The following is a 48,572-nucleotide window of genomic DNA, read 5'->3' as shown; positions in this document are numbered from 1 at the left end:
GCCCGGTCGGCGCGCCCCGGGCCGGTTCCTGCGGCGCCGCGGCGCAAGGGCAAGACGATGATCGGGGTGCCGTTCGAACGGCGGACCACCGTACGGATCGGCGTCATCGGGCTGGGCAACCGCGGCATGGGCATGCTGCCGCTCTTCCTGGCGATCCCCGGCGTGCGCGTGGTGGCCGTGTGCGACCCGGTCAAGGAGAAGGCGGCCAAGGCCGTGAAGCTGGTGACGGACGCGGGCCAGCCGGCGCCCGCCGTCTACACCAAGGGCGACCACGACTTCGTCCACCTCTGCAAGCGCGGTGACATCGACTTCGTGTACGCCGCCACGCCGTGGGACTGGCACTTCGAGATGGCGAGGACGGCCCTGCTCAACGGCAAGCACGTCGGCGTGGAGTGCCCGCTGTCGCTGCGCCTGGACCAGCTCTGGGAACTGGTCGACCTCTCCGAACGCACCCGCCGCCACTGCATGCAGTTGGAGAACTGCGTCTACGGCCGGAACGAGATGCGGGTGCTCCGCATGGCGCACGCCGGGCTCTTCGGGCAGTTGCTGCACGGCGCCGGTGCCTACAACCACGACCTGCGCGGCCTGATGTTCGACCCGGACTACTACGAGGGCCCGTGGCGGCGGCTGTGGCACACCCGGCTGCGCGGCGACCTCTACCCCAACCACGGTTTCGGGCCGGTCGCCAACTACATGGACGTCAACCGCGGCGACCGCGCCGTCCGGATCTCCAGCTTCGGCACCCCCGCACTGGGCCTGAGCGAGTACCGCGCGGCCCACATGCCGCCGAACGACCCCAGCTGGAAGGAGTCCTACATCGAGAGCGACCGCACCATCAGCCTCGTCCAGACCGCCAAGGGCCGGGTCATCAGACTGGAGCACGACGTCTCGACCCCGCACCCCTACAGCCGCATCAACAGCCTCGGCGGCACGAAGGGCGTCTTCGAGGACTACCCCGCCCGGATCTACATCGAGCCGGACCACACCAACGACCAGTGGGCCGACTTCTCCCAGTACGAGCAGTGGGACCACTGGCTGTGGAAGGAGCACGCCAACCCGCCCGGCGGGCACGGCGGCATGGACTACATCATGGTCTTCCGCCTGATGCAGTGCTTCCAGCTCGGTCTCGTCCCGGACTTCGACGTATACGACGCCGCGACCTGGAGCGCTCCGGTGCCGCTCAGCCACGCCTCCATCAAGGCGAACGGCGCGCCGCAGGAGATCCCCGACTTCACCCGGGGCCTGTGGCGCAAGGCCCGCCCGGGGGCGGACTCGGAGAAACCGGCGGAGTAGGCCTGCGGGGCGGGGCTGTCGGGGGCGTCGGGCCTGTTGTCGTGCCTGTCGTGCCTGTTGTCGGGTGTCGGGCCCGTCGTATCTGTCGGGCCCGTCATGGCCGTCGTACGGGGTGCAGCGGCGGGGCCGAGTGGGGCGCCAGGCGCCAGGCCCGGCCGGGTGCCTCAGCTCGGCCGGGCGCACCGGACCGGAACGGGCGGCGGCGCCCGTTCCGGCACCGTCCCCGCCTCGTCCCGCGCCGCTCAACCGGCCAGGTTCGCCTTGTCCCCCATCACCACCACCGGGTGCTGCTTCGGGTCCAGCGTCCTGAGCAGGTACTTCATGGCCGACGGGGAGACGCTCACGCATCCGGACGTCCCGCTGCCGTGGTCCACGTGCAGCCAGATACCCCCGCCCTTGGCCTGCCCCGCGGGACGGGTCGGGTCCAGGGGCGTGGTGCCCTTGACGCGGTTGTAGTCGATCGCGATGACGTAGTCGAAGTCGTGCCGGGTGATCTTCGACCAGTAGGCGGGCGGGGTGAAGGCCGCCGAGTGGGTGTACGGCAGCTTCGCCGCCGGTTCGGGCAGCACGCCGCCCGCGTCGGAGAGGGTGAAGACCCCGACGGGGGTGCGCAAGTCGTCTTCGTGGTGGTCGGTGGTCCAGCCGCGCCTGCCGTTGTGCGCCGGCCAACTCGCCTGCCGGCGCCAGCCGTCGCCGTCCTTGCCGTACAGCACGACCGTGGCGTTCGGGGAGTCGGCACCGTCCCCGTACACGGCGACGACCTGCCGGGAGGCGGACGGGATCCGGGCGGCCATCGCCTTCCCCACGTCGGGGATGCCGGTCAGCCGGGCGCCGGCATCCGCGCCGTACGGCCGCGCGGCGGTGTCGCCCCGGCCGTGGTCCCGTCCCTTGCCCCCGTCCTCGCTCCCACCGCCGTCGCCGCCCGCACCGCCGCACCCCGCCAGCAGGACCAGCCCGGCGGCGACCGACGCCACCGTCCGCCTCGCGTTCGCCGCTATTCGCATGGGCCCATGCTCGCACCGCCGCCCTCCGGAACGCGCCATCCGCCGTACCGTCCCGCGACCCAAGCGAACAGTTCCGGCCGACGGGGTGCGGGCGTGGCCCACTGCCCACTGCCCACTGCCCGCCGCCCGCCGCCCGCCGCCCGCCGCCCGCCGCCCGCCGCCCGCCGCCCGCCGACGAGGGGCGGCGCATGCCTGGTTCCGGCCGCCTGCCGCCCGGATCCTGCCGCCTAACGACGGGGGCCGGGCGCGTGCCTGCCATCCGACATCCGCCATCCGCCATCCGCCATCCGCCATCCGTCGCGAGCCGCGCCCTCCCGGTTCCCCAAACCGCCCTCCCAGCGGTACAGGCCGCCCGGCCCGCGAAGCCGAGTCGCAGGCCCTCAAACCCCCGGCACCGCCGGCCGGCACCAACGGCACATCGCCGCTCTCTCCTCCCCGCCGCGCGAAAAACCGTTTGAGTTCCCTCCCCTGACGCGCCAACCTGCCATGGTTCTTCGTTCCGCTCCGGGGTCCCTCGTTCCCGGCCGCGAAGACGCGTCGATCCGCACCACACCGACGACCCTCCTGACGTTTCTCGCGCCCCGACCCGACGACGGCCGCTCCTCCCTCTTGGACACCTTGATCCCATGCAGATTCGCGACCTTCCGCATCCCGACCCCGGCGTCCCCGACGTCCGCTCCGGTCGGCGCCTCCTCCTGTGGTTGTTCGGGCGCCAGCTCGGCGGGCAGGCGAAGGCGCTGCTCTGGGGGCTGGTGCACACGGGCGCCGTGGCCTCCTTTCCCGTCCCGGTGGGCATGGCGGTGCAGGCCGTCGTGGACCGTTCGGGTTCCCGGCTCGCGCTCGCGGGCGGTCTGATGGTGCTGCTGGGGGTGCTGGTCTCCATCGGTGACGTGATGCTGCACCGCTCCTCCGTCACCAACTGGATCGTCTCCGTCGCCCGCCTCCAGCAACTGCTGGCCCGCAAGACGGCCGAACTGGGCGCGGCGATGACCCGGCGGATCGCGGCCGGGGAAATCGTCGCGGTCAGCACCGGTGACCTGGAGAAAATCGGGTGGTTCGTCGAAGCCGTGTCCCGGTTCGGCGCGGCGGCGCTCACCTCCGTCGGTGTGTGCGTGGCCCTGCTCGTCTATCAGCCGGCGCTCGGCATCGTGGTGGCCATCGGCGTGCCGGTGCTGGCGCTGTCGGTGCTGCCGCTGCTGCCGCCCGCGACCCGGCGCGCCGACGTGCAGCGCGACAAGGCCGGTTACGCCACCGAGTTGGCCTCCGACACCGTCGCCGGGCTGCGGGTGCTGCGCGGCATCGGCGGCGAGGACCTGTTCCTCGGCCGCTACCGGCGCGCTTCGCAGGAGGTGCGCAAGGCCGCCGTGCACAGTGCGCGGATGTGGGCGCTGATCGCGGCGGTGCAGGTCGCGCTGCCGGGGCTGCTGCTGGTCGCGGTGGTGTGGTACGGCGCGGGGCTGGCCCTGGACGGGCGGATCGCGGTCGGTGAACTCGTCACCGTCTACAGCGCCATCGCATTCCTCCTGTATCCGTTGCGGCACTTCGAGGAGATCGCGATGGCGTACTCCTTCTCCCGGCCGTCCGCCGACCGTGCCGCCCGTGTGCTGGCCCTGAGCCGGCCCTCCGACGGCCGGACGGCGGCCCGGGAGCCGCTCGCCGGAGACCTGTACGACCCGGTGAGCGGTCTGCTGGCACCGTCCGGCCGGCTGACCGCCGTGGTCTGCGGCGACCCGGACGTGGCCGGGCGGCTGGCCGACCGGCTCGGCGGCCACAGCGCCGACGCGGTGCACGGCACGCCGTCCGTGCTGCTCGGCGGCACCGCCCTGGACGACGTGCACCGCGAGGCCGCCCGCACGGCCGTCCTCGTCCAGGACAAGGACCCCGTCCTGCTGTCCGGCACCCTGGGCGAACTCCTGGACGTGCCCGCCTCCGGAACCGTACGGCCGCAGGACGCGCTGGCGGCGGCGCAGTGCGGCGACGTGCTGGCCGCGCTGGCACAGGCGTCGGTCGACGACTCCGGTGACCCGATGCGGGCCCATATCACCGAGCGGGGCCGGTCGCTGTCCGGTGGCCAGCGGCAGCGGCTGGCGCTGGCCCGGTCGCTGGTCACCGACCCGGAGGTGCTGGTACTGGACGAGCCGACCAGTGCCGTCGACTCGCACACCGAGGCGCGGATCGCGGAGGGGCTGCGGACGATCCGGGCGGGCCGCACGACGGTCGTCCTGACGACGAGTCCGCTGCTGCTGGACCGCGCGGACCGGGTGGCGTTCCTCAGTGACGGCAAGGTCGTCGGCACGGCCCCGCACCACGAACTGCTGCGGACGCACCCCGAATACCGCGCGGTCGTCACCCGGGAGACCGATGACGAGGCCGGTGGTGACGCCGGGCCCGCCGCCCTGCGGTCCCGGGGCCGGGCCACGCGCGGGGCCGTGGACACGTTGGACGAGATCGAGGAGACGGCATGATCGGCCTGGCGCCCCCGGCGCACGACCCCGACGCCCCGCAGACGGTCGAGACCCTGCCGGTCGGCTCGCCCGCGACCGTCCGGGCCTATGTCGCCGGGCTGGTACGCAGACACCGCCGGGCGTTCGCGCTGCTGGTGTCCGTGAACGCCACCGCCGTGCTGGCGTCGATGGCCGGTCCGTTCGTCCTGGGCGACCTGGTGGAACGGCTCGCCGACGGGGCCCGGGACCTCCGCCTGGAGTGGACCGTCGGGATCTTCGTCGGTGCGCTGGTCGTGCAGACGGTACTGACCCGGACGGTGCGGCTGCGCGGGGCGATGCTCGGTGAGCAGATGCTGGCGGACCTGCGGGAGGACTTCCTCGTACGGTCCGTGGCGCTGCCGCCGGGTGTGCTGGAACGGGCCGGCACGGGCGACCTGCTGTCCCGGATCACCACGGACATCGACCGGCTCTCCGAAGCGATGCGCGAGGCCGTGCCCCAGCTGGCCATCGGCGTGGTGTGGCTGACGCTGCTGGTCGGCGGGCTCACCCTGACCGCGCCCCCGCTGGCGCTGGCGATCCTGATCGCCCTTCCAGTGCTGATCGTCGGCTGCCGCTGGTACTTCAAGCGCGCGCCGAGCGCCTACCGTTCCGAGGCGGCGGGCTACGCGGCCGTGTCGGCGGCATTGACCGAGTCGGTGGACGCGGGGCGGACCGTGGAGGCTCACCGACTGGGGGCCCGCCGCATCGCGCTGTCGGAGCGGCGGGTGCGGGAATGGACCCAGTGGGAGCGGTACACCATGTTCCTGCGCTCGGTGCTCTTCCCCGTCGTCAACGTCACGCACGTGCTGATCCTGGGCTCCGTGCTGGTGCTCGGCGGGATGTTCGTGCTGCGCGGCTGGATCACGCCCGGCCAGCTGACGACCGGCGCGCTGCTGGCGCAGATGATGACCGAACCGATCGGCATCATCCTGCGCTGGTACGACGAGCTCCAAGCGGCGCAGGTGTCCATCGCCCGCCTGGTGGGGGTGCGGGAGATCGAGCCGGAGGCCGCCGACGCGCGGGTGCGACCGGAGGGCCGGGACGTGCGGGCCGAGGATGTCCGGTTCGGGTACCGGGCGGACGTGGACGTGCTGCACGACATCTCGTTGCGGGTGCGCCCGGGGACCCGGCTGGCCCTGGTGGGCCCGTCCGGCGCGGGCAAGTCCACCCTCGGGCGGCTGCTGGCCGGGATCTACGCGCCGCGCGTGGGCGAGGTCACGCTCGGTGGCGCGGAGCTGTCGCGGATGCCGACGGAGCGGGTGCGCGAGCATGTCGCGCTGGTCAACCAGGAGCACCACGTCTTCGTCGGCTCGCTGCGCGACAACCTGCTGCTGGCCCGTACGGACGCGGAGGACGCCGAGCTGTGGGCGGCGCTCGGTGCCGTGGACGCGGACGAGTGGGCGCGGGCGCTCGCCGACGGCCTGGACACCGAGGTCGGGTCGGGCGGCCACGCCCTGACGCCGGCCCAGGCCCAGCAGATCGCGCTGGCCCGCCTGGTGCTGGCCGATCCGCACACCCTCGTCCTGGACGAGGCGACCTCGCTGCTGGACCCGCGGGCGGCGCGGCACCTGGAACGCTCGCTGGGCCGGGTGCTGGACGGCCGGACGGTCGTGGCCATCGCGCACCGGCTGCACACCGCGCACGACGCCGATGTGATCGCGGTGGTGGAGGAGGGCCGGATCAGCGAGCTCGGCAGCCACGACGAGCTGGTCGCGGCGGACGGCGCGTACGCGGCGCTGTGGCGCTCGTGGCACGGGTAGGCGGGGCGCTCCCGGGGTGGGCCGGGCCGGTGTTTCCGGCACGCGCAGCCCGGGTGCCCCTGGCAGGGGCTGGGCCGGTGCTTGCGGCACAAGGGGTAGGCCCGGCGCTCCTGGCACAGGTAGGCCCGGCGCTCCCGGCATAAGGGGTGGACCCGGTGCGGAGGAAGCCGGTGCTCCCGGGTCCATTGTGGCGGCCCGGGACCACCGTGCCCGCGTGACTTCGCACCCCGTCCGGTGGCCCCGCACCACGTGGTGCCGGGCGGGGCCATCGGCTCCCGGCCGTGAAGCCGGGACGCGCCCCTCGGACGGTCGGGGCGCGCCCGGCGGCCGGGGCCCGCGGCTCAGAGATAGCCCAGAGCGCCCAGGCAGCCGATGCCCCCCAGGAGCATGAAGGCGGGCATCAGGACCTTCAGCTCCACCCAGCTCCCGGCGCGGAACCGCATTCCCTTGGGCGGCCCGACCGGGTACCACCGCTTGCGGCCTATCGGGATGGGCCACAGGATCGGGCAGCCCGAGACGGTCAGGGCGTCGCCGATGTCGTGCACCAGCGCGCCCAGGATGATCGGCAGCCCCAGCCACAGGTACTGCTGGCCCGGCTCGGTGAACAGCCAGCCCGCGCCGCCGCCCGGCTGCTCCAGGACTCCGGCCATGATCCAGGCCACCGTGGCGCCCAGCAGCCACACCAGGATGTCGCTGGAGACCCGGGCCGCCCGCCACAGCAGCCCCTCGATGGCGAGCACCATGTGGACGAACAGGATGCCCAGCACCGCCCACCGGCCGCCCCGCACGGCGAGCAGCGACATCCCCGCGCCGACCAGCACCGCCCACAGCCAGGTGTGGGTCAGCGTCCGGTGGCCGCCCGAGCGGCGCGGGTCGCCGCGCATCCGGGTGGCGTTGTAGACCGCGTGGGAGATCTTGTCGACGATCTCGCACAACATCCGGGAGAGCGGGCCGAAGGACCGGGATATGGTGGCCGACTTGTGGTCCAGGTCGGGGGCGAGCGCCGCTCCGGCGCAGATCAGGGCGCCGACGACGAGGACCGGCCAGGGCATGGGGTGTCCCACGGCGAAGGCCGCCGCCCCCACCCCCAGCCAGGCCGCGGCCCCGGACAGCGAGTGCGCCGGTCCCATCATGGTCGTGTGCCACCCCTTGTGTTCGTGGGACCCGCGGACCCCGTGGTGCGCCCGGAACACGTGTCCGTGACGCCCGGTCGGCCACACAGCGTAGCGCCCGATGATCTCCGTAGGACCCGCCGGTTCCCTCATCCGGGCCGAGGGAGGGCAGTATGGGGGCGTGACCCTCATCGATCATTTGCCGCGTGACGCCGACCCCGATGCCCTCTTCGAAGCCTTTTCGAGCTGGGCCGAGCAGCAGGGCATCTCGCTCTACCCTGCCCAGGAGGAGGCGCTCATCGAGGTGGTCTCCGGGGCGAACGTCATCCTGTCCACCCCCACCGGCTCGGGGAAGAGCCTCGTGGCGGCCGGTGCCCACTTCACCGCGCTCGCCCACGACCAGGTGACCTTCTACACCGCGCCCATCAAGGCGCTGGTGTCGGAGAAGTTCTTCGACCTGTGCAAGCTCTTCGGCACCGAGAACGTCGGCATGCTCACCGGGGACGCCTCGGTGAACGCCGACGCGCCGGTCATCTGCTGCACCGCCGAGGTGCTCGCGTCCATAGCGCTGCGGGACGGCGCGGACGCCGACATCGGCCAGGTCGTCATGGACGAGTTCCACTTCTACGCCGAGCCGGACCGCGGCTGGGCCTGGCAGATCCCGCTGCTGGAGCTGCCGCAGGCGCAGTTCGTCCTGATGTCCGCGACGCTCGGTGACATGTCGCGGTTCGAGGAGGACCTCAGCCGCCGCACCGGCCGGCCGACCTCGGTGGTGCGGTCCGCGACCCGGCCCGTGCCGCTGTCGTACGAGTACCGCACGACGCCGATGACGGAGACGCTGACCGAGCTGCTGGAGACCCGCCAGTCGCCGGTCTACATCGTGCACTTCACCCAGGCCGCGGCCGTGGAGCGGGCGCAGGCCCTGATGAGCATCAACATGTGCTCGCGCGCCGAGAAGGACGAGATCGCCAAGCTCATCGGCAACTTCCGCTTCACGACGAAGTTCGGACGGAACCTGTCGCGTTTCGTCCGGCACGGCATCGGCGTGCACCACGCCGGCATGCTGCCCAAGTACCGGCGCCTGGTGGAGAAGCTCGCCCAGGCGGGCCTGCTGAAGGTCATCTGCGGCACGGACACCCTCGGCGTCGGCGTCAACGTGCCGATCCGCACGGTGCTGTTCACGGCGCTGACGAAGTACGACGGCACGCGGGTGCGGACGCTGCGGGCGCGGGAGTTCCACCAGATCGCGGGCCGCGCCGGACGCGCCGGTTTCGACACCGCCGGGTTCGTCGTCGCCCAGGCGCCCGAGCACGTCATCGAGAACGAGAAGGCGCTCGCGAAGGCCGGTGACGACCCCAAGAAGCGCCGGAAGGTCGTCCGCAAGAAGGCGCCCGAGGGCTTCGTCAACTGGGGACAGAACACCTTCGAGAAGCTCATCGCCTCCGAGCCGGAGGCGCTGACCTCGCGTTTCCGGGTCACCCACGCGATGCTGCTGTCGGTGATCGCCCGGCCGGGGAACGCCTTCGAGGCGATGCGCCGGCTGCTGGAGGACAACCACGAGCCGCGCCGGAACCAGCTGCGGCACATCCGCCGCGCCATCGCGATCTACCGTTCCCTGCTGGACGGCGGGATCGTGGAGCGTCTGGACGAGCCGGACGCGGAGGGGCGCATCGTCCGTCTGACCGTCGACCTCCAGCAGGACTTCGCGCTGAACCAGCCGCTGTCCACCTTCGCGCTGGCGGCGTTCGACCTGCTGGACCCGGAGTCCCCCTCCTACGCCCTGGACATGGTCTCGGTCGTGGAGTCCACGCTGGACGACCCGCGGCAGATCCTGGCGGCCCAGCAGAACAAGGCCCGGGGCGAGGCGGTCGCCCAGATGAAGGCCGACGGCGTGGAGTACGAGGAGCGCATGGAGCTCCTCATGGACGTGGAGTACCCCAAGCCGCTGGAGGAGCTGCTCTCCCACGCCTACAACCTCTACCGCAAGAGCCACCCCTGGGTCGGCGACCACCCGCTGTCGCCCAAGTCGGTCATCCGCGACATGTACGAGCGCGCCATGACCTTCACGGAGTTCACCTCCCACTACGAGCTCGCGCGGACCGAGGGGATCGTGCTGCGCTACCTGGCGAGCGCGTACAAGGCCCTGGACCACACCGTGCCCGACGATCTGAAGTCCGAGGACTTCCAGGACATCATCGCCTGGCTGGGCGAGATGGTGCGGCAGGTGGACTCCAGCCTTCTGGACGAGTGGGAGCAGCTGGCCAACCCGGAGGAGGAGACGGCGGAGGAGGCGGCCGAGCGGGCCGACCAGGTCAAGCCGGTCACCGCGAACGCGCGGGCCTTCCGGGTGCTCGTCCGCAACGCGATGTTCCGCCGGGTGGAGCTGGCCGCGCTGGACAAGGTCGAGGAGCTCGGCGAGATGGACGCCGAGACCGGCTGGGACGCCGACGCGTGGGGCGCAGCGATGGACGCCTACTGGGAGGAGTACGACGAGCTGGGCACCGGCCCGGATGCGCGCGGCCCGAAACTGCTGCACATTCAAGAGGAGCCGGAGCACGGGTTGTGGAAGGTGCGGCAGACCTTCGCCGACCCCAGCGGCGACCACGACTGGGGCATCTCGGCCGAGGTCGACCTCGCCGCCTCCGACGAGGAGGGGCGCGCGGTCGTGCGCGTCACCGATGTGGGACAGCTGTGATGCGTGGAGCCCGGCCGCCGAGGCCGACCGATGCGACGGAGGACCTCCGGTCATGACCAACCCGGCCGAAAGACTGGTCGATCTGCTGGACCTGGAGCGGATCGAGGTGAACATCTTCCGCGGCCGCAGCCCGCAGGAGTCCCTGCAGCGGGTCTTCGGCGGGCAGGTCGCGGGCCAGGCGCTGGTCGCGGCCGGGCGGACCACGGACGGCGACCGGCCGGTGCACTCGCTGCACGCGTATTTCCTGCGGCCCGGGCGCCCCGGAGTGCCGATCGTGTACCAGGTCGAGCGGGTGCGCGACGGCCGGTCCTTCACCACGCGCCGGGTCGTCGCCGTCCAAGAGGGACGGGTGATCTTCAATCTGACCGCCTCCTTCCACAAACCCGAGGACGGGTTCGAACATCAGTTGCCGATGCGCCGCGAGGTGCCGGACCCCGAAGAGCTGCCGAAGGTCGCCGACGAGATCCGCGAGCGCCTGGGCGCGCTGCCGGAGGCGCTGGAGCGGATGGCCCGCCGCCAGCCCTTCGACATCCGCTACGTCGACCGGCTGCGCTGGACACCGCAGGAGATCGAGGGCGCCGAGCCGCGCAGCGCGGTGTGGATGCGCGCGGTGGGACCGCTGGGTGACGACCCGCTCGTGCACACCTGCGCGCTCACCTACGCCAGCGACATGACGCTCCTGGACGCCGTCCGCATCCCCATCGAGCCCCTGTGGGGCCCGCGCGGCTTCGACATGGCCTCCCTCGACCACGCGATGTGGTTCCACCGCCCCTTCCGCGCGGACGAGTGGTTCCTCTACGACCAGGAGTCGCCGATCGCCACCGGCGGCCGAGGGCTGGCCCGCGGCCGTATCTACGACAGGGAGGGCCGCATGTTGGTATCGGTGGTCCAAGAAGGGTTGTTCCGGAAAGTGGGCGGCTGACTTCCGCGGGGTGCGCCCGACTCCGGTCGGCCGCGGGCCGGGCCGGCTTCGCGCCGGGCCGTTTCCACGAGGCGGGAGAGGTTGACGCGGTACCACATCACCTCGTCGAACTCGGCCGCCGTCGTCAACCGCTCGACCGCCTCCCGCGCGGCGGCGGTCGGGGTGCCGAGGGTCGCCAGGGTGGGGCGCAGCCGCCGGAGCAGGGACCGCTCCAGGAGGTCCGGGACCAGGGAGGCCACCTCCTCGGGTGGCAGGACGGCGGCCACCACCGCCGCCGACTCCCAGTGATCCCGCGTCTGGGTGAGGAACTGGGTCACCCGCCGGCTGCGCCACTGCCGCCCTCGCCAGTCCTGCCCCGCGTCGAGCATCAGGCGCATCCCGACGGGCGCGCTGCCCCGCATGAGTTCCGGGTGCCGCTCGGCGAACTCGGCCGCTTCGGTCGCGAGGTAGAGCCACACCACGGCGCCGTAGCGGTTCACGTAGAAGCGGGCGGGGCTGAGGCAGCCGGCCTTGGCGAGCCGGAGGAACCGGCTGGGGCCGATGCCCATCAGCTCGGCTCCCTCGGTTGTGCCGACCGTGCGGATCCGTTCGCGCAGGATGTACGGGAATCCCGTCTCGGCGCGCAGTCGCGCGATCTCCCCCACCGGCACGCGGCGCCGCCAGCGGGACCCGTCCGGTGGCGGCCCCTCGTCCGGGTCGAAGGGCACCGCACGGACCTCCCCCAACTGAATGGCGAGCTCCAACTCTCCGCCGCGCAGCTGCAGTTCCACAGCGGCCTGTCCCGGCGTGAGCGTCTGCCGCCCCTCACACATCACTGTCATGTCACGTTCCCCCGTCCATCGTCGATCACTGACTGTGACGACCATAGCCGTGACGTGTGACAGCCGGTCAAGCCCCGCCCGCGAGGCTGTGGACAACTCGTGGATCAGCGGGCCGGGACGCCCAGATGCTCACCCACACGGTTGACGAGCAGCGTCATTTCGTAAGCGATATGCCCCATATCGGCATCCGCGTCCGCCAGCACGCACAGGCAGCTGCCGTCGCCCGCCGCGGTCACGAACAGCATCCCGCCATCGAATTCGATCACTGTTTGCCGCACCCGTCCGGCGTCGAAGTGCCGACCCGATCCCTTCGCGAGGCTGTGCAGCCCCGACGCCACCGCCGCAAGGTGCTCCGCGTCCTGCCGCGCCAGCCCTTCGCTCGCCCCCGTCACCAAACCGTCGTTGGACAGCACCAGAGCGTGCCGCACCCGTTCCACCCGCTGGGTGAGATCGTCCAGCAGCCAGTCGAGTCCTCTGCTCAGCGCCATGTCTTTCCCTCCCCGTCGCTCCGCCCGTCGCCCTGCTCTTCACCGGCGCGGCCGGCTGTCGTCACCCCGTGCGCAACTGCCGTGTCAGCCTGACCCACCCGTGCCGTCCCGGCAAGCGGACCTCTGACCCGGCCTGCCACCACCCGACTCGTTCGCGCCGTATGCCGGACGAGACCCGCCACAACGGCGGGGATCCGTATGGCAACGGACGGTTGGGCGGAACAAGATGATCGGCATGACACGGAAGATGACAAAAGATGAGTGGCAACGGTTCCTTTCCGAGGGCTCAAAGACCGGAAAATTAGCGACCGTGCGAGCCGACGGCCGTCCGCACGTCGTGCCGGTGTGGTTCCTGCTGGACGGCGACGACCTGCTCTTCATGGTTTCGAAGGAGTCGGTGAAGGGCCGCAATCTGCTGCGGGACGGGCGGGCGGCGCTGTGTGTGGACAGCGAGGTCATGCCGTACCGGTACGCGACCGCCGAAGGCCGGGTGGAAGTGAACGAGGACGCCGACGACCTGCGGAGGTCGGCGACCCTCATCGCCGCCCGCTACGTGGGCGAGGAGGCCGCCGAGAAGTTGGGCGCACTCGGCGGCGGCCCCGGTGCCATGGTCGTGCGGATGCGTATCGAGCGAGTGGTCGCCGAGGCGGACATCTCCGACTGAGCTCCGTCCGGGACGGTACGCCTTCCCGCCGCCGTCGTACGTCCCGAGCCGTTGGGCATCCCCGCCGCCGCGCGTTCGCGTCCGCGTGCGGGCCCGCCCGGGGTGGCGGCCTGCCTCGCGGTGTTCCCGTCGGGCATTCGCCGCAGGGCTGCTCCCGGTCGGCGCGCCCTCCGGGTGGATGAGCCCTCAGATGGGCGGGGCCTTCCGCGCGAAGGACGTTGCGGCCCCATGGACTCTTCCGCCGCAAGCGCTGTCACCGGGCGGGTCAGCCGCCCCCGGCGTGCTCGACCAGGCGGATGAGTACTTCCTTGCCGGAGTGGCGGTTCCGGGCGTCACACAGCACCACCGGGGTGCCGCGGCCCAGCCCCAGTGCGCGGGCGATCTCGTGCGCGCCGCGCGGGCGGCTTTCCGCAAAGCAGTTGACGGCCACCAGGAAGGGCAGGGTCCGTCGTTCGAAGTACTCCGCGGCCGGGAAGCAGTCGCGCAGTCGGCGGGCGTCGGCCAGCACCACGGCGCCCAGGGCCTCGTGCGCCAGTTCGTCCCACAGGAACCGGCACCGGTCCTCGCCGGGTGTCCCGAAGAGGTACAGCGACAGCCCCGTCCTGATGGTGATCCGGCCGAAGTCCACCACCGCCACCGGGCGGCCGGCGCTCTCGTGGCCCGGCGCTGCCCGCCGCGGGCCAGGTACCGATCCACCGGCCAGCAAGCCGGGCACCGCCTCGATGCGGATCGGCCGGCTCTCGCTGACGGCCCTGACAAACGTCGTCTTGCCGGCCCCGGAACCGCCCGCGACCAGGATCTTCAGCGCCATGTCCGGCAGGGCGTGCCCGCGCTCGTCCGTACCTTCGGCAGCCGCCTCGCCCAGGTCCGCACCCCGTTGCGGATGCCCGCCTTTCGATGCCGGACCCGCGCCGCGCGACGGGTCCCGGCCCGTCTCCGGGCCGTACGGATCGTGCGCGGGAGCCATCGGCGGTCCTTCGGGGGAGGGAGCGTCCAGAGACGGAGCGGTCGGGGAGAAGGGGGGGCGTGAAGCAGGGTGGCACGCGGCGCGCGGGCGGGGTGCGTGGTCGGGGTACGTGGTCGGACGGTGATGCGCGGCGGACGGCGCCGCCGTCATCGGAAGCGGCCCGGTCCCCGCGGCACGACGGACGGGACGAACGCCGTTGGACGCGCGAAACGAGCGTCATAGGGCGCGTGGAAAATCAACGACACGGAACGGACGGCCTCCCTCGTGAGGTGGCCGGCGACCGGGCCTTATGGCATCTGTCCGAAAACCATGGCCAGGACCGTACTCCCTCGCCCCACCAGGTGTCGCGGAGTTGACACGTCCGAACAGTGGAGTGCGCACGTCCGGAAGAAAACGGAAGGCGCGCGCCGACCCGAGGCCGCGCGCACGCCCCGACCACCCCGACCACCCCGACCACCCCGACCGCCCCGAAAAACGGTGCCGCATAGCTCGCCTGCCGTCGCGCGTCCCGTCCAGGCCCGCCGCCCACTCGCCACCGGTCCGACCGCAGGCCCCGCGCTCCGTGTCCGCGTCCGCGTCCGCGCGCCCCGAGGCCTCACCCGCGACTCGTACAAACGTTCCCCGCTGTCACCGATGTGCTGGATCATGGGTCCATGACGCAGCAGCCGCCCGAGCGGACCGCTCCCCCGAACGACGTCAACACCTCGGCGCGTTCCGTCGAGCGCAACGGCATCAACCCGGTGCCGGACTCCGAGCGCCACGGAACCCCCGCCGGGCTGTTCTGGCCCTGGTCGGCGGCGGGGTTGTCGCTGCTGGGCATCGCCTTCGGCGTCTACGTGGTGGGCCTGGGGCTCGGCCCCGGGCAGGCGGTGCTCGCGGGTGCCGCGGGGTACGTGCTGTCCTTCGTGCTCGTCGGACTGGTGTCGGTGGCCGGGGCGCGGACGGGTGCGCCCACCATGGTCATCGGCCGCGTCCCCTTCGGCACGCACGGCAACAAGCTGCCGACACTGTTCAGCTACGTGTCCAATGTGGGCTGGGAGACCGTCCTGGTGACGCTCTCTTCTCTGGGCGGGGCCGCCATCCTGGCGCGGGTCTCCCCCGGCCTCTTCGCGGACTCCGGCGGGCAGACGCCCACGACCGCCGCCCAGGCACTGTGCTTCGGGGTGACCGCGGTGGCGGTGGTCGGGGTGGGCATGTTCGGGCACGCGCTGATCATGAAGGTGCAGAAGTACCTGACGGCGGCCATCACGGTGATGACCGTCCTCTACATGGTGCTCATGGCCGATCGGGTGGACCTCACCGCTCTCTGGTCCGGAGCGAGCGGCAGCACCTCCGGGGACGCGGGCACCGTCGTGGGCGGCGTCGTCTTCGCCATGACGCTGCTCGGTCTCGGGTGGGTCAACTGCGGCGCGGACTACAGCCGTTATCTGCCGCGCGACAGCAGCGGCCGGGCGATCGTCCTGTGGACGACCCTGGGCGGGGTGCTCGCGCCGTTGCTGCTCCTGGTCTTCGGCGTGCTGCTGAACGCCGGGGACCCCGGGCTCGCCACCGCGGCGGCGGCCGACCCGGTGGGCGCGCTCGCCGCCCAATTGCCGACGTGGTTCCTGGTTCCCTATCTCCTCACCGCCATCGGGGGCTTCGCCTCCGGCGCGATCATGGACATCTACAGTTCCGGCATGTCGATGCTGGCGCTGGGCGTCCCCATACGCCGCCACCTGGCCGTTCTGGTGGACGGGGTCCTCATGGCGGTGGGCGGTTGGTACCTGCTGTTCGTCTCGCCCAGCTTCTTCGCCACTTTCCAGGCGTTCCTGTCCGTCATCGGTGTGGCGATGGCGGCGTGGACGGCGGTGTTCCTGGTGGAGCGGTGGCGTCGGCGGCACACGGGCCACCCGTCGGCCCCCGTGCGCGGCGTCGGCTGGCCGGCGGTGCTGTCCCTCGCGGTCGGCACCGCCGTCGGCCTCGGGCTGATCACCTCCGCCGACCCGAACATCGCCACGGCCGTGGGCTTCCTCCTCACCGACGGGGCCCGGCACGGCACGCTGGGCGCCATGAACCTCGGCGTGGTGGTGGCGCTCGTCCTGGCGGGCGCCCTGTACGCCCTCACCGCCCCCTTGGCCCGCCGTCCGAACGGCCCTCCTCAAAGAGCCTCGTGAACGGCACCGAACCGTCCTCTCCAAAGAGCCTCGTGAACGGCACCGAACCCTCCTCTCCAAGGAGCCTCATGAACGACACCGCCGCCGGACAACCGCGCTCCCGGACGCAGCACGACCCGCACGACGTCCGCGCGTTCTTCGCCCCGCGCGCCGCCGACTGGGACACCCGTTTCCCCGACGACGGCCCCGCCTACGCCGCGTGCGTCGCCGAACTGGGGCTCCGCGCGGGTGACCGGGTCCTGGACGCCGGCTGCGGCACCGGCCGGGCGCTGCCCGCGCTGCGCGCCGCCGTCGGGACGCGGGGCACGGTCCTGGGCGCCGACCTGACGCCCGAGATGCTGACGGCGGCCGTCCGCGCCGGCCGGCACCGCGCCGCCCACCTCCTGCTCGCGGACGTGTCGCGGCTCCCCCTTCCCGGCGCCTGTCTGGACGCGGTGTTCGCCGCCGGTCTCCTCTCCCACCTGCCCGACCCGGCGGCGGGCCTCGCCGAACTGGCACGCGTCGTCCGGCCCGGTGGCCGTCTCGCCCTCTTCCACCCCGTAGGACGGGCGGCGCTCGCCGCACGTAAGGGGCAGCAGATCACCCCCGACGACCTGAGAGCGGAGCCGAACCTCCAGCCGCTCCTCAGGAGCAGCGGCTGGGACCTGGTGTCCTATGTGGACGAGGACACCCGCTATCTGGCGCTCTCGGTGCGTCAGGAGAGCCGGCGGTCCTGACGAGACCAGGCCGGGTGCCTGACCAGGTGCGGTGGCATGGGGGCCGGTCTCGTGGAGCGGGTCACGGAAGGACCTCCGCCCGTCGGCCCTATGACGCGCCCGGGAGGCTTCCCCGGTACCCCGAGACCCGGCGTCGTCGAGAGCGGAATCGCATGGGCGCGGAGGCCCTGACTCAGGACGCCAACCGCCTGGCCCGGGAGACCTCCACGCCCAGCATTACGGCACCCGCGCCGACCCGGCCCGGTCCGTCCCCGCGCCGGGCGCGTTCACGGACAGCGACCACTGCCCGTACGGCCGCGCGCGATGTCCCACGCGGCGGCCGGCCACACGGTCGGAGCAGGTGCTGTGCTTACCACTGCTTCTCGCACAACGTCGAACGGCCGGCGCCGGCACCCGTGCCGCATGCACGCGCTCGGAGCACACCCGCCGGCCGCCCCGCTCGGGAGGCTTCAGTCCTCCCCCTGGTCGCCGAAGTGAATGCAGGTGTTCCCGTTGCCGTTGCCCGTGTCGTGGGAGCTGTGGGCCGGCCCGAGGTGGTTGTACTGGTTGCCGTGTCCGTCGGCACCGGCGGCGCCGGCGACGCCCAGCACCGCGACGACCGCCAGAGCGGCGGTCAGAAGCATGCGCATACGCATGAGTTATTCCCTTCCCATCGGAGACGCTCAGCACGTGAGCTTCTGTCCCCCGCACCCTCCCCGCACGATCGGCCTGATTATCAGATGATCCTCCGATCGGCCGAGGGTCTTACCCCTCCTGTACCAGTGGAAACGGTCGTCCTGCCCCGCACACGCCACGTCCGGCGTCCTCGACAACCACACGACTCCCAAGTTCCGCGCCATCTCCCCGGCGAGGTCTCCCCGGCGAACTCGTGGGCCGGGCCGAGGCGGTGCACGCGGGGTCCGTTCGTGGGCGCGTCGCCGGACGCCGTCGGACCCGTCGTCAGGCTCCTCCGCGCTTCCCATTCCTGTCGCGCTCCGGAGTTCCGGCCTCGTGCGACTCGGGCACACTGGGACGATCGGGAACGTGTGTCGCCGGGCAGGGGGAAGCGATGTCTGATTTCTTCCGTGAAGTCTTCGCGTCCGTCCGCAGACTGATGGAATCCGCCGGGAAGAAGCCGGCAATCGACCGGTCGGGGCGCTCTTATCGAGCAACTCGCGCTTCACGGGCCGAAGGCCCGCACAACCTGTTCGAGGCCGCCGCCCTCCACGTCGCGGCCTGCGTCGACGGCGACGAGGAACGCGGGGCCGAGGCCGCGCGGTGGGTCTCCCCCGAGGCGCTCGCCTTCGGCGTCAACGAGCTGGCCTGTCGGGCGATACTCGTGCTGGCCCGGGAGCGCCGCCAGTCCCCGCAGACGGTGGCCCGGGACCTGTTGGGCCTCCCGGTGGGGTGAGGGCGGCGACACCGCCGAGGGACGGCGGCAAGCGGATCGACGTGTCGCGCCGAACGCTGGGCCCGATAAGGCATCAAACGCTTCGGTGAGCAGCGTGGTTGCACGGGGGCACGTCCGGCTCCCGATGTCCGATGTCCGATGTCCGGTGTCCGCTTCCGGCGCGTTCTTTCCTTGCTCTCCTTGGCGCGGCGTCGCGGCACCGACCGGGCGCGGCGCGCTCCCGCGCACGGCGCCGCTCTGCGCCCCGCGAACGCGTCACCCGCCACCGCGCTCCGTGCCATGCGTCCGCGATGGGGCGCCGGCATACCCCGCTCGCACACAGATGATGTGGTGGGGCTTCACGACGGGCGCCCGAAGAAGCGGGAACCGGACAGACCGGAGGCGGCGCCCCACCCGCCGATCGCACGATCGGCGGGGCCGCTGACGGGGACGTCACCGACCGCCGGTCACCCAGCTCCCTCAGGCCGAGGGGCCCGGACGCTCAGCGTCCGATTTCCTTGCGCGTGATCCGCCGCAGCCTGCGCCGCTGTGAGGGGTCGAGCGTCAGGTACGCCGCGACCGGCACCCCCACAACGATCAACGCCACCGCCCACAACGGCAGCAACCACAGCAGGATCAGCCCCACCGCCACGCCGCCGACGGCCACCTTCGCACTCGTGGACATCCTTCACGTCCCTTCCGCGGCGAATGCCGCGCTCTCTGTCTTCCATTGAACGCCGTTTCCGCGTCGCGGGTTCCATGCGGCGCGATGCCGGCGCTCTGGGGGCGCCTCACCCGCGGACACGGGGGCGCGGCGGCGCGGTCTTCCGTGGGCGCGTGGGGCTCCGCGACTCTGGAGTCTCTTGAGTTCTCTGCAGCTCCTCTGCGACTTCCCTGCGGCTTTTCACGGGAAATGCCCCGAATGCGGACGGGTGTGCCGAGGTCTCCGCTGAGCACAAACCAGGTGCCGAGGGTCACGAATTGGGCTTTCCCTGGCCAGTCGTGCCGCACTTTGCTTGTTCATGCTGTATCCTCGGCCGCTCCGCCGCAGGTAGTCAAACTTGAGGAGCCCTCGGCACGTGGCATCACTCCCCATGGCACCGTCCGTCCTTCCCTCCGAACTCTCGCAATGTGCGGCAGTGTTCCTGCCCGGCGATCCCCCTCGGTCCGGCCGGATCGCCTTCTGGCGGCCGGACGGCACGCACCCGGCCACCGAGAAGGGCGCCGCGGCCGAAGACCTGACGGTCGCCGTGCCCGGTGCGGACCGGCAGGTCGTCCTGCGCACCGTCCCCGCCGTCGTCCTGCCCGTCGCCGACGCCCTCCCCGTCCTCACCCGGGCCCGCCTGACGAGTGACGCCGATCCGGCCGCCGCCTTCTGGGGCGCCGCCTCCCTCCTCGCCCTCCATCTCATCGCCCGTGGACGGCTGCTGCCGGGGCTGAGCCCGCGGGACCACGACGCCTGGCGGCTGGGGCCGCTGGATTCCGAGGACACCGCCCGGCTGCGCGAGTTGGCCGCAGCCATGCCGCCGTACGCGCACGCCGTCCCGCTCCCGGACACCGACCGGCTCGCACTGCCCGACCCCGGCCGGCTGCTGCGCGCCTTCTGCGACGCGGTGGCCGACGGGCTGCCCCGCACCCCCGCCGCCCACCTCGCCACCGGCGGCCCGGCGTTCGCCGCGCACCCGCCCCGGCACATCCCCGAACAGCGCGCGTGGGCCGCGGAGGTGGCCGCGGGACACGACGCGGGGGTGCGCGTCTCACTGCGGATCGAGGTGAACGGCCTGACGGAGGGGAGCGAGCTGCCGTCCTCCGCACCGTCCGAAGAATCCCGTTCCGAAGAGTTCCGTTCCGGGGAGTCGCGTTCCCGTTCCGAGGAATTGCGATCCGAAGGGTTCCCGTACGAAGAATCCCGGTCCGAAGAGTTCCCGTTCCCGTCCGGACAGTTCCCATCCGAAGAAATACGGAACGAGGGCTCCCGTTCCAAGGACTCCCTTTCCAAGGGCTCCCGTTCCAAGGAACCCCTACCCGAGCAGTCCCCGCACAACGACGCCCCGCCCGTCACCTTCACCGCCGTTCTGCAACTGCACAGCCTCGGGGACGCCGCGCTCGTCGCGGACGCGTCCGAGGTGTGGGCCGGATCCACCGCCGCGGGACGGGCCTTCGGATCGCGCGCCCGGATGGACACTTTGCTGGCCCTGCGGCGCGCGGTCGGCGCCTGGGGCGCGCTCGCTCCTCTGCTGTCCGCGCCCGTGCCCGACGCCCTCCCCCTCGCCGACGACGAGGTCGCCGAACTGCTCGGTCCCGCGTCGCGGGCGCTGGCCGCCGCCGGCGTCCAGGTGCACTGGCCTCGGGATCTGGCCCGTGGGCTCGTCACCCGTGCCGTGGTCGGCGCGGGCGGGCACCCCGGCGACGGGAGCATCGGCGACGAGGAGCAGGAGGCGTCCCGGGGACGGTTCGACCGCACGTCCGGGGCGCCGTCCATGCTGTCCGCGGACGCTCTGCTGTCCTTCGACTGGCGCTTCTCGCTCGGCGGGCAGGAAGTGAGCCGGGCGGAGTTGGAGCGGCTGGCCGAGTCGCACCGCCCGCTGGTGCGGCTGCGCGACCAGTGGGTGCTGATCGCGCCGGAGGAACTGCGCGCGGCCCGTGACCGGCAGGACCACAAGGTCACCCCCATCGACGCGCTCGGCGCCGCGCTCACCGGGGCGGTGGAGGACCGCGACGGCGAGCGCGTCGAGGTGCGGGCCACCGGATGGCTCGCCCGGCTGCGGGACCGGCTCGCGGATCCGGAAGGCGGGCACCCGGCCGGGTCGCCGGACGGGAGTACGGAACGGGCGGCGTTCGTCCAGCCCGCCGCACTCGCCGCCACCCTCCGCGACTACCAGGTGCGCGGCCTGGCCTGGCTGGACCGGATGACGTCGCTGGGGCTGGGCGGTTGCCTCGCCGACGACATGGGGCTCGGCAAGACCATCACCCTCATAGCGCTCCACCTGCACCGGCAGAGCCACCCCGACTCCGTCGGCCCCACTCTCGTCGTCTGTCCGACTTCCCTCATGGGCAACTGGCAACGGGAGATCGAACGGTTCGCGCCCGGCACCCCCGTCCGCCGTTTCCACGCCGGCCGGCGGAGCCTGGACGACCTGAAGGACGGCGAGTTCGTCCTCACCACCTACGGGACCATGCGGCTGGACGCCCCGAAACTGGCGCGGGCGGGCTGGGGTCTGGTGGTCGCCGACGAGGCGCAGCACGTCAAGAACCCGTTCTCGGCGACCGCCAAGGCGCTGCGCGCCATCCCGGCACGGGCCAGGGTCGCGCTCACGGGCACGCCGGTGGAGAACAACCTGTCGGAGCTGTGGGCCATCCTCGACTGGACCACCCCGGGGCTGCTGGGTCCGCTCGGCCGCTTCCGCCGGCGGTACGCGCAGGCCGTGGAGGGCGGCGCCGACCCGGCCGCGGCCGAACGGCTGGCCCGGCTCGTCCGCCCCTTCCTGCTGCGCCGCCGCAAGTCCGACCCGGGCATCGCCCCGGAGCTGCCGCCGAAGACGGAGACCGACCGGGCCGTGGCACTGACCGGAGAGCAAGCAGGACTGTACGAGGCCGTCGTGCGTGAGGGGCTGGAGGAGATCCAGGGGGCGGACGGTTTCGCGCGGCGCGGACTCGTCGTCAAGCTGCTCACCTCCCTGAAGCAGATCTGCAACCACCCCGCCCAGTTCCTCAAGGAGTCGGAACCGGTGGTTCCGGGGCGCTCCGGAAAGGTGGAGCTGCTGGACGAGTTGCTGGACACGATGCTCGCCGAGGGCGCGAGCGTGCTGGTCTTCACGCAGTACGTCCAGATGGCGCGGCTGTTGGAGCGGCACCTCGGGGCGCGTGGCATCGCCACTCAGACGCTGCACGGCGGTACGCCCGTGGCCCGGCGCGAGGAGATGGTGCACCGTTTCCAGGAGGGCGAGACACCCGTCTTCCTGCTGTCCCTGAAGGCGGCCGGCACCGGGCTGAACCTCACCCGGGCCGCGCACGTCGTGCACTTCGACCGCTGGTGGAACCCGGCCGTCGAGGCGCAGGCCACCGACCGGGCGTACCGGATCGGCCAGACGCAGCCGGTCCAGGTACACCGTTTGATCACCGAGGGCACGGTCGAGGACCGGATCGCGGACATGCTGGCCCGCAAACAGCGGCTGGCCGACGCGGTCCTGGGATCCGGCGAGGCCGCGCTGACCGAACTCACCGACGCCGAGCTGGCGGACCTCGTCGCGCTGCGAGGGAGCGAGCGTTGAGCGAGACGAACGCGATGAACGAAACGGACGCGGTGAACGAGGCGAACCCAGTGAACGTAACGAATGAGGTGAACGTTACGAACGCGGCGAATGCGACGAACGCGGTGAACACGACGTACGCGCGGTACGCGGACGAGGAGTCGTACGACATGCCTTCGCATGGGGAAGCGGACCGGGCGGGGCGTCAGGGCGAGCCCTCGTACGACCCTCCGTTCGAAGACCAGGACGGTGACGAGGACGGAGCGGACGGCGGCAGCAGCTCCGGCCGCGGTACGAGCGCCCGGGCCGGGGTGCCCGAGCGGACGTTCGCCGCGCTGCCGCCCGCGCGGGGGCGGGGTTTCGCGCAGACCTGGTGGGGCCGCTCCTGGCTTCAGGCGCTGGAGGACACCGCGCTGGACGGCGGGCAGGTGAAGGAGGGCCGCCGGCACGCCCGGGCGGGCGCGGTCGGTGCGGTGTCCGTCCGCCCCGGGCGGATCACCGCGGTCGTGCGGGACCGGGACGGGACGGCTCACCGGTCCGACATCCTGCTCCAGGAGCTGAGCGCGGCGGACTGGGACCGCTTCCTGGACGTGGTCGCCGACCGCGCCGGGCACATCGCGGCGCTGCTGGACCGCGACATGCCGCCGCACCTCGTGGAGGACGCGGCGGCGGCGGGCGTCGAGCTCCTGCCGGGCATCGGCGACCTGGAGCCCGAGTGCGGCTGCGGGACGTGGGACCACTGCGCCCACACCAGCGCGCTGTGCTACCAGGTGGCGCGGCTGCTGGACCAGGACCCGTTCGTGCTGCTGCTGGTGCGCGGCCGGGGCGAGCAGGAGGTGCTGGAGGACCTCCAAGCCCGCAGCACGGCGCTGGCCCAGGGGCAGGCGCCGGAGGACGCGGCAGACGGGATCGCGGAGAGGGAACGGGAGCCGGGCGGGGCGCAGGGTGGTTCGGTCAGCGGCTCCCCCGGCGGTTTCGGTCCTGGCGTGCCGGCCGACGCGGCATACGCGGCGGGGGCCGGTACACCCCCGCTGCCGGCGCCCCCGCCCGCGGTGACGGAACCGGGTGGCGCGCCGGTCCTGGGCGGCGGTGCCTCCCCCGCGCCCGGGGTGGACGTCCCGGCGCTCGAATTCCTCATCGCGGACACCGCCGCCCGCGCCCGGCGCCTCCTGGCGGACGCCCTGTCCCCCGGGCACCCGGAGGCCCCGCCGCCCGCGCCGCTCACCCCGGCACAGGACGCGGTGCGCCTGGCCGCCGCCGGTCCGCCGTCGGCGGTCGCGGTCCGGCTCGCGGACGGGACGGGCCGCGGCCCTCGGGGCCTGGCCCTGGCCGTACGGGCGTGGGAGCAGGGCGGCGCCGCGGGGCTGTCGGTCCTGGACGAGGAGTGGACGCCCGACCCCGCGGCCCTGGCCCGCGCCACCGCCCAACTGGCCGCCGCCTGGGAGGGGGACGCGTCCCGCCCGGCGCTGCGGACCCGGGGCAACCGCTGGACCGTGGTGGGCGGCGACGCGCAACTGCGGTACGGGCGGGACGGCCGGTGGTGGCCCTACCGCAAGGAGCGCGGCCAGTGGACGCCCGCGGGCCCGGCGGCGGACGACCCGGCCGCTGCGTTCGCGACGGCGGTGACGGAGGGCTGAGGCGGAGGGCAGAGGCGGAGGGCTGGACTGAGGCGGAAGGCTGGGGCGGAAGGCTGAAGCCGACGTCGGGGCGGGGGTTGTCCGGGGCGGCAGTCGAGCGGGGAACGCGGCGCCGGTCCGCCCCGCTCCCGCCCTCAGGCCCCGGGGCCCGCCCCTTCGCCCGCCTCGCCCCCGGGGCCCGCCCCGTATCCCTCCGCCCACCTCGCGCCCACCTTGCGCCCACCTCGCCCCCGTCCCCGGCCGCCTCCGCGCCCGCACACCCGCGCCCCCGGATCGTCCTCAAGAGCCGCCCCACCCCCACCCCACTTTGCGACCACTTTTCGCACGATGCGACGCATGTCACGTTTCCGTTTCCCCGGCGCCGGAGCGTCGGCGTGCGAAAGAGGTCTGGACCAATGGAAAGATGGAGATGCACCTGTTTGGCCCTAACTGACCGAGAGGCCCTGTCCTGCCATGGCGCTCGCCTTCCTGCACCGTCTTCGTGACCGCTCGTCCCACAGCGCCCCCGCCGCCATTCCGCGCGGCGCCGGCGCGCTGGACCTGACGGTGCACGATCCCGTCGGCCTGCCGATGGCCGGTGCGGAGATATCGGTACGGGATCCGGCGGGCCAGGAGGTGATGCGCGGTCAGGCCGATCCGAACGGCAGGTTCTCCGCGACGCTGACGCCCGCCGAGTACCAGGTCGTGGTGACCGCGGACGGGTTCCGTCCGCGGCGGCTGAGCAGTCCGGTCGCGCAGGGGGAACGCACGGTGGAGCAGCCGTTCGTGCTGGAGCCCGCGCCCGTGGCGCCGATGCCGACGCCCGGCAACTGGCAGATCGACCCGGACCACAGCTCGGTCCGCTTCACCGCCCGGCACATCGGGCTGGCGGCGATCCACGGCCGGTTCAACCGTTTCCAGGGCGACCTGTGGATCGCTCCGGACATGCGGGACTCGCGGGTCGAGGTGACCATCGACGCGGCGAGCATCGACTCGGGCGTCAAGATGCGCGACGACCACCTGCGCTCGGCCGAGTTCCTGGACGTGGAGCGCTATCCGTACCTCCAGTTCTCCGGCGAGCGGTTCGTCCCCAAGGGCGGCAGCCGCTGGACGGTGCAGGGCGTGCTGCACCTGCACGGCGTCAGCCGGTCCGTCCAGTTGGAGACCCGTTACCTGGGGATCGGCACCGGCATGGCGGGCGAGACCCGGACGGCTTGCACCGCCACCACCGAACTGCACCGCGAGGACTTCACGCTGGACTGGCGCAAGATGCTGTCCCGGGGGATCGCGGCCATCGGCGCCACCATCCGCGTCGAACTGGACATCCAGGCCACCCAGAAGCAGTGACCTTCCGGGGGCACGGGCCTCGTCGGGGGTAGGGACCTCCCGGGGGCACGGACCTCGTCGGGGGTAGGGACCTCCCGGGGCACGGACCTTCCGGGGGCACGGGCTCCGCGCTCGCGCCCGACCGCCCGGCGCCGTCCCTCAGGCCGTGATCAGGCGGGCAGGGAGGCGAGCCAGCCGGTCAGGAGCCGGTTGACCTCCTCGTGGCGTTCCTGCTGGATCCAGTGGCCGCAGCCGTCGAGAACGTGCGAGGAGACCAGGCCGGGCAGGGTGACGGGGTATGCCCGGATCGCCTCGGCCATCCAGGTGGTGGAGGCGTCCAGGGCTCCGCCGACAAACAGGGACGGCTGCGTGAGGGGCCGTCCGCGGTGGTCGGCGAGGTCCTCCCAGTCCCGGTCCATGTTGCGGTAGCGGTTGAGCGCGCCGCTCATGCCGGTCCGCTCGAACTCCCCGGCGTAGACGTCGAGGTCGTTCTCGCCGAGCCAGCCGGGCAACCGGCCGACGGGGAACCGGTCGCGCAGCGTCCCGCCGCGGCTGAGGAAGTGCGGGTCCGGGGCGCCGGGTGCGGGCATGGTGTCGCCGGAGAAGGCGGAGTAGAAACCGGCGAGCCAGCCGCGCACGTCGGGTTCGATCTCCGCTTCGGCCCGGCCGGGCTCCTGGAAGTAGGAGACGTAGAACTCCTCCTCGTCCCCGCCCATCCGCGTGAACACCTCACCGGGCCGGGGGCCGCCCGGCGGCGCGTAGGGAACGCTCAGCAGGCCGACCGCGCGGAAGACGTCCGGCCGGAGGAGGGCGGAGTGCGCGGCGATGTTGGCGCCCCAGTCGTGTCCGACGATCACCGCGGTCTCCTCGCCGAGCGCGCGCACCACGGCGACGGCGTCCTCGACCAGGTCGAGCATCCGGTAGGCGGCCACCTGCTCGGGCCTGCTGGAACGTCCGTAACCGCGCACGTCCATGGCGACCGCGCGGAACCCGGCCGCGGCCAGTACCGGCAGTTGGTGGCGCCAGGAGTACCAGGACTCCGGGAAACCGTGCACCAGTAGCACGATGGGACCGGTTCCCTGCTCCACCAGGTGGGTCCGGCCGGCGGGGGTGGGGACCAGGCGGTGGGTGCCGCCGTCCGTGACCTGGGTGGGCTGGAACATGAATCCTCCACGGCTGTCGATCGGTCCGCCGGCGCCGGGTGCGCCACCCGCGCGTACGGGTGGGTTCCGGGCCGACGACTTCGCGTTCGATCATGCGCCGCCGGGCGGAGGGGTCCGGAGGGGGTTTGCCGGGACGGCAAAGGATGGGCGGCGGCGGTCCGTCCGCCTGATCGGTGGTCGCGCCCGGCCCGTTGAGGTGGATCTTTCGTGGTCGGTCTTTCGTGGCCGGCCGTTCGTGGCCGGCCGTTCGTGGCCGGCCGTTCGTGGCCGGCCGTTCGTGGCCGGCCGTTCGTGGCCGGCCGTTCGTCGTCGGCCGTTCATGGACGGTCTTTCATGGACGGTGGGACGGCATGGCCTCAAGATCGTCAGGAGGGGGAACACGCGCGTCCTCCCCGTGCGTCCTCGTCATGCCTGCCCCCGAGCCCGCCACCAGCCCAGGAAGGTCCCGCGCCATGTCTGCCGCCCCTCCCCCGTTCGCCGCCGCCCTCACCACCGGCCCGCTGGTCCTGGACGGCGGGCTGTCCAACCAGTTGGAGGCCGCCGGGCACGACCTGACCGACGAGCTGTGGTCGGCGCGGCTGCTGGCCGAGGACCCGGAAGCGGTGGTGCGGGCGCACCTCGCCTATTACGAGGCGGGCGCACGGGTCGTGATCACCTCCAGTTACCAGGCGACCTTCGAGGGCCTGGCCCGGCGGGGCGTCGGCCCGGAGGAGGCCGCCGCGTTGCTGGGCCGCAGCGTGGCGCTGGCCCGCGAGGCCGCACGCCGGGCGGAGGCCCGCGGGGTGACCGGGCCGCTGTACGTCGCGGCCTCGGCGGGTCCGTACGGGGCGATGCTCGCGGACGGTTCGGAGTACCGGGGGCGTTACGGCCTGACGGTGGCGGAGCTGGAGCGGTGGCACCGCCCGCGGCTGGCGGCGCTGGCCGCGGCGCGGCCGGACGCGCTGGCGCTGGAGACGGTGCCGGACACGGACGAGGCCCGCGCCCTGCTCCGGGCGGTGCGCGGGCTGGGGGTGCCGGCCTGGCTCTCGTACAGCGTCGCCGGTGCGCGCACCCGCGCCGGGCAGCCGCTGGAGGAGGCGTTCGCACTGGCCGCCGACGCGGACGAGGTGATCGCGGTCGGCGTGAACTGCTGCGCCCCCGAGGACGCCGGCCCGGCGGTGGAACTGGCGGCGCGGGTGACGGGCAAGCCCGTGGTGGTCTACCCGAACAGCGGGGAGCGGTGGGACGCGCGGGCCCGTGCGTGGTGCGGGCCGGCGACCTTCACGGCGGACCTCGTGGCGGGCTGGACCGCGGCGGGCGCGCGCCTGGTGGGCGGCTGCTGCCGGGTGGGCCCGGAGACGGTCGCGGAGGTGGCGGGGCGGCTGGGGGCCTGAGCCCCGAACGGCGGACGCGGGACCGGCAGGCCGCGCGGGATGAAGCCCGGACGGTGCACGCCCCGTCAGTACCCCTCAGCCGCGCCTCCTCATCGGCGGGGAGGGGCCGCGCGCCGATGAAGCGCCTACCGGTAACGCACCCGCCAGTAACGCGCCCCGTGGCGCGCCGGTGTCGTTACGCGGTCGCAACGCAACCGGCGGCGACAGGGACCGCCGCCGGTGGCACGATGCGACCAACTCCCCACTGGCCAGATGGTGTTGGTGCCGATCGCGTCCAGGAGGCTCCGTGTTCGCTCGCTCGTCCCTGCCCGCCGCGGCAGCTGTCGTCACGGTGGTCGCCGTCCTGGCGGGGTGCGCCAGCACCAAGACCACCGGCTCGGGTGGCGAGAAGATCTCGCTCGTCGAGGCCGGGAAGCTCAAGACCTGCACGCAGCTTCCCTATGAGCCCTTTCAGGTGAAGAAGGGCGACAAAGTGGTCGGGTTCGATGTGGACCTGATCGATCTGGTGGCCAAGAAGCTCAAGGTCACGCAGGAGATCGTGGACACCCCCTTCGAGGGGATCCAGTCCGGTGAGGACCTGAACTCCAACAAGTGCGACGTGGCCGCGGCCGGCATGACGATCACCGCCCCGCGCGAGAAGAACTTCGACTTTTCCGAGCCGTACTTCACCGCCACCCAGTCCCTGCTGACCAAGAAGGGCGCGCCGTACAAGTCGCTGGCCGACCTCAAGGGGAAGGTGCTCGGCGTGCAGCAGGGTACGACGGGAGAGGTGTACGCCAAGAAGAAGGCCCAGGGCGTGCGCCTCAAGCAGTTCGAGGATCTCGGGCTGCTGCTCAACGCGGTCAAGGGCGGCACCGTCGACGCGGGCATCAACGACAACGGCGTGCTCTACGACTTCGTCCGCAAGAACCCGGACACCCAGGTGACCGCGGACTTCAGCACCGGTGAGAAGTACGGCTTCGGGGTGCGCACCGGCAACGACGCGCTCCGTAGGACGGTCAATGACGTCATGAGGAAAGCCAAGTCCGACGGCACCTACGACAAGATCTACAAGAAGTGGTTCGGCACCGCGCCGAAACAGTGACGGAACGATCGCCGCGCCTGGCCCCCAGGCGCTCCCCTTAGGGAACCCCGGGCGCGTCCGGTCGACTCCCCCGACCACGACCACGACCCCCACCCCGACCCCGTGCGCGCGCCGCGCCGCGGGCCGTGTCTCCCCCGTCCGCCGAGCCGAGGAGTTGCGCACAGATGGCCATGTCCCGTCGCCGGCGGGCCCGCGTGATCCGCGGCGTCCAGTACGCGGTCCTGGTCGCCGCGGTGGCCGTGCTCGCCCTGCTCACGGACTGGGGTGAGATCCGCCGGGCGTTCTTCGACGCCGAGGCGGCCAAGAACCAGTTCCCGGACATCATCACCGTCGCCCTGGTCAACACCGTCGTCTACACCGTGCTCGGCTTCGCCTTCGGCCTCGGGCTGGGGCTGGTGCTGGCCCTGATGCGGCTGTCGTCGGTGCCGCCCTACCGGTGGCTGGCCGTGGCGTACATCGAGTTCTTCCGCGGCATCCCGGCCCTGCTGGTCTTCATCACCCTCGGGTTCGGCGTCCCCCTGGCCTTCCAGGTGTCGCTGACCATCTACGTGACCGTCACGCTCGCCCTCGGCCTGGTCGGTGCCGCCTACATCGCCGAGACCATCCGGGCGGGCATCCAGGCGGTACCCAAAGGGCAGACGGAGGCGGCGCGCTCGTTGGGGATGTCGCACGGCCGGGCGATGGTCTCGATCGTGATCCCGCAGGCGTTCCGGATCGTGCTGCCGCCGCTGACGAACGAACTCATCCTGCTGACCAAGGACTCCTCCCTGATCTATCTGCTCGGTCTGTCGCTGGACCAGTACGAATTGGCCAAGTTCGGTCGGACCGCGCTCAATCAGGAACGCAGTCTGACCCCCATCTTGATCGCGGGCCTGCTGTATCTGGTCATCACTCTTCCGCTGGGCCACCTGGTGCGGCGGCTCGAAGCCCGTACGGCGCGGGCCCGGTGAGCGGCGTGCTGGACGGTACGAGCGTCCCGGGGGGCGGCGTGCACGAGGGACCGGCGATCGAGGTCAGGGACCTGCACAAGGCGTTCGGCGAGCTGGAGGTGCTCAAGGGCATCGACTTCTCGGTGGAGCGCGGCGAGGTGGTGTGCGTCATCGGCCCGTCCGGTTCGGGGAAGTCGACGCTGCTGCGCTGTGTGAACCTGCTGGAGGAGCCGACGGCGGGGCGGGTGGTGGTGGCGGGCACGGAGGTCACCGACCCGGACGTGGACATCGACGTGGTGCGGCGCCGGATCGGGATGGTCTTCCAGTCGTTCAACCTCTTTCCGCATCTGACCGCTTTGAAGAATCTGACGATCGCCCAGCGGCGCGTCCTGGGCCGCGACAAGACGGAAGCCGTTCGGATCGCCCGCGCCAACCTGGTGCGCGTGGGGCTCGGCGACAAGGAGGACGCCTATCCGGCGCAGCTCTCGGGCGGTCAGCAGCAGCGAGTGGCCATCGCCCGGGCGCTGTCCATGGAACCGGAGCTGATGCTCTTCGACGAGCCGACCTCCGCACTGGACCCGGAGCTGGTCGGGGACGTGCTGGCGGTCATGCGGAGCCTGGCCCAGGACGGCATGACCATGCTGGTCGTCACGCACGAGATGAGCTTCGCGCGGGAGGTGGCCGACCGGGTGGTGTTCATGGACGGCGGCGTCATCGTGGAGGAGGGGCCGCCGGACCAGGTGGTGGGCAACCCTCGGCACGAGCGGACCCGGACGTTCCTGGCGCGGGTGCTGGACCCGGCGGCTGCCGAGGTGGGCGAGGTGCCGGACGTGGGGCCGTACGACAAGGGGGCGGAGCGCTGAGGGGCGGCCGGGGGCGCGGGGTCGTTCCGGGTGCCGGAGAACGCCGGGGGCGTTGTCCTCGCCGGACGGGCTTGAAGTGAGACCCCCGGACGGGCTCGAAACGAGGCCCCCGGACGGGCTTGAAACGACGTCCCGCCCCACGGCCTTCAGGAGTCGACCGCGCCGGCCGGCCCCGAAGGACCGGCCGGGCAGGGTTTACGACAGCGGCTTGGTCAGCTTCTTCGTGTTGGTCCGGTTGCCGATCAGACTGCAGCTGACCGTTTTGATGCCCATGTTGTAACCGCTGATTTTCGGGAACTGCACGTACGTGCCCTCGGCCGTGCCCGGGGGCTGCCGCTTGACGGCCAGCTGCCAGTCCAGCCGGCACAGGGACGACGCCTGCTCCTGGATCTCCGAGCTGGTGGTGTAGCTGCCGGTGAGCTGGTGCGTGGCCACCACCTCGGCATCGTGCGGGCTGTAGCAGGATTTGACCTCGTTGGTGCCGCCCCCGCCCACCGGGAGATTGAAGCAGTCGCCCTTCTTGATCTGGAAGAACGGTATCTTCCGGTCGGTGGCCGTGGGGCTCGGCGAATTACTCTCGAACGGGTCGTCCGCCGGGGTCGGGGACGCGGTCGGCGTCTCACTGGACGACGAGGGGCTGGGGGTGGGATGGGGCCCGTCCCCCTGGTTGCCCTTGTCGCCACCGGAGGTGGCCACGACGATGACGCCGACGACGGCCGCGAGCGCCACCGCGCCGCCGGCGATGATCGCCGCCACCTTCTTGCCGTTGGAGGACCCGCCCGGACCCCCGGGAGGCGGCGGGGGCCACCCGCCGGGGCCGCCCGGACCCCCTGGACCGACCGGACCACCAGGGCCTCCGGGACCGTACCCACCGCCCGGCCCGCCCGGACCGAAGCCGCCAGGAGGTCCGAAGCCGCCGGGCTGGTTACCGGGCGGCGGGCCGCCGTACCCGCCCTGGCCGTAGCCACCGGGTCCGTAGCCGCCCTGGCCGTAACCCTCCTGGCCGGGCGTTCCCGGGCCGTACCCGCCGCCGGGCGGGCGGAAGCCGCCCGGCGGCGGCTGGGGAGGCTGGTTGGACGGAGGTGGAGGCGGAGGAAAGCTCATGGCTGAAATGATCGCCTCTCTGCATGTCCATGGGGAGTCCGGTCACCAAGCTGGAACAAAACCGCGCCGAGACGGCACGCAACCAGCGTGGTCGATGATGCCTGATCGCCCGCGCCCGCCGACCAGGAGGGCCCCTTGTTCCTCGACATGCCCCTCGACGAGCTCCGTGCCTATCGCCCGGAGCCCCCCGAACCCGACGGATTCGACGCTTTCTGGCAGCGCACGCTGGACGAGGCCCGGGCGCACGACCTCGACGCCCGGTTCACCGAGACCGACGCGGGGCTGTCGCTGCTGCGGACGTACGACGTGGAGTTCTCCGGGTTCGGCGGGCACCGCGTCCGCGGCTGGTTCCTGGTGCCCCGCTCGGCCACCGGGCCGCTGCCCTGTGTCGTGGAGTACATCGGCTACGGCGGCGGCCGGCAGCACGTCCACGAGTGGCTGCTGTGGCCCAGCGCCGGGTACGCGGCCCTGGTCATGGACACCCGCGGCCAGAGCGGGCCCAACCGCCCCGGGGACACCCCGGACCCGGTGGCCGCCCTCCACCCGGGCGTCCCCGGCAAAATGACACACGGTCTGCTCGACCCGCACGACTACTACTACCGCCGCCTGTTCACCGACGCCGTACGGGCCGTGGAAACCGCTCGCGGTCACCCTGCGGTCGACCCGCGGCGGGTCGTGGCCGCGGGCCGCAGCCAGGGCGGCGGGGCAGCGCTGGCGGTGGCGGGCCTGGTGCCGGACCTGGCCGCCGCGCTCGTCGACGTCCCGTTCCTGACCCACGCCCGGCGCGCCCTGGAGATCACCGAGGCCGGCCCGTACGGCGAACTCGTCCAGTTCCTCGCCGGCCAGCGCACCCTGGTGGACGCCGCGCTGCACACGCTCGACCACTTCGACGGGCTGAACTTCGCGGTCCGCGCGCACGCCCCCGCGCTGTTCGGCACGGCGCTGCGCGACCCGGTGACGCCGCCCTCCACCGGCTTCGCCGCGTACCACCACTACGCGGGCGCGCCGAAGGACCTGAAGGTGTGGCCCTTCAACGGCCACGAGGGCGGGGGCGGGCACCAGCGCGCGGCGGAGATCTCCTTCCTCCGCGAACTGTTCGCCTGACGAGCCGCCACGCGGCCGTACCACGGATGCCACCGCGCCACGGATGCCGCCGTGCCACTGGTGCCACCGTTCCCCGTCCCCGTTCGTCACCGCCACACCCCGCACGGCGTCGTCCGGCATCACGCGCGGCGGGGGAACTACCATGCGGCAGCACACGGGGCCGCGCCCGGAACGACCGCCCCCATGGCGCTCGGCGCGGCGGCCCCCGGGGACGGCCGGCGGCGCGTGCCGCCACAAGGGAGCGCGCGATGGGTACGCAGGCGGCGGGGCCGCTCGTCCTCGGTGTGGACAGTTCGACGCAGTCCACGAAGGCGCTGGTCGTGGACGCGGCCACGGGCGCGGTGGTGGCCCGCGGCCAGGCCCCGCACACCGTCACGGGCGGGGCGGACGGGACGGGCAAGGAGAGCGACCCCGAGGGCTGGTGGCGGGCGCTGGGCGCGGCCCTGGAGCAGTGCGGCCACTGGGTGCGCCAGGTGGCGGCGGTGTCGGTGGCGGGGCAGCAGCACGGGCTGGTGGCGCTGGACGCGGCGGGCAGTCCGGTGCGCCCGGCCCTGCTGTGGAACGACGTCCGGTCCGCCCCGCACAGCGTCCGGTTGATCGAGGAGCTGGGCGGCGCCGGGGCGTGGGCGCGGCGGACCGGCAGCGTGCCGGGCCCGGCGTTCACGGCCGCCAAGTGGGCCTGGCTGCGGGCGCACGAGCCGGACGCCGCCCGCGCCACGGCGGCGGTGCGGCTGCCGCACGACTACCTGACGGAACGTCTCACCGGGCAGGCCGTCACCGACCGGGGCGACGTCTCCGGGACGGGCTGGTGGGCGTCCGGCACCGAGTCCTACGACGCGGAGGTCCTGCGGCACCTGGCGCTGCCGCCCGAGGCGCTGCCGCGCGTCGCGCGCCCGGGCGAGGTCGTGGGCACCGTCCGGCCCGGTGACCTCCCGCTGCCGAGCGGCGCGCTGGTGGCCGGCGGCACGGGCGACAACATGGCGGCGGCGCTCGGCCTCGGCCTGCGCCCCGGCCGTCCGGTGCTGAGCCTGGGCACGTCCGGAACGGTGTACGCGGTCGCCACCCGGCGCCCGGCCGACCCGACCGGCACGGTCGCCGGCTTCGCCGACGCGCGCGGCGGGTGGCTCCCGCTGGCCTGCACCCTGAACTGCACGCTCGCGGTGGACCGGATCGCCGCCCTCCTGAGCCGGGACCGGGAGGCCGTCGAGCCGGTCCGCACCGAGGTGGTGCTGCCCTTCCTGGACGGCGAGCGGACCCCGAACCTCCCGCACGCCTCCGGCCTCGTCCACGGCCTGCGGCACGACACCACACCCGGCCGGCTCCTCCAAGCCGCCTACGACGGGGCGGTCTTCGCGCTGCTCCGGGCGCTGGAGAGCGTCCTGGCGGTGGACGCTCCCGGGGGCCGCCCGCCCGCGGACGGGCCGGACGATCCGGACGAGCCGGAGGAGTTGGACGAACCCCAGGGCGCGGGGCACGCCGCGCAGGGCATCGGCACCGGCACAGCCTCGGCCTCGGACGCCGACGTACCGCGCAACGCCGCCGGGGACGTCCCGGTGGGCGCGGTGTACGGCGTCCCGGAAGGCCGCGACGTCCCCGGGAGCGCTGCGGCGGCTCAGGAGGCGGCGGCCCCGGAACCGCTGCTGCTCATCGGGGGCGGTGCGCGGGGCCGCGCCTGGCGGGAGACGGTGCGCCGGCTGTCGGGACGGCCCGTCGTCGTCCCCGAGGCCCGCGAACTGGTGGCGCTGGGCGCCGCGGCCCAGGCGGCCGGGCTCCTGCTGGGGGAGGACCCGGCCGCGGTGGCCCGCCGCTGGGACACCGCACGCGGCCCCTCGTACGAACCCGTGGCGCGGGACACCGCCGCCTGGGAGCGGCTGGCCGCCACCTTGTCGGCGGGCGCGGCGCTGCTGCGCTGAGGCGCCGCGCTCACCGGGCCGGCCGGACCAGCGATCCACCGGGCCGGCCGACGCCCGGGCCCGCCGAGCCACCCACCGGACCAGCCGACCCACCGGACCAGCCGACCCCGGGCCCAGCGAGCCACCCACCGACCCGTCCGCCCCCGACCCACCGAGCCGCCCGGCCCCCGGCCGATGACGAACACGCCCGGAAACACCCGCGGGAATCCATCCGCCGGTCGCGGGAATCTATCCAGACAATTTCCTTTTTATGCCACCCTTTTGAGTGATTGTGAGGGGGAAATTAGCCCCACTATCTTCTTTGTCTGGTGAACGGCAGTTAGTTCAACATGTTCAACACGCAAAGAAAAAGATGGGTGGCGTGTCCTGTGACGGTTCCGGACAACACATTCCCCGAGCCAGACGACATCGAGCACCGCGGGAATTCGAGCCTGAGCACCGCCGCCGCGCGGAATTTGGCGACCACTACGAAAACGGTGCCGCAGATGCGCGGCATCACCTCCCGGTGGCTGCTGCGCCTGCTGCCGTGGGTGCAGGTCCGCGGTGGTACGTACCGCGTCAACCGGCGGCTGGCGCACACCGTCGGGGACGGCCGGGTGAACTTCGCCGTCACCGGCCGGGTGGTCGCCGTCATCCCCGAGGAACTGCGCGAGCTGCCCGCCCTCCGCGGCTTCACCGACGCGGCGGTGCTCGGCTCCCTCGCCGAGCGGTTCACGCAGCACGAGTACGCGCCGGGCGAGGTGATCGCGCGGGCGGGGCTGCCCGCCGACCGGATCGTGCTGATCGCGCACGGCCGGGTGGACCGCCTGGGCATCGGCAAGTACGGCGACGCGACGGTGCTCGCCGCGCTGGCCGGCGGGGATCACCTCGGCGACGCCCCGCTCACCGACCCGGAGTCCGTGTGGCCGTACACGTACCGGGCGGTGACGCGGGTGACGGTCATGACGCTCGCCCGCCGCGCCGCGCGGGAGATGGCCGAGCGGACACCGGGGCTGCGGGAGCACCTGGCCACGGCCGCCGCCCGGCCGGCGCCGGCGCACAACACCAGCGGTGAGGCCGACATCGCCGTCGCCTCCGGCCACCACGGCGAACCGGCCGTCCCCGGCACCTTCGTCGACTACGAGCTCGCCCCGCGCGAGTACGAGCTGAGCGTCGCGCAGAGCGTGCTGCGCACCCACACCCGGGTCGGCGACCTCTACAACGACCCGATGAACCAGGTCGAGCAGCAACTCCGGCTGACCATCGAGGCGCTGCGCGAGCGCCAGGAGCACGAGATGGTCAACAACCCCGAGTTCGGCCTGCTGCACAACGCCGACCTGCGCCAGTGCATCCACCCGCGCAGCGGCCCGCCCACCCCGGACGACCTGGACGAACTCCTGGCGACGGTGTGGAAGGACCCCGGTTTCCTGCTCGCCCACCCCAAGGCGATCTCCGCGATCGGCCGCGAGTGCAGCGTCCGCGGCCTCTACCCGGCGACCGTGGACTTCATGGGGCATTCGATCCCCTCCTGGCGCGGCGTCCCGATCTTCCCGTGCAACAAGATCCCGGTCACCGAGGAGCGGACGAGTTCGATCCTGCTGGTGCGCGCCGGGGAGGAGAACCAAGGCGTGGTGGGTCTCCATCAGACGGGCATTCCCGACGAGTACGAGCCGGGGCTGTCGGTCCGCTTCATGGGGGTCGACGACCGGGCCGTGGTCAACTACCTGGTCAGCGCCTATTACTCGGCCGCGGTGCTGGTACCGGACGCGCTGGGAATTCTGCGGGACGTGGAAATCGGCCACTGAGCCCAGCGGGAAATCCCCAGCCCGTCGAAGTCCGTTGAACACAGCGGAAAATGACGGAATGGCAGGGGCAAACAACCGGCGGAAAACCACCCGTTCGCATACCGGAATTCGGCGTTGCGGGTGACGCAATGCCGCAGCCCGACCCCCTGCCGCGCGATATCCGGCGGCGGGCACGAAAAACCGGAAAGGCCGCGCCTCTCACGCCCACGAACGGCCCGCCGCTTTCCGCCCCGCATCCCTCGCGCACCCATCCCGTGGGCCTTTGACGACAACGACAACAGGTGAGGACCCTTCATGACGACATCGATGGACCCGACGGCCGGCGCGCCACTGACCGGTGCCGAGCGGGAGCGCACGTCGCTGGCCACCGCGGCGGCGCGCAATCTGGCGACCACGACCAAGACCGCGCCCCAGATGCAGGGCATCTCCTCCCGCTGGCTGCTGCGGGTGCTGCCCTGGGTGCAGGTGTCCGGCGGCACGTACCGCGTCAACCGGCGGCTGACGCACACGCTCGGCGACGGCCGGGTGGAGTTCGTCACCACCGGGTCCGCGGTCCGCGTCATCCCGGCCGAGCTGCGCGAGCTCGGCGTGCTGCGGGGCTTCACGGACGAGGCGACGCTGGAGGCCCTGGCCGACCGGTTCGTGCAGCAGGAGTACGGCCCCGGGGACGTCCTGGTGGAGGCGGGCCGGCGGACCGACCGGGTGCTGCTGATCGCCCACGGCAAGCTGAACCGCGTCGGCACCGGCAAGTACGGCGACGACACGGTGCTCGGCGTGCTGGCCGGCGGCGACCATCTCGGCGAGGCGGCGCTGCTGTCCCGGGACGGTGTCTGGGAGCACACCCTGCGGGCCGTGACGCGGGTGACGGTGCTGTCCCTGTCGCGGGCCCGGTACGAGGAGATCGAGGCCCGGTCGCCGCTGCTGCGGGCGCACGTCGAGGCGTACCGCACGGCCCTGGTGCCGTCGCAGAACCCGTACGGCGAGGCGACCATCGACGTGACGTCGGGGCACGTCGGCGAGCCGCTGCTGCCCGGGACGTTCGTCGACTACGAGATGGCGCCCCGGGAGTACGAGCTGAGCGTGGCGCAGACCGTGCTGAAGATCCACAGTCGGGTCGCCGACCTCTACAACGACCCGATGAACCAGCTCGACCAGCAGTTGCGGCTGACCGTCGAGGCGCTGCGCGAGCGCCAGGAGCACGAGATGGTCAACAACCCCGAGTTCGGCCTGCTGCACAACGCCGACCTGGGCCAGCGCATTTACACCCGCGGCGGCCCGCCCACCCCCGACGACCTGGACGAGCTGCTCTCCCGGCGCCGCAAGACGCAGTTCCTGCTGGCGCACCCGCGCACCATCGCGGCGATCGGCCGGGAGTGGAACGCCCGCGGCGTCTACCCCGCGGGCCTGGAGCTGTCCGGGACCGCGGTGCGGGCGTGGCGCGGGGTGCCCCTGCTGCCCTGCAACAAGATCCCGGTGAATCCGGATCAGACCAGCTCCATCCTGGCCATGCGGGTGGGCGAGGAGAACCAGGGCGTGGTGGGCCTGCACCAGACGGGCATCCCGGACGAGTACCAGCCGGGCCTCTCCGTCCGGTTCATGGGCATCAACGAGCACGCCGTCATCAGTTACCTGGTCAGCGCCTACTACTCGGCCGCCGTGCTGGTGCCGGACGCGCTCGGCATCCTGGAGGACGTCGAGATCGGCCACTGACGGGTCACTGACGGGCCACCGCCGCGCTGCCCCTCGCTCCCGTGCCGCCCGGGACGAGGGGCAGCGGGCTGTCCGGGCGCCTTTCCATATGCCCGGATCCCCGTGCCTGGATCCACATGCCCGGATCCACATGCCCGGATCCACGCGCCCGGATCCACATGCCCGGAGACGGCGCCGTTCCTCTTGGCAGCACCCGGCACGCCGCGCATCATGAACATGCCACGCGTGAATGTCATGCTCTCGTCATCCCCCACGGCCGCGCCCCTCTCTCGCGCGCGCCCTGGGTGAGCGTCGCTGTCGGCCCTGCCTAGGAGTCCGCATGGAGCACGCCAGACCCGTCCTGTCCCGGCGCCACCTGCTCGCCGGGGCCGCCGCCGCGGCCACCGCGTACGGACCGCTCGGCGCCGCGCCGGCGCGCGCGGCGCCCCGGGCCGCTTATCCCCCCACGTACTGGACGCCCGCCGCCACCGGCAACTACACCGCCGCCAACCGGCCCGCCCAGTACCCCGTCCAGTACGTCATCGTGCACGTCACCCAGGAGACCTACGCCGACACGATCAAGATCTTCCAGGACCCGAACCGGAAGGTCTCGGCCCACTACGTCGTGCGTTCCTCGGACGGCCGGATCGCCCAGTGCGTCCGCGAACGGGACGTCGCCTGGCACGCGGGCAACTGGACCTACAACACGCGCGGCATCGGCATCGAGCACGAGGGCTGGGTGCACGATCCCCGGTGGTTCACCGACGCGCTGTACGCCCAGTCGGCGCGGCTGACCGCGGCGGTCTGCGACCGGTTCGGCATCCCCAAGGACCGCCGGCACATCATCGGCCACGCGGAGGTCCCCGGCGCCGACCACACCGATCCCGGCCAGTACTGGGACTGGGCGCGCTATCTGCGGCTGGTGGCCGCGGCGCGGTGACCGGGACCCCGCGCCCCACGGGAGTCCGCGCGGACGTGCGGCGGCGCGGCGGGCCGATCGGGTGCATGACGGCGCGGTGGCCGGGGGCGCCTGCCCGGATTTCTGACCGGTTCGCGTCATAGTGAGCCCTCTGGACCCATGGGACCGTTGGCGGGACGTCTGGGGGGACCGTGCGGAAACGATGCGGCAGAGCGCGGACGGCGCTGGTCGTGCTGACGGCGTGGACGGTGCTGGCCGGCGGCGGAACGGCCACCGCGGCGGAGGGGACCGCGCGGTGGGGCCGGGCCGCCGCGGTGGCGCCGGGCGTCACCTACCGGCAGTTCGACGTGACGGTGGGGCGCGGGGTGGCGCACGCCCACCTGCTGACGGTGAACCTGGCCGACCCGCGGGTGTCGGTGGACCTGCTGCACCCGGGGGCGGTGGCCGCGCGCGCCCCGGTGTCCGCGATGGCCGGCGCGCGGCGCGCGGTGGGCGCCGTCAACGGGGACTTCTTCAACATCACCGAGACCCAGCACCCCGGCGTGCCGCCCACCGGCGCGCCGGTCGGCCCGGCCATCGCCGCGGGCCGGTGGATGAAGGCCGCCGTGCCCGACGGACAGCGCTTCGGCCCCGCGCTGCCGCCCACCACGACCGCCGAGGACGTCCTCGGCGTCGGCGTCGACCGCCGGGCCCGACTGGACCGGCTGACCCTGCGCGGCACCGCGCTGACCGCCGACGGCCCGCTGAGGCTGCGCGGACTCAACCAGTACGCGCTGCCGGTGAACGGCGTCGGCGCGTACACCTCCCGCTGGGGCCCGGCGTCCCGGCTGCGCGCCGCCTGCGGCACGGACACCGACCGGGCGGCGCCGTGCACCCCGGAGACGTTCGAGGTCACGGTCCGGCGCGGCCGGGTGGTGAGCACCGCCGAGACGCCCGGGCAGGGCGGGGTGGCGCCCGGGACGGTCACGCTGCTCGGGCGGGAGGAGGGCGCCCGGCGGCTGCGGAAGCTGTCCGTGGGCGATCCGGTGGGTGTGGTGTACCGGCTGGTCGCCCGGCGGCCGGTGCCGCTGCGCGCGGCGGTCGGCGGGTTCCCCGTCCTGCGGGACCACGCGCCGCTCGCCGGGCTCGACACGCGGACGGCCGCCGTCCGGACGGCGGCGGGCGTCGGGCGCGGCGGCCGGGTGCTGTACCTGCTCGCGCTGGACGGCGCGGCGGGACGCGCCGGGATGACGCTGCGCGAGCTGGCCGATCTGATGGCCGGGCTGGGGGCGCGGGACGCGGTCAATCTGGACGGCGGCGGGTCCTCGACCCTGGTGGCCCGCGATCCGGACACCTCGGACGTGAGGGTCCGCAACCATCCGCTGGGCGGGGCGGAAAGGCCGGTGCCCAACGCGCTGGGGGTGTTCTCGCGGGGGTGAGCGCGGGGGCTCGACGGGTGCGCGGGCCTGACGGGAGCGGTCGGCGGTCCCGTCGCGAGTCGTACGGGCGGGAGTCTCCTCCGGCACCGGACCCGTAGGGACGAGCGGAAGCCGGGGGACGAGAACGGGGCGAGCGAAAGCCGAGCGGACGAAACGGGACGGACGAGAACAGGCAGACGAAACAGGGCGAGCGAAAGCCGAGCGAAACGTCAGCCCTGCCGACGACCGCCGCCCCTCCCCCTCACGGCCGCACGCTGCTCACCACGTTCGCCGCGCCCGAGAGCCCGTCGTGGATGTTGGGGGCGAGGCTGCTGCCCGCCAGGTAGAAGCCCAGCGTCATGCACACCAGGGCGTGTGTGAGCTTGAGTTTGCCGCTGCGCAGGAATGTGGCGGTCAGGATGACGAGCAACACGATGACCGAAATGGAAATGGCCACGGCCGAACCTCCGCGATCGCTGTCTGGATAACCCGAAGAAGAGGTAAGAGGAGACGAGTGGCCAGTTTGGCGTATTGGGAGGTATGTCCTGTTCGTCGCTGAAGTGCCAAACAGGTGATCACTGCGGGTGATCCCCGGCGCGACGCTCCCGCCCCCGCCGAGGGGCGTCACCCCGTTACGGACGGGACCCCTGTCACCTGCGGGAACGCGAGAGACCAGTGGGCCGAAAGTGGCGCGGATCACTTCGCGGACGAGGCAACGGTGTCGGAGCCGATTCCGTCTTAGCCCGGGAAACTGTCCGTCCTCTCGTGGCCGCGACGACCGATCGAAGACCGGCCCTCGTCCGGCCGCGACCGCACCGGCGGCCCGGCACCTCTCAGGCGCCCCGCCGCCCCGCAGACCGAAAGCACGTGCATTTCATGAGCCAGCCCGCCCCTTTCCGCAGGTCGCGGCCTACCCGGCCGCCCCGCGGGAGACTCGCGGTCCGGACACCCGGCGAGAGGCCCCACGCGGGCCGCTCCGGCCGGATCCCCGCCCCGGCCCGGTGCCCCGAAACAGCGGCCTCGGCCTCGGGCTCCGCAAGCAGCCGACCTTCGACAACGCCTAATGTGACGGAATGAGCACCGTGCAGGACCAGGACCAGATAACGGCGTGGGGACGGTTCCGACGCCGTGTGCCCAACGGGTTCGCCATCTTCTTCAGCCTCCTCGGGCTGCTGTGCGCCGTCACGGCGCTGATCGGACCGCTGCGGCGCGGGCTGTGGCCGGTGATCGACTGGCTGGACGTCTTCACCATCCCGGTGGCGCCGAACTTCGCGTACGCCGCCTTCCTCTTCCTGCTCGCGGCGGCGACGGCCGCCCGCAAACGGGTCGCCCTGTGGTCCGTGGTCGCCTTCATGGTGCTCGTGATGGTGACCGACGTGGTGCTGCTCACGGACGGCTACTGGGAGTTCTGGTTCTCCCTGGTGGTGTCGGTGGCGGCGCTGGCGCTGGTCCTCGTCGCGCACCGCGAGTTCTACGCGATCACCCGGCGCGGCGCGTTCCTGCGGGCCGCGCTGGTGCTGGTGGCGGGACTGGCGGTGGCCGTCCTGGTGGGCTGGGGCCTGGTCTCGCTCTTCCCCGGCACCTTGCAGGCCGGCGGCGGGAACCGGCTGCTGTGGGTGGCCAACCGTGTGGGCGGCGGCCTGGTGAGCGGGCGCAACTTCCAGGGGCACCCGCCGCACTGGATCATGACGCTGCTCGGCCTGTTCGGCGCGCTCGCGCTGCTGAACGCGGCGGCCACGCTGTTCCGCTCGCAGCGGATGGAGGCCGCGCTGCACGGCGACGAGGAGGTCCGCATCCGGGCGCTGCTCGCCCGCTACGGCGGCGACGACTCCCTCGGCTACTTCGCCACCCGCCGCGACAAGGCCGTCGTCTTCTCCCCCAGCGGCAAGGCCGCCGTCACCTACCGAGTGGAGGCCGGCGTCTGCCTGGCCAGCGGTGACCCGGTCGGCGACCGGGAGGCGTGGGGCCCCGCGATCGAGGCGTGGCTGGAGGTCGCCGGACGCTACGGCTGGCAGCCGGCCGTGATGGGCGCGAGCGAGGACGGCGCCAAGGCGTTCGCCCGCGCCGGGCTGGGCGCGCTCCAGCTCGGTGACGAGGCCATCGTGCACGTCGCGGACTTCGACCTGGACGGCCGCGAGATGCGGGTCACCCGCCAGGCCGTCAACCGCGTCGAGCGCACCGGCGCCACCTTCCGCGTCCGCCGCCACTCCGAGCTGTCCGAGGAGGAGATGCGGGAGGTCATCCACCGCGCCGACGCCTGGCGCGACACCGAGACCGAGCGCGGCTTCTCGATGGCGCTGGACCGCCTGGGCGACCCGGAGGACGGCGACTGCCTGCTGGCCGAGGCGTTCGGCGCCGACGGCACCATGCTCGCGCTGCTGTCCTTCGTCCCCTGGGGCAAGGACGGCATCTCGCTGGACGTCATGCGCCGGGACCGCAGCGCGCCCAACGGCGTCATGGAGTTCATGGTGGCCCGGCTGTGCGCGGCGGCGCCGCAGCTCGGGGTGCGCCGGATCTCGCTGAACTTCGCGGTGTTCCGCTCCGCCTTCGAGGAGGGCGCGCGGATCGGTGCCGGTCCGGTCCTGAAGTTCTGGCGCCGGCTGCTGCTGTTCTTCTCCAAGTGGTGGCAGCTCGAAGCGCTGTACCGCTCGAACGCCAAGTACAACCCCGAGTGGTACCCGCGCTTCCTGTGCTACGCCGACACCGGCGCGCTCGCCCGGATCGGCCTGGCCTCCGGTATCGCCGAGGGCTTCGTGGCCGTGCCGAGCCTGGGCAAGCTGTGGGGCAAGGGCCACGCCAAGAAGCGCTTCCTGACCCCGGCCAACACCGCGGGGCTGCCCTCCCTGGACGAGCTGGGCCTGGTGGAGGCCCCCGCCCCCACCGAGGAGGAGCGGCGCGAGCGCGAGCTGGCCGCGCTGCCCGAGCAGGTGCGCGTCCGGCACCGCAAGCTGGAGCGGCTGCGGCTGGACGGCGTGGACCCGTACCCGGTGGGCGTGCGGCGCACCCACACCCTCGCCGAGGTGCGCGAGGAGCACGCGGACCTGGCGCCCGGAACCCGTACGGGCAAGACGGTGTGCGTCACCGGCCGGGTGCTGCTGGTCCGCGACCACGGCGGTGTGCTCTTCGCCGAGCTGCGCGACTGGTCCGGTGACCTGCAGATCGCGCTGACCCGCGAGGGCAGCGGCGTGGAGACGCTGGAGCGGTTCGGCGCGGACGTGGACCTCGGCGACCATGTCGAGGTGGAGGGCGAGGTCGCCACCAGCGACCGCGGTGAGCTGACCGTCTTCGTCACCGAGTGGCGGATCACCGCCAAGTGCCTGCGCCCGCTGCCCGACAAGCGGCGCGGCCTGTCCGACCCGGAGGCCAAGGTCCGCCAGCGCTACGTGGACCTGGTCGTCTCGCCGGACGCGCGGGAGACCGTGCGGGCCCGCAGCGCGGCCGTGCAGGCGCTGCGCCAGGGGCTCATCGAGCGCGGCTACCTGGAGGTCGAGACGCCGATGCTCCAGCAGATCCACGGCGGCGCCAACGCCCGCCCGTTCCGCACCCACATCAACGCCTACGACCTGGACCTGTATCTGCGCATCGCGCCCGAGCTGTATCTGAAGCGGCTGTGCGTGGGCGGCATGGAGAAGGTCTTCGAGATGGGCCGCACCTTCCGCAACGAGGGCATCTCCTACAAGCACAACCCCGAGTTCACGATGCTGGAGGCATACCAGGCGTACGCCGACTACGACGTGATGCTCGACCTGACCCGGGAGCTGATCCAGGGCGCGGCCGTCTCCGCGTTCGGCAGCGCGACCGCCCGCAAGGCGGACGCGAACGGCAAGCTCGTCGAGCACGACATCTCGGGCATCTGGCCGGTCAAGACGGTCTACGGCGCGATCTCCGAGGCGCTCGGCGAGGCCGTCGACGCGGACACCCCCGCCGAGACGCTGCGCCGCCTGTGCCTGGCGTCCGGGGTGCCGGTCAAGCCGGAGATGGGCCACGGCGACATCGTCCTGGAGATGTACGAGCGCCTGGTGGAGGAGCGCACCACCCTGCCGACCTTCTACAAGGACTTCCCCACGGACGTCTCGCCGCTGACCCGCCAGCACCGCAAGGACCCGCGGCTGGCCGAGCGCTGGGACCTGGTCGCCTTCGGCACGGAGCTGGGCACCGCCTACTCGGAGCTGACCGACCCGGTCGAGCAGCGCCGCCGGCTGACCGCCCAGTCGCTGCTGGCGGCGGGCGGCGACCCGGAGGCCATGGAGCTGGACGAGGACTTCCTCCAGGCCCTGGAGTACGCCATGCCGCCGACCGGTGGTCTGGGCATCGGCGTGGACCGGCTCGTCATGTTCCTCACCGGCCTGTCGATCCGCGAGACGCTGCCGTTCCCGCTGGTGCGGCGGCGCTGAGAAAAAACCCGTACGGCCCCCGTTTCGCCCTGGTGGCGGGACGGGGGCCGCTTTCGTTTTGCCCGTGGTGCGGACGGAAGGCCGTACGCGAACGGCCCCGCCCGCACCTCATCGGTGCGGGCGGGGCCGTGAGCCACGGACAGCCGCCGGCTACTCCGCCCGCTCCCCCAGCTCCTCCCAGCGGACCGTCCGGTCGCACCAGCGGTCCAGGAGGGTGCGGTCGTGGCCGACGGCGAGGAGGCCGGCGCCGGTGGCGCGGCGGTAGTCCTCGACGACGGCGACCAGCGCGGCGGTCGTCGAGGCGTCCAGCATCGCCGTCATCTCGTCGCAGATCAGCCAGCGCGGCCGGAGCACCAGCGCCCGGGCCAGGCAGGCGCGCTGGAGCTGGCCGTCGCTGACCTCGTGCGGGCGGCGGGCCAGCAGGTCCGCGCCGAGCCCGACGGCCTCGGCCAGCTCCGCCACCCGGGCGGGGGCCTCGTCGCGGCGGCCGACGGCGCGCAGCGGCTCGGCGATGAGGTCGGTCAGGCGCAGCCGGGGGTCGGCGGCCAGCCGGGGCTGCTGGAAGATCACCCCGTAGGCGACGCGCTGGTCGCGCGGCGCGCGGTGCCGCCAGCCGCTGGCGGGTTCACCGTCCAGCACCACGGACCCGCTGTAGGGCCGGTGGAGCAGGGCGGCGACCCGCGCCAGCGTGGACTTGCCGCACCCGCTGGGCCCCTGGAGGCCGACGGCCTCGCCGGGGGCGATGGTCAGCGTGACGTCGCGGACGACGGGGTCGCGCCGGTCGTACCCGGCGGTGATGGCACGCAGCTCAAGCATCGGCCGCCTCCAGGGCGTGGTGACAGGCGACACCGCCGGTCAGCGCGGGGATCTCGGCGCACGCCGGATCCGCGCGCCCGCAGCGGGGCGCGAAGGCGCAGCCGGACGGCAGCGCGCCCAGCTCCGGCGGCATGCCGGGGATCGGCGTGAACGCGCGCTCCGGGAGGGCGTCGAGCAGGCCGCGGGCGTAGGGGTGGCGCGGGCCGGGGGCGCCGAAGAAGGCGTCCGCGTCGGCGATCTCGACGAGGCGTCCGGCGTACATGACGGCGACGCGGTCGGCGATCCGCTGGGCCGCCGCCAGGTCGTGCGTGATCATGAGCAGCGCCCGCCCGGCGCCGTCACCCGAGGGCTCCAGGACGTGCCGGCGCAGCTCGTCCACCGTGCGGTCCACGAGGTCGCGGTCCAGGCCGGTGGTCGGCTCGTCGGCGAGCAGCAGCGGGGCGTCGCCGACGAGGGCTAGCGCGGTGGCGGCGCGCTGGGCGAGGCCGCCGGAGAGCTCGTGCGGGTAGCGGTCGAGGTGGTCCAGAGGGAAGGCGGCGCGCTCGGCCGCGGCCTCGGCGGCGGCGCGCAGGTCCGCCCGGCCGGTGCCGGTCAGCTCGCGGACCGTCTCCTCCAGCTGGGCGCGGACGGTGCGGACGGGCGTGAGGTGCGCGGCGGGGCTCTGCGGGACGAGGCCGACCCGCCGGCCGCGGATGGCGCGGGCGAGCTCCTGCTCGGAGGCGGTCAGCAGGTCCGTGTCGCCGAGCAGCGCGGAACCGGCGGTGTTCGCGTTGCCGGGCAGCAGCCCGAGCAGCGCGGAGGCCAGCACGGACTTGCCGCAGCCGCTCTCGCCGACCAGGGCCAGGCACTCGCCCGGCGTGAGGTCGAAGGAGGCGTCGGAGACGGCGGCGACGTGCCCGCCGCCGCGCATCCGGAAGCGCACCGAGAGGCCGCGCACGGACAGCACGGGGGCGGGAGCCGACCCGGTGGCCTCCGATGCCACGGCCGTCTCCGTACCGGGCGGGGCCGCCGTCCTCGTACGCGTTCCGGCGGACGTGTTCCGGGCGGGCGGCGTGCTCACAGCATCAGCTCCGATCGGCGGCGGGGGTTGAGCCGTTCCCGCCAGGCACCGGCCAGGCCCGCGACGGCGAGCGTGGGGACGATGATGAACAGGCCCGGGAAGAGGGTGGGCCACCAGTCGCCGGCGAGCAGCGAGCTGCGGGCGCTGTTGACCATGTTGCCGAGGCTGGCCTCGTGGGCGGGCAGGCCCAGGCCCAGGAAGGACAGCGCGGACTCGTGCCAGATGGCGTGCGGCACCATCAGCACGGCCGCCAGCCCGGCCTGCGGCAGCACGCCGGGCAGCAGGTGGCGGACGGCCACCCGCCACCGGGAGGCGCCGCCGGAGATCGCCGCGTCCACGTACGGGCGGGCGCGCAGGGACAGCACCTCGGCGCGGACGATCCGCGCGGTGGACAGCCAGTGGGTCAGCGCCACCGAGACGACCACCGGCCAGACGCCCGGCCGGAACATGGCCACGATGAAGATGCCCAGCAGCAGGTGCGGCACCGACGAGAACAGGTCCACCACCCGCATCACGGCGCGGTCGGCCCAGCCGCCCAGCGCCCCGGCGAGCGCGCCCACGGCGGTGCCGAGCACGGTGGCGGCCACCGCCGCGACCACGCCGACCAGCAGCGAGACGCGCAGCCCGTAGACGCAGCGCAGCAGCAGGTCCCGGCCGACCTCGTCGGTGCCGAAGAGGTGCTCGGCGGACGGCGGCCGGAGCTTGAGCGCCAGGTCGACGGCCTGCCGGTCCAGCGGAACCAGCATCGGCACGAGCAGCACGGCCAGCACGACCGCCGCCACCACGACGGCGGAGACGCGTACCCGCAGGGCGCGGCCGCCGTCGCGGCGCCGGTCGGCGCGCGCCGGGTGCCAGGCGGGGGCGGGGGCGTCCGGGGCCTTCCGGCCGTGGGAAGCGCCCGGAGCGTCTGCGGCCTTCCGGCCGTCGGAAACGTCCGAGGCGTCTGCGGCCTTCCGCTCGCGGGAAACGTCCGAAACATCCAGAGCGTCCCGGGCGTCCTGGGAGCGGGGTGCCCGGTCGGTGATGTCAGCCATCAAAGGCCACCCTCGGGTCGGCGAGTCCGTACAGCAGGTCGGAGAGGAGGTTGCCGGCCAGCACGGCGGCGGTGGCGAGCACCGTCAGCGCGGCCAGCAGCGGGAAGTCCACGCTGGTGGCGGCCTGGACGGTGGCCGCGGCGATGCCGGGCCAGCTGAAGACGGTCTCGACCAGCAGCGCGCCGGTGATCAGTTCCGGCACCCGCGAGCCGACGAGCGTGAGGACCGGCAGCAGGCCGGAGCGCAGCGCGTGGTGCAGCAGCACGGTCCGCTCGCGCAGGCCGCGGGCCCGGGCGCCGCGCACGGG

Annotated in this window: 37 protein-coding genes (1 of these 37 only partly in view); 23 read left to right on the top strand and 14 right to left on the bottom strand. The window is 73.1% G+C overall.

The features are described 5' to 3' along the window. A partial coding sequence (locus ABZX96_RS18980; RefSeq protein WP_355545748.1) for a Gfo/Idh/MocA family oxidoreductase occupies window positions 1-1,293 on the top strand: 1,293 nt, incomplete at its 5' end. Window positions 1,294-1,535: 242 nt separating this feature from the next. Here ABZX96_RS18980 and ABZX96_RS18975 read toward each other — a convergent pair. Next, window positions 1,536-2,297 (bottom strand): L,D-transpeptidase family protein, encoded by a 762-nt coding sequence (locus tag ABZX96_RS18975; protein WP_355545746.1) that lies wholly within the window; start codon window positions 2,295-2,297, stop codon window positions 1,536-1,538. A 626-nt stretch (window positions 2,298-2,923) separates the two neighbouring features. Between ABZX96_RS18975 and ABZX96_RS18970 the strand changes: the two genes are divergently transcribed. After that, entirely contained in the window at window positions 2,924-4,762 is a 1,839-nt protein-coding gene (locus ABZX96_RS18970) for an ABC transporter ATP-binding protein (protein ID WP_355545744.1), read from the top strand. Next, window positions 4,759-6,540, top strand: a complete 1,782-nt coding sequence (locus ABZX96_RS18965) for an ABC transporter ATP-binding protein (RefSeq protein ID WP_355545742.1) — start codon at window positions 4,759-4,761, stop codon at window positions 6,538-6,540. The genes ABZX96_RS18970 and ABZX96_RS18965 overlap by 4 nt, the downstream gene beginning before the upstream one ends. A 341-nt stretch (window positions 6,541-6,881) precedes the next feature. Here the strand turns inward: ABZX96_RS18965 and ABZX96_RS18960 are convergent, their stop codons facing one another. Next, window positions 6,882-7,673 carry a metal-dependent hydrolase gene (locus ABZX96_RS18960; RefSeq protein WP_355545740.1) on the bottom strand — a complete coding sequence of 264 codons (792 nt, stop codon included), beginning with the start codon at window positions 7,671-7,673 and terminating at the stop codon, window positions 6,882-6,884. A gap of 160 nt (window positions 7,674-7,833) precedes the next feature. Between ABZX96_RS18960 and ABZX96_RS18955 the strand changes: the two genes are divergently transcribed. Both ABZX96_RS18955 and ABZX96_RS18950 read left to right on the top strand, forming a co-directional pair. Further along, the gene (locus ABZX96_RS18955; RefSeq protein WP_355545738.1) at window positions 7,834-10,347 is read left to right on the top strand and encodes a DUF3516 domain-containing protein; all 2,514 of its coding nucleotides are present in this window, start codon (window positions 7,834-7,836) and stop codon (window positions 10,345-10,347) included. 52 nt (window positions 10,348-10,399) lie between these two features. Next, the gene (locus tag ABZX96_RS18950; RefSeq protein ID WP_355545736.1) at window positions 10,400-11,269 is read left to right on the top strand and encodes an acyl-CoA thioesterase II; all 870 of its coding nucleotides are present in this window, start codon (window positions 10,400-10,402) and stop codon (window positions 11,267-11,269) included. On the opposite strand, the gene ABZX96_RS18945 is transcribed toward ABZX96_RS18950, so the two are convergent. Beyond that, window positions 11,200-12,090: a DUF6397 family protein gene (locus ABZX96_RS18945; protein WP_355545734.1), complete on the bottom strand. Its 891-nt coding sequence runs from the start codon at window positions 12,088-12,090 to the stop codon at window positions 11,200-11,202. The two genes, ABZX96_RS18950 and ABZX96_RS18945, sit on opposite strands and share 70 nt — an antisense overlap. A gap of 104 nt (window positions 12,091-12,194) precedes the next feature. After that, window positions 12,195-12,578 carry a roadblock/LC7 domain-containing protein gene (locus ABZX96_RS18940; protein WP_355545732.1) on the bottom strand — a complete coding sequence of 128 codons (384 nt, stop codon included), beginning with the start codon at window positions 12,576-12,578 and terminating at the stop codon, window positions 12,195-12,197. A gap of 226 nt (window positions 12,579-12,804) precedes the next feature. On the opposite strand from ABZX96_RS18940, the gene ABZX96_RS18935 reads away from it, so the two are divergent. Next, the gene (locus ABZX96_RS18935; RefSeq protein ID WP_355545730.1) at window positions 12,805-13,242 is read left to right on the top strand and encodes a PPOX class F420-dependent oxidoreductase; all 438 of its coding nucleotides are present in this window, start codon (window positions 12,805-12,807) and stop codon (window positions 13,240-13,242) included. Between the two features lie 265 nt (window positions 13,243-13,507). Here the strand turns inward: ABZX96_RS18935 and ABZX96_RS18930 are convergent, their stop codons facing one another. After that, complete coding sequence (locus ABZX96_RS18930) at window positions 13,508-14,053, bottom strand: ATP/GTP-binding protein (RefSeq protein WP_355545764.1); 546 nt, start codon at window positions 14,051-14,053, stop codon at window positions 13,508-13,510. Between the two features lie 809 nt (window positions 14,054-14,862). Between ABZX96_RS18930 and ABZX96_RS18925 the strand changes: the two genes are divergently transcribed. Both ABZX96_RS18925 and ABZX96_RS18920 read left to right on the top strand, forming a co-directional pair. Next, window positions 14,863-16,362 (top strand): cytosine permease, encoded by a 1,500-nt coding sequence (locus ABZX96_RS18925; RefSeq protein WP_355545728.1) that lies wholly within the window; start codon window positions 14,863-14,865, stop codon window positions 16,360-16,362. A 68-nt stretch (window positions 16,363-16,430) separates the two neighbouring features. Next, on the top strand, window positions 16,431-17,078 hold the full coding sequence (locus ABZX96_RS18920; protein ID WP_355545726.1) for a class I SAM-dependent methyltransferase: 648 nt from the start codon (window positions 16,431-16,433) through the stop codon (window positions 17,076-17,078). Between the two features lie 449 nt (window positions 17,079-17,527). Here the strand turns inward: ABZX96_RS18920 and ABZX96_RS18915 are convergent, their stop codons facing one another. Beyond that, window positions 17,528-17,713 (bottom strand): hypothetical protein, encoded by a 186-nt coding sequence (locus ABZX96_RS18915; protein ID WP_355545724.1) that lies wholly within the window; start codon window positions 17,711-17,713, stop codon window positions 17,528-17,530. 413 nt (window positions 17,714-18,126) lie between these two features. Between ABZX96_RS18915 and ABZX96_RS18910 the strand changes: the two genes are divergently transcribed. Continuing rightward, complete coding sequence (locus ABZX96_RS18910; RefSeq protein ID WP_355545722.1) at window positions 18,127-18,468, top strand: hypothetical protein; 342 nt, start codon at window positions 18,127-18,129, stop codon at window positions 18,466-18,468. A 481-nt stretch (window positions 18,469-18,949) separates the two neighbouring features. Here the strand turns inward: ABZX96_RS18910 and ABZX96_RS18905 are convergent, their stop codons facing one another. Then, the gene (locus ABZX96_RS18905) at window positions 18,950-19,132 is read right to left on the bottom strand and encodes a hypothetical protein (protein WP_355545720.1); all 183 of its coding nucleotides are present in this window, start codon (window positions 19,130-19,132) and stop codon (window positions 18,950-18,952) included. Window positions 19,133-19,541: 409 nt separating this feature from the next. Between ABZX96_RS18905 and ABZX96_RS18900 the strand changes: the two genes are divergently transcribed. The 3 genes from ABZX96_RS18900 (at window position 19,542) to ABZX96_RS18890 (ending at window position 25,660) form a co-directional block, all read left to right on the top strand. Further along, entirely contained in the window at window positions 19,542-22,718 is a 3,177-nt protein-coding gene (locus ABZX96_RS18900) for a DEAD/DEAH box helicase (RefSeq protein WP_355545762.1), read from the top strand. Between the two features lie 68 nt (window positions 22,719-22,786). Next, window positions 22,787-24,334: an SWF or SNF family helicase gene (locus ABZX96_RS18895; protein ID WP_355545718.1), complete on the top strand. Its 1,548-nt coding sequence runs from the start codon at window positions 22,787-22,789 to the stop codon at window positions 24,332-24,334. Between the two features lie 453 nt (window positions 24,335-24,787). Next, complete coding sequence (locus ABZX96_RS18890) at window positions 24,788-25,660, top strand: YceI family protein (RefSeq protein WP_355545716.1); 873 nt, start codon at window positions 24,788-24,790, stop codon at window positions 25,658-25,660. Window positions 25,661-25,809: 149 nt separating this feature from the next. On the opposite strand, the gene ABZX96_RS18885 is transcribed toward ABZX96_RS18890, so the two are convergent. Beyond that, window positions 25,810-26,802, bottom strand: a complete 993-nt coding sequence (locus ABZX96_RS18885) for an alpha/beta hydrolase (protein ID WP_355545714.1) — start codon at window positions 26,800-26,802, stop codon at window positions 25,810-25,812. A 452-nt stretch (window positions 26,803-27,254) separates the two neighbouring features. Between ABZX96_RS18885 and mmuM the strand changes: the two genes are divergently transcribed. The 4 genes from mmuM (at window position 27,255) to ABZX96_RS18865 (ending at window position 31,051) form a co-directional block, all read left to right on the top strand. Continuing rightward, a complete protein-coding gene (mmuM, locus tag ABZX96_RS18880) occupies window positions 27,255-28,175 on the top strand; it encodes a homocysteine S-methyltransferase (protein WP_355545712.1) in 921 nt (306 codons plus the stop codon). A gap of 286 nt (window positions 28,176-28,461) precedes the next feature. Beyond that, on the top strand, window positions 28,462-29,259 hold the full coding sequence (locus ABZX96_RS18875; protein WP_355545710.1) for an ABC transporter substrate-binding protein: 798 nt from the start codon (window positions 28,462-28,464) through the stop codon (window positions 29,257-29,259). Window positions 29,260-29,423: 164 nt separating this feature from the next. Then, window positions 29,424-30,209 (top strand): amino acid ABC transporter permease, encoded by a 786-nt coding sequence (locus tag ABZX96_RS18870; protein ID WP_355545708.1) that lies wholly within the window; start codon window positions 29,424-29,426, stop codon window positions 30,207-30,209. Window positions 30,210-30,217: 8 nt separating this feature from the next. Next, the gene (locus ABZX96_RS18865; RefSeq protein ID WP_355545760.1) at window positions 30,218-31,051 is read left to right on the top strand and encodes an amino acid ABC transporter ATP-binding protein; all 834 of its coding nucleotides are present in this window, start codon (window positions 30,218-30,220) and stop codon (window positions 31,049-31,051) included. 195 nt (window positions 31,052-31,246) lie between these two features. Here ABZX96_RS18865 and ABZX96_RS18860 read toward each other — a convergent pair whose 3' ends face one another. Beyond that, window positions 31,247-31,807 (bottom strand): hypothetical protein, encoded by a 561-nt coding sequence (locus ABZX96_RS18860; RefSeq protein WP_355545706.1) that lies wholly within the window; start codon window positions 31,805-31,807, stop codon window positions 31,247-31,249. Between the two features lie 483 nt (window positions 31,808-32,290). Between ABZX96_RS18860 and ABZX96_RS18855 the strand changes: the two genes are divergently transcribed. From ABZX96_RS18855 to ABZX96_RS18830, 6 genes are all read left to right on the top strand, one after another. After that, window positions 32,291-33,259 carry an acetylxylan esterase gene (locus ABZX96_RS18855; protein WP_355545704.1) on the top strand — a complete coding sequence of 323 codons (969 nt, stop codon included), beginning with the start codon at window positions 32,291-32,293 and terminating at the stop codon, window positions 33,257-33,259. Window positions 33,260-33,507: 248 nt separating this feature from the next. Then, window positions 33,508-35,172 carry a xylulokinase gene (gene xylB, locus ABZX96_RS18850; RefSeq protein ID WP_355545702.1) on the top strand — a complete coding sequence of 555 codons (1,665 nt, stop codon included), beginning with the start codon at window positions 33,508-33,510 and terminating at the stop codon, window positions 35,170-35,172. Window positions 35,173-35,540: 368 nt separating this feature from the next. Beyond that, entirely contained in the window at window positions 35,541-36,956 is a 1,416-nt protein-coding gene (locus tag ABZX96_RS18845) for a family 2B encapsulin nanocompartment shell protein (protein WP_355545700.1), read from the top strand. 294 nt (window positions 36,957-37,250) lie between these two features. After that, on the top strand, window positions 37,251-38,666 hold the full coding sequence (locus ABZX96_RS18840; RefSeq protein ID WP_355545698.1) for a family 2B encapsulin nanocompartment shell protein: 1,416 nt from the start codon (window positions 37,251-37,253) through the stop codon (window positions 38,664-38,666). 319 nt (window positions 38,667-38,985) lie between these two features. After that, window positions 38,986-39,585 carry a peptidoglycan recognition family protein gene (locus ABZX96_RS18835; RefSeq protein WP_355545696.1) on the top strand — a complete coding sequence of 200 codons (600 nt, stop codon included), beginning with the start codon at window positions 38,986-38,988 and terminating at the stop codon, window positions 39,583-39,585. A 212-nt stretch (window positions 39,586-39,797) separates the two neighbouring features. After that, window positions 39,798-40,982, top strand: a complete 1,185-nt coding sequence (locus ABZX96_RS18830; protein WP_355545758.1) for a phosphodiester glycosidase family protein — start codon at window positions 39,798-39,800, stop codon at window positions 40,980-40,982. Between the two features lie 241 nt (window positions 40,983-41,223). Here ABZX96_RS18830 and ABZX96_RS18825 read toward each other — a convergent pair whose 3' ends face one another. Continuing rightward, window positions 41,224-41,418, bottom strand: a complete 195-nt coding sequence (locus ABZX96_RS18825; protein WP_355545694.1) for a hypothetical protein — start codon at window positions 41,416-41,418, stop codon at window positions 41,224-41,226. A 616-nt stretch (window positions 41,419-42,034) separates the two neighbouring features. Between ABZX96_RS18825 and lysX the strand changes: the two genes are divergently transcribed. Next, the gene (gene lysX / locus ABZX96_RS18820; protein WP_355545692.1) at window positions 42,035-45,355 is read left to right on the top strand and encodes a bifunctional lysylphosphatidylglycerol synthetase/lysine--tRNA ligase LysX; all 3,321 of its coding nucleotides are present in this window, start codon (window positions 42,035-42,037) and stop codon (window positions 45,353-45,355) included. A gap of 150 nt (window positions 45,356-45,505) precedes the next feature. On the opposite strand, the gene ABZX96_RS18815 is transcribed toward lysX, so the two are convergent. The 4 genes from ABZX96_RS18815 to ABZX96_RS18800 all read right to left on the bottom strand — a co-directional run. Beyond that, window positions 45,506-46,171, bottom strand: coding sequence for an ATP-binding cassette domain-containing protein (locus tag ABZX96_RS18815; protein WP_355545690.1), 666 nt, complete (start codon window positions 46,169-46,171; stop codon window positions 45,506-45,508). After that, entirely contained in the window at window positions 46,164-47,081 is a 918-nt protein-coding gene (locus tag ABZX96_RS18810) for an ABC transporter ATP-binding protein (protein ID WP_355545756.1), read from the bottom strand. Before ABZX96_RS18810 ends, ABZX96_RS18815 begins: the two co-directional genes overlap by 8 nt. 146 nt (window positions 47,082-47,227) lie before the next feature. Continuing rightward, window positions 47,228-48,265, bottom strand: a complete 1,038-nt coding sequence (locus tag ABZX96_RS18805; RefSeq protein WP_355545688.1) for an ABC transporter permease — start codon at window positions 48,263-48,265, stop codon at window positions 47,228-47,230. Then, window positions 48,258-48,572: the end of an ABC transporter permease gene (locus tag ABZX96_RS18800; protein ID WP_355545686.1), read on the bottom strand. It continues 642 nt past the right edge of the window; only the last 315 of its 957 coding nucleotides appear in the window; its start codon lies beyond the right edge, outside the window — the gene reads right to left on this strand; the stop codon is at window positions 48,258-48,260. The genes ABZX96_RS18805 and ABZX96_RS18800 overlap by 8 nt, the downstream gene beginning before the upstream one ends.

Origin of the sequence: Streptomyces sp. NPDC003077, from assembly GCF_040611095.1 — a bacterium.
Taxonomy (GTDB): domain Bacteria; phylum Actinomycetota; class Actinomycetes; order Streptomycetales; family Streptomycetaceae; genus Streptomyces.
The sequence above is the reverse complement of the archived record's forward strand: the minus strand, read 5'-3'. Positions and strand labels throughout refer to the sequence as shown.

What these genes read in the sequence shown, in the direction of transcription:
- ABZX96_RS18870 (WP_355545708.1), top strand. Translation starts at nt 29,424, where the DNA reads ATGGCCATGTCCCGTCGCCGGCGGGCCCGCGTGATCCGCGGCGTCCAG.
- ABZX96_RS18935 (WP_355545730.1), top strand. Translation starts at nt 12,805, where the DNA reads ATGATCGGCATGACACGGAAGATGACAAAAGATGAGTGGCAACGGTTC.
- ABZX96_RS18930 (WP_355545764.1), bottom strand. Translation starts at nt 14,053, where the DNA reads ATGGCGCTGAAGATCCTGGTCGCGGGCGGTTCCGGGGCCGGCAAGACG.
- ABZX96_RS18950 (WP_355545736.1), top strand. Translation starts at nt 10,400, where the DNA reads ATGACCAACCCGGCCGAAAGACTGGTCGATCTGCTGGACCTGGAGCGG.
- ABZX96_RS18885 (WP_355545714.1), bottom strand. Translation starts at nt 26,802, where the DNA reads ATGTTCCAGCCCACCCAGGTCACGGACGGCGGCACCCACCGCCTGGTC.
- ABZX96_RS18890 (WP_355545716.1), top strand. Translation starts at nt 24,788, where the DNA reads ATGGCGCTCGCCTTCCTGCACCGTCTTCGTGACCGCTCGTCCCACAGC.
- ABZX96_RS18840 (WP_355545698.1), top strand. Translation starts at nt 37,251, where the DNA reads ATGACGACATCGATGGACCCGACGGCCGGCGCGCCACTGACCGGTGCC.
- ABZX96_RS18965 (WP_355545742.1), top strand. Translation starts at nt 4,759, where the DNA reads ATGATCGGCCTGGCGCCCCCGGCGCACGACCCCGACGCCCCGCAGACG.
- mmuM (WP_355545712.1), top strand. Translation starts at nt 27,255, where the DNA reads ATGTCTGCCGCCCCTCCCCCGTTCGCCGCCGCCCTCACCACCGGCCCG.
- ABZX96_RS18810 (WP_355545756.1), bottom strand. Translation starts at nt 47,081, where the DNA reads ATGCGCGGCGGCGGGCACGTCGCCGCCGTCTCCGACGCCTCCTTCGAC.
- ABZX96_RS18815 (WP_355545690.1), bottom strand. Translation starts at nt 46,171, where the DNA reads ATGCTTGAGCTGCGTGCCATCACCGCCGGGTACGACCGGCGCGACCCC.
- ABZX96_RS18925 (WP_355545728.1), top strand. Translation starts at nt 14,863, where the DNA reads ATGACGCAGCAGCCGCCCGAGCGGACCGCTCCCCCGAACGACGTCAAC.
- ABZX96_RS18805 (WP_355545688.1), bottom strand. Translation starts at nt 48,265, where the DNA reads ATGGCTGACATCACCGACCGGGCACCCCGCTCCCAGGACGCCCGGGAC.
- xylB (WP_355545702.1), top strand. Translation starts at nt 33,508, where the DNA reads ATGGGTACGCAGGCGGCGGGGCCGCTCGTCCTCGGTGTGGACAGTTCG.
- lysX (WP_355545692.1), top strand. Translation starts at nt 42,035, where the DNA reads ATGAGCACCGTGCAGGACCAGGACCAGATAACGGCGTGGGGACGGTTC.
- ABZX96_RS18905 (WP_355545720.1), bottom strand. Translation starts at nt 19,132, where the DNA reads ATGTCCACGAGTGCGAAGGTGGCCGTCGGCGGCGTGGCGGTGGGGCTG.
- ABZX96_RS18940 (WP_355545732.1), bottom strand. Translation starts at nt 12,578, where the DNA reads ATGGCGCTGAGCAGAGGACTCGACTGGCTGCTGGACGATCTCACCCAG.
- ABZX96_RS18915 (WP_355545724.1), bottom strand. Translation starts at nt 17,713, where the DNA reads ATGCGTATGCGCATGCTTCTGACCGCCGCTCTGGCGGTCGTCGCGGTG.
- ABZX96_RS18970 (WP_355545744.1), top strand. Translation starts at nt 2,924, where the DNA reads ATGCAGATTCGCGACCTTCCGCATCCCGACCCCGGCGTCCCCGACGTC.
- ABZX96_RS18960 (WP_355545740.1), bottom strand. Translation starts at nt 7,673, where the DNA reads ATGATGGGACCGGCGCACTCGCTGTCCGGGGCCGCGGCCTGGCTGGGG.
- ABZX96_RS18945 (WP_355545734.1), bottom strand. Translation starts at nt 12,090, where the DNA reads ATGACAGTGATGTGTGAGGGGCGGCAGACGCTCACGCCGGGACAGGCC.
- ABZX96_RS18835 (WP_355545696.1), top strand. Translation starts at nt 38,986, where the DNA reads ATGGAGCACGCCAGACCCGTCCTGTCCCGGCGCCACCTGCTCGCCGGG.
- ABZX96_RS18920 (WP_355545726.1), top strand. Translation starts at nt 16,431, where the DNA reads ATGAACGACACCGCCGCCGGACAACCGCGCTCCCGGACGCAGCACGAC.
- ABZX96_RS18910 (WP_355545722.1), top strand. Translation starts at nt 18,127, where the DNA reads ATGTCTGATTTCTTCCGTGAAGTCTTCGCGTCCGTCCGCAGACTGATG.
- ABZX96_RS18900 (WP_355545762.1), top strand. Translation starts at nt 19,542, where the DNA reads ATGGCACCGTCCGTCCTTCCCTCCGAACTCTCGCAATGTGCGGCAGTG.
- ABZX96_RS18975 (WP_355545746.1), bottom strand. Translation starts at nt 2,297, where the DNA reads ATGCGAATAGCGGCGAACGCGAGGCGGACGGTGGCGTCGGTCGCCGCC.